Source organism: Microvirga sp. GN3 (assembly GCF_055792825.1).
This window is the reverse complement of record NZ_JBVVAK010000008.1, coordinates 56,014-112,434: the sequence shown is the minus strand read 5'-3', so window position 1 is coordinate 112,434 and position 56,421 is coordinate 56,014. Positions and strand designations below refer to the sequence as shown.

The window sequence follows — 56,421 nt, the reverse complement described above, 5'->3', positions numbered from 1 at the left end:
GCATATTTCCCAGCGCCGCAATTCCCTCGCAATCGGTGGGGCGCGCCGCTCGGATGATGATGTCGTCGGCGGGACTGGGTGGATGCGTGGCTTCTTGGGTGTTCATGTCGCTCTCCTTTGGATGGGCGGAGGCGAACCGAACCTTTGGAAAAGCCCTGCTCGTCTCCGCAGGGCTTTCGGGAAAATGCTTAGGCTTGTCGGACGCGCAAAGCCTCTCCCGTACGCCCTGCAAGGCGCATCGTGAGATGGGTTACGGTCGTCATGAGCGTGAACATGACAGGTATGGTACAGTGGCTAGGACGATAAGCCAAGCTCGCTATGTCCGGAGGTGCCGATCCCATGCGCATGACCCGGATCGACTGGATCCTGCTTCCCCTTCTGGTCGGCGTGCTGGCGGGCGTGGTCTTGGGCGCGTTCCTGCTTGCCGGTTTTATCGGCCTGGGCGTTCTCGGCCTCATCGTCGGCGTCATGGCCCAGCGCATCGAACTTGAGAAGGATGGTGCCACCAGCAACGACATGACGACCTCGCTCTATGCCCAGCAGATCAAGGCCCAGGAGAACATGACCCGCGCCGAGCGGGCGGAGCGGAGGGCGGAGAATGAGGCGCTTCTGAAGGTGCTGTTCGTCGCCAAGGTCGTCAGCGCCGGGCTGATCATCCTCGGCTTCGGCTTCTTCGTCCTATTCCAGCTCGACTGATTCCGGCCCCTTCAGCCGGCGCCAAGCGAAGGCGGCGAAGACGCCGATCAGGGTGAGCGCGATGCCGAACCAGGTGATCGCATATTGCAGATGGTTGTTCGGCACGGTGAGCGGGGTCTGCCCGCCGCGCGGCCAGCCGCCCGGATTGGGGCTCGCATCCGCGTCGATCAGGAAGGGTGCGACACGCTCGAGCTTGTGGGCCGCGGCGATCCCTTGAGGATCGCGGGCGAACCACTGATTCTTGGCGGGGTCGTCGTTCGGCGTGAAGGGGTTGCGGGGCTCGGGCGCACGCACGAGGCCGGTGATCGTCACCTCGCCCTGGGGCTGGCTTTCAGGCCGGCGGGCCGGGTCGCGCAGATCCGTGGGCACGAATCCCCGGTTGATCATCACGATGGCGCCGGTTGCGAGCTTCAGGGGCGTGATCAGGTAATAGCCCTGGATCGGCGCGCCTTGGCGCTCGCCGGGGGCGAGGCCGTAAACGGGGGCTTCGAACTCATGCAGGAACGTGCCGATCACGCGCGCCTTGCGGAACTCGTCCTGGTCCGCGCGCCAGGTGGCCCAGTCCGACTCTGGGACGATGGCGCCGGGATCGCCATAGGCGCGGGTCTCGATCTGCGCGATCAGGTCTTCCTTCCAGGCCTTGCGCTGGAGCTGCCAGGTGCCGAGACCGATCAGGATGGCGAGTGCGACGAGCGCCGCCAGACCGGGAAGGATCAGCGAGCGGCCATTGTGGGTCGAGGCCGTCACTTCCGGAAGCGCCCTTCCTCGGCCTTGTGGTGGTACTGCAGGTTCACGAGAACGCCCTTGAGCGGCCGGACGAGGACAAGGCTCAGGATGATGCTCAAGGCCGTCCACATGACGAGGTGGAGCCAGATCGGCGGGGAATAGGCGAACTCGGCCCAGAGGGCGAGGGCCACCACCACGATGCCGACGAAGGACATGACGAAGAAGGCCGGGCCGTCGCCCGTATCGGCAAAGGCAAGGTCGAGGCCGCAGACCTCGCATTTCGGCTGAACCTTCAGATAGCCCTGGAACAGATGTCCCTTGCCGCAGCGGGGGCATAGGCCCTTGAGGCCGGTGGTGATCGGCGAGGGGGCGGAAGGATCGCGGGCCACGGCTTTTCTCCAGAAGCTTACCGGTCAACGAACTCCATGGTCGATGGTGCCGTGGAGTCCAAATGCAAAGGGCGGCTTTTGAAGCCGCCCCTGCTCGATCGTATTGCGGTGAGCGGGGTCAGTGACCGCCGCCGGCCACGGGGCCGCCATAGCCCCACACATAGATGGCGGCGAAGAGGAACAGCCACACAACATCGACGAAGTGCCAGTACCAGGCGGCGAATTCGAAGCCGAGATGCTGCTTGGGCGTGAAGTCGCCGCGATAGGTGCGCAGCAGGCAGACGGCCAGGAAGATCGTGCCGATGATCACATGCGCGCCGTGGAAGCCCGTCGCCATGAAGAAGGTGGCGCCGTAGATGTTGCCTTTGAAGCCGAAGGCCGCATGGCTGTACTCGTAGGCCTGAACGAAGCTGAACAAGAGGCCCAGGATCACCGTGAGCCACAGGCCCGCCTTGAGGCCCTGGCGGTCGTTCTCCAGAAGCGCATGGTGCGCCCAGGTGACCGTGGTGCCGGAGGTGAGCAGGATCAGGGTGTTGAGGAGCGGCAGGTGCCAGGGATCGAAGGTCTCGATGCCCTTCGGGGGCCACACGCCGCCGAGCGCTTCGACGCGCGCGTAGAGCTGCGGATCGCCGGCATAGAGAGCGGCATCGAAATAGGCCCAGAACCAGGCGGCGAAGAACATCACCTCGGAGGCGATGAACATGATCATGCCGTAGCGGTGGTGAAGCTGAACCACGCGGGTATGGAAGCCGGTATTGGCTTCCTTCACGACGTCGGTCCACCAGCTCAGCATGGTGTAGAGCACGCCGATGATGCCCGCGCCGAAGATGAAGGGGCCGAGATGCATCCCGGCGATGGTCAGGGCTTTCCACCAGGTCACGAACCCTGCCGCCATCAGGAAGGCACTGACCGCGCCGATGAGCGGCCACGGACTCGGTTCAAGAATGTGGTAGTCGTGGTTCTTGGCGTGGGCCTCGGCCATTTCGTGTCGTCTCCGTGCCTCGAATGTGAACTCGCTTTAAGACGTTTCCGCCCAGCTTGTCACGTCCCTTATTGAGCAATGGGTTTGGTGGATGATGTCGCCTCCGCCACCGGCCGGCCCCCCTTGGAGGGGAAGTAGGTGTAGGAGAGGGTGAGGGAGGTCAGGTCCTTCACGTCGGCGTCCTGCACGAGGCGGGGGTCGACGTAGAACACGACCGCTGATTCCAGGGTCTCGCCCGGCTGCAGGGTCTGCTCTGTGAAGCAGAAGCATTCGAGCTTGGAGAAATAGGTGCCGGCCAGATCCGGCTGCACGTTGTAGGTGGCAATGCCGGTGCTGGGCTTATCACCCGCATTGGTGACCTTGTAATAGACCGTCGTGGTCTCGCCGAGCTTGACCTTGACCTCGGGCTTTTCCGGCGAAAAGCGCCAGTTCAGGCCGGGCGCGACATTGGAGTCGAAGCGAACGGCAATCGTCCGGTCCATGACCTCCGAGCCGTTCTCGTCGCGGACGATCGGGGTGCCGCCGAAGCCGGTGACCTTGCAGAAGAGATCGTAGAGCGGCACGGAAGCATAGGCGAGGCCGACCATTCCCACGACGACGCCGACGCAGGCGAAGGCCGTACGGTGCATCTTGCGCTGGAGATTGGATGTTTCAGCCATCGGTTCTATCTCAGGTTCAATCTCACATGGGGCGCTGCATGACGCCCGGTCCGAGCTTCGCGATCGTAACCACGTAGAAAATCAGGACGAGAGCACCGAGAACGAGCGCCAGAGCGAGCGAACGCTTGCGACGCCGCTTCTGTTCCTCGGTCGTCAGGCTGTGAGGGGCTTTGTTATCCGCCATTCGATCACCCAAAGACCGGCCGGAAGAAGCCGAAGCCATGCTCCGCGAGAAGCGTTGCGAAGAGCAGGAAGAGATAAAGGATCGAGAAGCCGAAAAGCTGCTGAGCCACCCGCATGGCAGGCTCGCCTTGGCGCAGGCGATAGACCTGCACGGCGAGCGCCAGCATGCCGAGGCCGCCGATCGTCGCGATAATGGCATAGGCCAGTCCGCCGAAGCCGAGAGCCACCGGAGCGAGACCGAGCGGGACGAGCAGAACGGTATAGGCGAGGATCTGGAAGCGCGTGGAATCGGGGCCGGCGACGTTCGGCATCATGGGAATGCCGGCGCGCTCGTAGTCGCCCGACTTCACCAGGGCGAGCGCCCAGAAGTGCGGTGGCGTCCACATGAAGATAATCGCGAACAGCACGATGCTGTCCCAAGCGACGTGGCCGGTGACGGCAGCCTGCGCGACGATCGGGGGGAGGGCGCCGGCCGCACCGCCGATGACGATGTTCTGCGGCGTCGAACGCTTCAGCCACATGGAATAGATGACCACGTAGAAGAAGATCGTGAAGGCGAGCAGCCCGGCCGCGAGCCAGTTGCTGACGAGACCGAGAATGATCACCGAGCCGACGGAGAGCGTCACGCCAAAGGCCAGAGCCTCGCCCGGCTGGATCTTGCCGGCCGGAATCGGACGCTTGCGCGTGCGGGTCATCACGGCGTCGATATCCGCATCCCACCACATGTTCAGGCAGCCGGAGGCTCCGCCGCCGACGGCGATCATCAGAAGCGATACGAAAGCCACGACCGGGTGAACATTCGGATGACTCACGACCATGCCGACCAGTGCCGTGAACACGACAAGAAACATCACGCGCGGCTTGAGAAGAGCGAAGAAGTCGGACACGTCACCCTGCGAGAGGCCTGCCGTGGCAAGGTGCTCTGCTTGGGTTTCGGTCAAACTGTTCGACATGGTGCTCATAACTGATTGATCTTCCGAAATGCCGGGACGAGGCCAAAAAGGCCTGTGGATTGTCGGCTCCTCGCCGGAAGGCTTGAAATCGCAAGCCCTCTGGGGAGGAGCGGGCGGCGCGGTGCCGCCCACTCGTTTCATTTAGTGCCCGGTATCGACGACGCGGGGCAGCGTCTCGAACTGGTGGTACGGAGGCGGAGAGGACAGGGTCCATTCCAGCGTCGTCGCACCCTCACCCCACGGATTGTCGGCAGCCTTCTCCTTGCGAATGAAGGAATAGACGACGCCAAACATGAAGATGAAGAGGCCGGCGAAGAAGATGTAGGAACCGATCGAAGAGACGAGATTCCAGCCGGCGAAGGCATCCGGATAATCCGCATAGCGACGGGGCATGCCGGAGAGGCCGAGGAAGTGCATCGGGAAGAACAACACGTTGGCGCCGATGAACGCGACCCAGAAGTGCAGCTTGCCGATCCAATCGGGCATCATGTAGCCGGTGATCTTCGGGAACCAGTAGTAGATGCCAGCAAAGATCACGAAGACAGCGCCGAGCGACAACACGTAGTGGAAGTGAGCCACCACATAGTAGGTGTCGTGCATGTAGCGGTCGATGGGAGCATTCGCCAGCACGACGCCGGTGACGCCACCGACCGTGAACAGGAACACGAAGCCCATGGCCCACTGCATCGCTGCCGTGAAGCGGATGGAGCCTCCCCACATGGTGGCGATCCACGAGAAGATCTTTACGCCCGTGGGAACCGCGATCACCATCGTGGCGAACACGAAGTAGGCCTGGGTCTGGAGCGAGAGGCCGACGGTGTACATGTGGTGCGCCCACACGACGAAGCCGACCACGCCGATCGCCACCATGGCATAGGCCATGCCGAGATAACCGAAGATCGGCTTCTTGGAGAAGGTGGAGATGATGTGGGACACGATGCCGAAGGCCGGCAGGATCATGATGTACACTTCGGGGTGACCGAAGAACCAGAACAGGTGCTGATAAAGCACCGGATCGCCACCGCCGGACGGCTCGAAGAAGGTCGTTCCGAAGTTGCGGTCGGTGAGCAGCATCGTGATCGCGCCCGCGAGAACCGGCAGCGACAGGAGCAGCAGGAACGCCGTCACCAGCATGGCCCAGGCGAACAGCGGCATCTTGTGCAGCGTCATGCCCGGAGCGCGCATGTTGAGGATCGTCGTGATGAAGTTGATCGCGCCGAGGATCGAGGCGGCACCGGCGAGGTGCAGGGCCAGGATGCCGAAGTCGAGCGCGGGTCCCGGATGGCCGGTGGTCGAGAGCGGCGGATAGACCGTCCAGCCGCCGCCGAAGCCGAGCGAGCCCGGAGCACCTTCGACGAAGAGCGAGCAGAGCATCAGGCCGAAGGCCGAAACGGTGAGCCAGAACGAGATGTTGTTCATCCGCGGGAAGGCCATGTCGGGCGCGCCGATCATGAGCGGGATGAACCAGTTGCCGAAGCCGCCGATCAGCGTGGGCATCACCATGAAGAACACCATGATGAGGCCGTGGCCGGTCACGAAGACGTTGAAGGCTTGCGGATTCGCGAAATACTGAAGGCCGGGATCCTGCAGCTCCAGTCGCATGGCGATGGAGAGAAGGCCGCCGACGATGCCTGCCGTGAAGCCGAAGATGAGGTAGAGCGTGCCGATATCCTTGTGGTTCGTGGAATAGAACCACCGGCGCCAGAAGGTCGGAAGGTGATCGTGGTGATCCGCGTGAGCGGCATCAGCTGCATGTGCCATGATGAGACCTCTGTGGTCCTTCTTACAATTACTGAGCGGTCGCGAACTTGAGCGGGGCAGGGCTCTCGGTCGAAGCATACTTCTGCTTCGCCTCGGTCAGCCATGCGGCATAATCCTGCTCGCTCACGACACGGATTTCGATCGGCATGTAGGGGTGGCCGTTGCCGCAGAGCTCCGAGCACTGGCCGTAATAGACGCCCACCTTATCGGCCTTGAACCAGGTCTCGTTCAGTCGGCCGGGAACCGCGTCGACCTTGATGTAGAAGGATGGCATGGCGAAGGCGTGGATCACGTCGGCGGAGGTCACCTGGAGCCGCACGACCTTGCCCACCGGCACGACCATGGCGTTGTCGGCGCCAAGCAGACGCGGCTGGTCGGACTTCAGATCCTTGGCTTCGGTGATCATGTTCGAATCGAACTTGAAGCCGCCGCCCTGGTCGGCCGGGTATTCATAGCCCCAGTACCAGGAAAAGCCGGTGGCCTTCACCACGAGATCGGCCTGCGGCGGCACGAGCTGCTGGCGCAGAAGACGGAAGGACGGGATGGCGATCGCCACGAGGATCAGCACAGGAACGATGGTCCAGGCCACCTCGAGCAGGGTGTGGTGGGTGGTCCTTGAAGGAACCGGATTCGTGTTTTCGTTGAAGCGGGCAACGACCGCAAGGAGCAGGGCCAGCACGAAAAGGCAGATCACGGTGATCAGCCAGAGAAGGTAGGTGTGGAAGTTGGACACGCTCTGTCCCAACTCGGTCACCATCTCCTGCATGCCCATTTCCCAGGGGGAGGGCCTGCCGGCGGCAGCGCACGCCTCACTTATGCCCAACACAAGTGCGACCGCTGCCGTGGAGAGGGCGGTCACCGATCGACGTCCAGTCTCGATCCGCATCGGCGTTCCAAAGCTCCTAAAGATGTGATGGCCAAGGGCCATGAAAGCATCGGGGAAGGCGCGGGCGTGCGGAAAGCGGTGCCCGGCTTGCGCCATCACCTTTGATCTGCGTCAAAGATCACAGGACGCGCTTAAGCGCAACGGTAGAAGCGTTCCAAACTGTGCGTCATAACCGCCAAAAATCATTTCGACCCTCCAAACGGTCCCTCTCGCTTGACATCGCGCCCTCTGCCATGGTCCCAACGGGCCAAAGATGGATTTAAAGCGGCGGCCAGCCGCGACCCTCGACCAGGGTTAATGAATGGAGAATCCGATGGGCGCATCGCGATGGGCTCGCCATTGTGCGACGGCAATCCTGGGGCTGACCGCCCTGTTCGGGGCCAGCGACGCCGGTGCCCAGGGCATGGTCAAGAATACCTATGGTGAGTGGCAGATGCGCTGCGAGACCCCGGCTGGTGCAACAGCCGAGCAATGCGCGCTCGTGCAGAACGTCGTCGCCGAGGACCGCCCCAACGTCACCCTCGTCATTATCGTGTTGAAAACCGCCGACGGCAAAAGCCGGCTCCTGCGCGTCGTCGCGCCTCTTGGTATCCTGTTGCCTTCAGGCCTGGGCCTCAAGATCGACCAGACGGATATCGGGCGCGCCGGATTCGTGCGCTGCCTCGCCACCGGTTGCGTGGCCGAGGTCGTGATGGAGGATAGCCTGATCAACCAGATGAAGACGGGTCAGACGGCCACCTTCATCGTCTTCCAGACACCCGAGGAAGGGATCGGGATTCCCGTGTCCCTGAACGGATTTGCGGCCGGGTTCGATGCCCTTCCGTAACAGATGAACGAGAGCGTGGGGGCAATCATGAGAGATGGATTGAGCCGAAAGGCCGGATGGATGCTCGCTGTGCTCGGCCTGTCGGCCCTGACGGGTTGCGGCGCGCCGGGCGAGGGTGGCTTCGGCGTCGGCGACATGCTGCTGACGGCGGGCACGACCCAGGCGTCGGCCCAAGCGGCCGAGACCCGGGACGTCTATTGCCCGACCATCGAAGTCGTCGACGGCGCCGCCGCCATACAGGCCCGCGGGGGCGGAGAGGGCGGTTCCGTGCGCAGCCAGATCGCCCTGGGAGAGCTGGCCCGCGAATGCATCGGCCAGCCTGACGGGACGACCCTGGTCAGGGTCGGGGTCGAGGCGCAGGCGCTGGTCGGCGTCGGTGGATCAGCCGGCCGCTACGACGTGCCGATCCAGATCGTCGTGAAGGACGGCTCGACCGTCTTCGCCAATCGGACCCGCCGCGTGGCGGCCGCGATCCCGGCCGGCCAGAGCCGGACGACCGTCTCCGTGATCGAAGAGGGCATCGTGGTTCCCGCCGCCAATGCCAACAGCTTCGAGATCGAAGTCGGCCTCGGCGGCCGCGCGGCAGGCCGGCGCGGCTAAGCTACCCAATCTACCTAATAGAGGGAGCGGCAGCGCCCGCTCTCTGGTTGAGGGGGGCGGCCAGAACTTTGTCGATCCGGCGTTCGTCCAGGTCGATGACCTCGAAGCGCCAGCCGAAGGCATCGACGTGCTCGCCCGTGCTGGGCAGATGCTGGAGCTCGCTGATCACCAGTCCGCCCACGGTATGATAGCTACGGGTCTCGGGCAGTGTGACGCCCAGGGCCTCGGCCATTTCATCGACGGGCATGGAGCCAGCGAGCAACCAGGAGCCGTCCTCGCGCCCGATGGCGTCGGGCTCGGGCGCCTCGCCGTCCGAGCGGAAGGCGCCGACGATGGCCTCGAGGGCATCGGCCGGAGTCACGACCCCTTCGAAATGCCCGTATTCGTCATGAACGATCGCCATCGGCACCTCCGCGTCGCGTAAGGTGGCGAGCGCGTCGAGGGCATAAAGCGTATCCGGAATGACGGGGGCCTGCTGAATGTGGCTGCGGATGTCCAGGGGCTGGCCCGACAGCAGGGCCGCGAGAAGCTCCCGCGACTGGACGACACCGATCACGTTGTCGGGCGAACCCTCGCTGACGGGCAGGCGGGAATGCGGGGTCTCGATCAGCAATTCGCGGATCGCTTCGTCGTCATCGTCGAGGTCGATCCAGTCCACATCCGTGCGAGGGGTCATGAGCCCGCGCACCGTGCGGTCACCGAGGCGGAGCACGCCGGAAATCATGCGGCGCTCCTCCTCCTCGATCACGCCGGCGCTCTCGGCCTCGCCGACGAGCATCTTGATCTCCTCTTCGGTGACCGTCGACGAGTCGTCGGACTTGGTCCCCAGGAGGCGGAAGATCAGGCTGGTGGAGGCGTTGAGCAGCCAGACGGCAGGGGCGGCGACCTTCGAGAGTACCAGCATCATGGGAGCCATGGTGCAGGCAATGGTTTCCGAGTTGCGGAGCGCCAGCTGCTTCGGCACCAGCTCGCCGATGACGATGGAGAGATAGGTGATCGCGCCGATCACGAGGCCGTAGCCGAGGGGCTCGGCCGCGCCCTCGGGCATGCCCTGGGCGAGGAAGAACTGGGTCAGCCGGTCGCCGAGTGCGGCACCGGAAAAGGCGCCGGCCAAAATGCCGACGAGCGTGATGCCGATCTGGACCGTGGACAGGAACCGGCCCGAATCCTCCATGAGAATCAAGGCTGTGCTGGCGCCCGAGCGGCCCTGCTCGGCCATGGCCTTAAGGCGGGGGCGGCGGGCGGACACGATCGCGAGTTCGGAAAGAGCGAAGACGCCGTTGAGGGCGACGAGAGCGAGAGCGATGATCAGTTCAAGCAACGATGCATGGAGCTGCTGACCGGATCAGGCCGCGCTTCTCCCCTTCTGTGAATGATGGCGCCTAAGATGGAGCGTCGAAGCCCCGCCGTCAATTAAAGGGTGAGCAGAAAGCCCTTGCTTTGTTGACAGGCGTCCAATTCCTCTTCAGAGCTAAACCCAGCCGATGATCCCCGCGGAAGAGACCGGGCCTTGAGCCCGGCGCCGAAGGCGCAACCGCCCCGGAAACGCTCAGGCCAAAGGACCGCGTGGGAGCTGGCACTCTGGAAAGCGGCGACGTTTCGATAAGCGTCGCCCACCGACGGGCGTAACCTGCCGCAAAAGCGCCAGGGAAATCTCTCAGGTCTCGGGACAGAGGGGGCGCACAGCAACGAGCCATTAGGCTCGATGGAACGCGCACCTTTTGAGGGAACCCGATGGCCGAGCATGCGCATAGCGACGAGCCGCTCCTGCAAACCCCGCTCCATGCCGAGCATGTGGCGCTTGGCGCCCGCATGGTGCCTTTCGCCGGCTACGACATGCCGGTGCAGTACCCCGCCGGCATCCTGACCGAGCACAACTGGACCCGCGAGCATGCAGGCCTGTTCGACGTCTCGCATATGGGCCAGGCTTTCCTCGTCGCCGAGGACAAGAGCCACGAGACCGTGGCTAGGGCGCTCGAGGCCCTGATTCCCGCCGATGTGCTGAACCTGAAGCCGAACCAGCAGCGCTATTCGCAGCTTCTGGCCGATGATGGCGGCATCCTCGACGACCTCATGGTCACCCGCGTCGGCGCCCCTGGCCACGAGGGCTGGCTCTATCTGGTGGTGAATGCCTCCATGAAGGAGGCCGATTACGCCCATATCCAGGCTCGCCTGCCCAAGGGTATCTCCTTGAATCCCAAGGACGGCCTGGCGCTGATGGCCCTGCAGGGGCCTTCGGCAGAGGCCGTTCTGGCGAAGCTTGCGCCCGAGACGGCGCCCCTTCCGTTCATGATGTCCGCGGATGTGCAGATCGATGGCGTCTGGTGCCACGTCTCCCGCTCCGGCTACACGGGCGAGGACGGTTTCGAGATTTCCTGCAAGGCTGAGGATGCGGCCAAGCTCTGGAACGCGCTGCTCGCCGATCCTGAGGTGAAGGCCATTGGCCTCGGTGCCCGTGATTCGCTGCGCCTTGAGGCTGGCCTGTGCCTCTACGGCCACGACATCGACACCACCACCTCACCCATCGAGGCCGGCCTGATCTGGTCGATCCAGAAGCGCCGCCGCGAGGAGGGGGGCTTCCCCGGAGCCGAGCGCGTTCAGCGCGAGATCAAGGACGGTGCTGCGCGTGTTCGCGTCGGCATCAAGCCGGAAGGCCGCGCTCCGGCCCGCGAGGGAACGATCATCACCACGCCCGACGGGCGCGAGGTCGGCATCGTGACCTCCGGCGGCTTCGGCCCCACGGTCAACGGCCCGGTCGCCATGGGCTATGTCGCGAAGGACGTGTCTGCCACCGGAACGGATCTTCATCTCATCGTTCGCGGCAAGCCGCTGCCGGCCAAGGTCGCGGCCATGCCGTTTGCTCCCCATCGCTACAAGCGGTGACAACTCACAAGAGGGAATTCATTATGACCACGCGCTACACCAAGGATCACGAATACATCCGCGTCGAGGGCGACGCCGGCATCGTCGGCATTTCCGACTATGCGCAGAGCCAGCTCGGCGACGTCGTCTTCGTGGAGCTGCCGAGCGTCGGCAAGACTCTGTCGAAGGGCGATGAAGCCGCGGTCGTCGAGAGCGTGAAGGCCGCGAGCGAAGTCTATGCGCCGGTCTCCGGCGAGGTGGTCGACGTCAACCGCGATCTCGAAGCGTCTCCCGGCACGGTCAACGAGGATCCGGCCGGCCGCGGCTGGTTCATGAAGATCCGCCTGACGAACCCGAGCGAGCTCGACGGTCTTCTGACCGAAGAGCAGTATCAGGAATTCGTGAAGTCGATCTCCTAAAAAGAGAAGACCGCAATGGCGCACGAATACAAGGCGATGATTCGCTGGACACGCGGAGCGGACGAGATCTTCTCCGACAACCGTTACAGCCGCGGCCATACCTGGAGTTTCGATGGCGGCATCGAAGTGCCGGGCTCCGCATCGCCCTCCGTCGTGCCGTTGCCCCTCTCGCGGGAGGACGCCATCGATCCGGAGGAGGCATACGTTGCAGCGATCTCCAGCTGTCACATGCTCACCTTCCTGTCGATTGCCGCTAAGAAGCGTTTCGTCGTCGATCTTTATGAGGACGAGGCGCTTGGCATCATGACCAAGAACGAAAACGGCAAGCTCTTCGTCTCCAGGGTTACCCTAGACCCCAAAATCGAATTCTCGGGCGACAAGGTTCCGACGCCGGAGCAGATCGCCGACATGCATCACCTCGCCCACAAGGAATGCTTCATCGCCAATTCCGTTCTCACGGAAATTGTCGTGGCCGGCATTCCCTCGCACTAACTCACCCAAGGTTTTTTGCCGATGCGCTATTTGCCTTTGTCCGATACCGACCGCGGCGAGATGCTCGCGCGGATCGGCGTCAAACATGTCGACGAACTCTTTGACGATGTGCCGACGAACCTGCTTCTGAAAGAGCCGGTGGATCTGCCGCGCCGCAAAGGCGAACTGGAGGTGGAGCGCATCCTCTCCCGCATGTCCGCGAAGAATATCTCGGCTTCCTCCGTGCCGTTCTTCGTCGGCGCCGGCGCCTACAAGCACCATGTGCCGGCGACCGTCGATCATCTGATCCAGCGCTCGGAGTTCCTGACGAGCTACACGCCGTATCAGCCGGAGATCGCGCAGGGCACGCTGCAATATCTCTTCGAGTTCCAGACTCAGGTTGCAGCGCTCACCGGCATGGATGTGGCGAATGCCTCCATGTATGACGGCTCCACCGGCACGGGCGAAGCAGTGCTCATGGCGCATCGCGTCACCAAGCGCCGCAAGGCCGTTCTCTCCGGCGGATTGCATCCGCATTACACCGATGTGGTGAAGACGCTCTCCGACATGGCGAGCGATGAAACCGTCATCATGGCGCCGGATGTGAGCGGCACCGAGGACATCCTCTCGCAGATCGACGATACGACATCGTGCGTCGTCGTGCAGTCGCCGGACGTGTTCGGCAATGTGCGTGACCTGAAGCCTATCGCCGACAAGGCGCACCAGCATGGCGCGTTGCTGATCGCCGTGTTCACGGAAGTGGTGTCGCTCGGCCTGTTGAAGTCGCCCGGAAGCCAGGGCGCTGACATCGTGGTGGGTGAGGGGCAGTCGATCGGCAATGCGCTGAACTTCGGCGGCCCCTATGTCGGCCTCTTCGCCACCCAGTCGAAATATATCCGCCAGATGCCGGGCCGCCTCTGCGGCGAGACTGTGGATGCGGACGGCAACCGCGGCTTCGTGCTGACGCTTTCGACCCGCGAGCAGCATATCCGCCGCGACAAGGCGACCTCGAATATCTGCACCAATTCGGGCCTCTGCTCTCTGGCCTTCACCATCCACATGACGCTGCTCGGCGAGAAGGGACTCTCACGCCTCGCCCGTATCAATCATGCCAATGCGGTGAAGCTGGCGGATCAGCTTAGCGCCGTGAAGGGCGTCGATGTGCTCAACAAGACGTTCTTCAACGAGTTCACCGTGAAGCTGGCGAAGCCTGCGGCAGACGTCGTCGAACGTCTCGCCGAGAAGGGCGTGCTCGCGGGCGTGCCCGTGTCGCGCCTCCTGCCGAAAGCGGGCCTCGACAACCTGTTGCTCGTCGCTTCGACCGAAGTGAATACCGATGATGATCGCGCGGCCTTTGTTGCCGCCTTGAAGGAGGTTCTGTGATGTTGAACCGCCAGGGACGCCCCTCTTCCGCCGGCGAAGCCGGCACCACAACGCATCCGACTTTCACCGGCAACAAGGCGCTGGCGCAGATCGAGCCGCTGCTCTTCGAGATCGGCCGCTATGACACGACCGGCGTCGATTTCGACGAGCCGGAGAATTTCCAGCCGCGCCTCGGCGGTTTGGAGCGCAAGGAGCCCATCGGTCTGCCAGGCCTCTCCGAGCCCGAAACCATGCGCCATTACGTGCGCCTCAGCCAGCAGAATTACGGCATCGATACGGGCCTCTTCCCGCTCGGCTCCTGCACCATGAAGCACAATGCGCGCCTGAACGAGCGCATGGCCCGTCTGCCGGGCTTCGCCGACGTGCATCCGCTGCAGCCGGTCTCGACCGTGCAGGGCGCGCTGGAGCTGATGAACGAGCTCGGGCGCTATCTGATCACGCTCACCAACATGACCGCCGTCGCGCTCTCGCCGAAGGCCGGCGCTCATGGCGAGCTCTGCGGCATGATGGCGATCAAGGCCGCCATCGAGGCGAAGGGCGAGGGCAAGACCCGCAACGTGGTGCTCGTGCCTGATTCGGCGCACGGCACGAACCCGGCTACCGCCGCTCTCATCGGCTTCGTCGTGAAGCCCGTGCCGGCGCGTGAGGACGGCTTCGTGCATGTGGAGGACGTGAAGAAGCTGCTCGGCCCCGATGTGGCGGCGATCATGCTCACGAATCCCAACACCTGCGGCCTCTTCGAGCCGCAGGTCGCGGAGATCGCGAAGGCGATCCACGATGCGGGCGCCTATTTCTACTGCGACGGCGCGAACTTCAACGCCATCGTCGGCAAGGCCAAGCCCGGCGATCTCGGCGTCGATGCCATGCACATCAATCTGCACAAGACCTTCTCGACGCCGCATGGCGGCGGCGGCCCGGGCTCCGGCCCGGTGGTGCTCTCCGCGCGCCTCGCGCCCTTCGCGCCGGTGCCGTTCGTGCGGGCCGGCAAGGAGGGCTTCGAGCTGGTGGAGCAGGAATCGGATGCGGCTGAAAAGCCTTTCGGCCGCATGACCGCCTTCCACGGACAGATGGGCATGTATGTGCGCGCTCTGTCCTACATGCTCTCGCATGGCGCGGACGGGATGAAGCAGGCCTCGGAAGATGCTGTGCTCAACGCCAACTACATCCGCGCGGGCCTGTCGGATCTCCTCTCGCTGCCCTTCGGCAACAAGCCGTGCATGCACGAGGTGCTGTTCGACGATGCGTGGCTGAAGGACACGGGCGTGACCACGCTCGACGTGGCCAAGGCCATGATCGATGAGGGCTATCACCCGATGACCATGTACTTCCCGCTGGTGGTGCATGGCGCGATGCTGATCGAGCCGACGGAATCCGAATCGAAGTCCTCCCTCGACCTCTTCATCGCAACCCTGCGCGACCTCGCCATGGCAGCGAAGAAGGGTGATACGGACCGCTTCACCGGCGCGCCCTACCACGCCCCGCGCCGCCGCCTGGACGAGACCCGCGCTGCCCGCAATCCGGTCCTCAAGTGGACGCCACCGGCACCCATGGCGGAAGCGGCGGAATAAATCCTGCCTTCCATACCGATCAAGAGAATGCCGCCCGTTTGGGCGGCATTTTCATTTGCGAACCGCCAAGCTTCTCGACCCGAGCAATCAGGTTCGAACCCTACATGTTCGGAGAGGAGGCAAATCGCCCTGTCTGGTCTATGCGTGTTGTAACGTAACGGCAATGTGCACGATTCCAGGGAGACGTATGCGGCAGGGGTTCTCACCGTAGTCAATACTCTGCGGGCGGGGTTTCTCAGTTGAGCGCCTGAATTCGTGAGGCACGCCGCGCCCCGACATCGTGACTGATGCAGACAGACGCGATGACGGATTCCAAGAAGGCTTCTTCCAACTATCGTCCCGAAATCCAGGGAATTCGAACGATCGGTGCCCTGCTCGTCGCCGCCTTCCACATCTGGGGTGGACGTGTTTCTGGAGGCGTCGATGTCTTCTTCGTCATCTCGGGCTTTCTCATCACGGGTTCGCTTTACCGGGAGATCAAGCGGACACAGACAATCAATGTCATTGCCTTCTGGGGGCGGATCGCCAAGCGTATCACTCCGATGGCCTATGTCATTCTTGCGCTGACGCTGGTTGCGGCTCTGTTGTGGATGCCGCAGTCTCGTCAGCAGGGATTTTTGTCCGAGGTCATCTACAGCGCCGTTCATCTCGAGAACATCAAGCTCATGATGAGCTCGGTCGACTATCTCGCCCGCGATGAGGCTCCAAGCCCTGTCCAACAATTCTGGGCCTTGTCGGTGCAGGTTCAGTTCTATGCTGTCTGGCCATTTCTGCTGCTCGGGATTGCCCTCGTTGCAAAGAGATTTCGCTTTTTCACCTCGGGTTACATCCTCGGCTTGGCCGCGCTGCTCATTGCTTCCTTGGGCTATTCCATCATCCAGACCAATCTCAATCCCTCGCCATCCTACTTCAGTCCCCTCGCTCGGGTATGGGAGTTTGCCTTCGGGGGAGTGCTGGCAATTGCACTTCCTTACCTGAATCTCCCAGCGGCTCTGCGCTTGGTTGCCGGGTGGGTTGGCTTGGCCATGGTGGTGAGTTGCGGCTTTCTTGTGCCTGCCTCTGCGCACTACCCCGGCTATGTCGCGTTGTGGCCGACGCTCGGCGCTGTGCTGATCATTCTCTCCGGTGGCGGCGATGTTGGCTTCGGAGCAGATCGTCTTCTTGCCTCGAAGCCGCTCGTGGCTTTGGGAGAGATCTCATTCTCCTTCTACCTCTGGCACTGGCCGGTTCTGGTATTCTTCCTGATCGTTGGTGGGCAGACACAATTGGGCCTCGTGGCCGGGCTCTCCGTGATCGCGATTGCCCTATGCGGAGCTTATGCAACGCACCGCTGGTTCGAACAACCTGTTCAGCAATCGTCTATCGGCAGAAGCAACTCATGGCATGTTCATGCCATGGCCGTGGGACTGGCCCTGCCAATCGTTGGCGCATCCGCGGTGTGGTACAAGTGGAACGATGTACAAGAGCGTCGGCAGAGTGCTGCGCTAGAGCAGATGATGAGGAGATATCCCGGAGGTAGCCAGCCGATCTCGCTGGCGAAAGCGATCAAGCCTGGTGTTCCCCTTCACCCAACGGTCTCTGAAGCAAGAAACGCTCCCGCCGACTTCTGCTCGCAGGAAAAGGGGGAACAGGGAATCGTTACTTGTATTCATGGTGTGACTGAAGGTTATCAGAAGACGATTGCGCTTGTCGGCGGCTCCCAGGTCGAACAGTGGTTGCCTGCTCTGGAAGCGCTTGCATCCGCTCAAAAGTGGAAAATCGTCGTGCTTGCCGAAAGTGATTGCTCGTCCTGTGATGTATGGAGCGAGGCGATGCATGACGCCGTGCTGAAGCTTCATCCGGACGTCGTGTTCACGGTAGCGACCTCTCAGAGGATGCAGCAGAGTGAGGCGAGGGAAGCCATTCCAGGGAGCTATCTCACGCAATGGAAGAAGTTGGCTGATAACAGCATCACCGCGATAGCTCTGCGTCATACTCCCAGCATGGGAGAAGATGTTCTCGACTGTGTAGAAGGCAATCTGCACGATATTGCGAAATGCGCCATTCCTCGCTGGCAACTGTTCGACGAGATCGATCCAGTATCCAAGCTCAGCCCGAAGCCGAGGAACGTCAGATTTATCGACCTCACCGACAGGTTCTGTGACGAACAGCTTTGTCTGCCCGTGGGGGGCAATGTGCTGGTGTATCGCGACGCCCGTCACATGACCCCCGAATATGCCCGCACTCTCGCTCGCCGTCTCGGACAGCGGATGCAGAAGGTTCGTCCAGATTTGTTCCTGTCGAATGCGTTGGAGGAGCTGGGAAGCGATTATCCTGGTGGCTCCATGCCTATGGCCGTTGAGCGCGCTGTGAAACCGAACGTTCCGGTCTATCCGAGAGCTGCGGCCGTCAAGTACAAGCATCCCAACTTCTGTCAGCAGAATGAGACAGAGGCGGAGGTTCTCACCTGCGTATATGGAGAGGTGAAGAATCCCTTCAAGACGATCGCGCTTGTGGGTGGTTCTCATGCCGAGCACTGGTTGCCGGCGCTGGAACGGCTCGCTCACGAGTACAAGTGGAAGATTGTCGCCGTCACCAAGAGCGCCTGCCAATACAGCACCGAGGTCGAAAGCGTTCCATCCTGTACTCAATGGAACCGGGACGTTCACGACGTGGTGCGGAGGATTAATCCTGATGTGGTGTTCACGACGTCAACCCGACGTCGATCGCGCGTCGGAGGCTTGATCGAGTACATTCCGAACGGATACCTCGCGCATTGGAAGCGTTTGGAAGGCGACAACATTTCTGTGATTGCGGTGCGGGACAGTGCACGCACGAGGCCCGATGCTCCGGATTGCATAGAGGCCAATCTACGCGATATTTCGAAATGCGCGGTTCCCCGGAGTGAGCTATTCGACGAGGTCGACCCGACCTCCATGCTCAGCCCGAAGCCTGCGAATGTGAATTTCATCGATCTCACCGACAGGTTTTGTGACGAGAAACTCTGCCTGCCCGTAGGCGGCAATGTGCTGGTGTTCCGAGATACCCATCATATCACGATCGAGTATTCCCGTACGCTTGCAATGCCCTTAGGAGAACGGATGAAGCAGGTTCGCCCGGACCTGTTTCCCACGAAAGCGCAACCGAGTTCAGGTCAGCAGAAAGATCCGAGCGCAGGTCAGTAGCTGCAAATAGGTCCTCAGGAGAGAGCGACGAGCTCAGGCGCCGTTCCCCATTGATCGACTATGCAATTGCTCGAATTGCCTCCGAAAGTTCAGTCATCCGCTCGATGATGCGCAGTGCCCCTGCCTGCCGCAGCTTTTCATGATGCTCCGGCCCGCAATGACTGCCGCCGGTGAAGCCGATGACGTGCATGTCTGCCGCACGGGCTGCCTGGACGCCTGCGCTGGAATCCTCGATGACGATACATCCCGTTGGGCGCGCCTTCATCTGGGCGGCGGCGTGAAGAAAAAGGTCGGGGGCCGGTTTGCCGCGCGCGACCTGGGTCGAACTGAAGATGTTGTCGAACAGGTCTGCCAGACCCGTGACCCGCAGGGACAAAGCGATTCGCTCCGGTATGGAGGATGAGGCGACGCAGCGGGGGAAGGGGAGGGATAAGATGGCGTCCCGCACCCCCTCGATCGGTTTCAGATCCGCTTCGAAGCGCGCAAACAGGGTGCGGTTGAGGCTCTCGCTGAAATCGCCAGGGAGCTTGCAGTTCCGCTCGGTCTCGATTCGCGAAATCATGGTTTTCAGGCTCACCCCGAGAAATTGCCGCGCAATCTCCTCTGCCGTGTAGGGGATGCCGATCTGCGTGAGAAACTCCGCGTCGATCCGGCAGCTCAACACTTCCGAATCGACCAGCACGCCGTCGCAATCGAAGATCAGCAGCATCATGTCCTCACTAGCGCATCGTGCGGACCCAGAGGGTCGCGCAGAACGATGCGCTCTTCAAAGAGTGGAGTATCGGATGAATCCCAAAAGTGCATTCCACTTTTGGGTCCGATCTCCAAGCAAAAAGGCCGCCTCAAGGGCGGCCTTTGAAATCATTTATCCGGAACGAAGCCTTTACTGCAGCTTCGTGCGCACGTCGTTGAGGCTCTGCGTCACGAACGAGGCGGCGGTGGCGCCGGTGATCTCGTCGCGCAGGACGCGTTCGGAAGCCTTGATGGCGGCGTCGACGGCAGCGGCGCGGACCTCGGCGGAAGCCTGGGCCTCGGCCTGGGCGATCTTCGCCTCGGCAGTGGCCGTACGGCGCTTCACGAAATCGGTGATCTTCTCCTGCGCCTCGGCGGCAAGGCGCTCGGCCTCGGTGCGGGCGTTGGAGACGATGTCGGCGGCCTCCTGCTCGGCGGCCGTGCGCTTGGCCTCGTATTCCTTCAAGAGCCGCTCGGCGTCCTGGCGCAGGCGCTTGGCCTCGGCCAGTTCACCGGCAATGCGCTTGCCGCGGGAGTCGAGCTGACCCAGCACCTTCCCGGGAACGCCGTAATAGAACAGGATGCCCCAGAAGATGACGAAGGCGACCGCAACCCAGAATTCAGCGCTAGCAAACATGCGGACCTCCCGATCAGGCCTTGATCTGGTTGAGAGCGGCTTCGACCTTCTGCGCGGCCGGAGCCTTGCCGGTCAGGCGCTCGATGATGGCGGAAGCCGTGTCGCGGGCGATGGCATCCACGTGGCTCATGGCCTCCGCCTTCTTGGATGTGATCGTCGCTTCCGCATCGGCGAGGCGCTGGTTCAGGTCGGCCTCGAGCGCCTTGCGCTTCGCGTCGCTCTCAGCCGCGAGCTTGGCGCGGGTTTCTTGCGCGAGAGCCTGTGCACGGCCCTTGGCCTCAGCGAGAGCCTTCTCGTAGGCGGCGCCGGCTTCTTCCGCGCGGAATTTCATGGCAGCCGCGTCGTCGAGATCGTTGGCGATCATCGCGCGGCGGTTCTCGATGATTCCGCCCAGACGGGGAAGGACCAGCCGAGAGAGCAGGGTGTAGAGCACCACGAAGGTGATCGCCAGCCAGAGGAGCTGACCGGCATAGGTTTCCGTCTCGAAGGGCGGAAAGCCGACATCCGCATGAGCGCCGCCAGGGGCCTCTGTTGTGGCATGGGTCGTCTGAGCCTGAGCCATGGAGCAGATCCTATAAAGGACGAGTAATCCTAGCATCGGACCCAAAAGTGGCTTCCACTTTTGGGATTGATCCGATGCTCAATCCCTAAACTGGCGTATCGTTCAGTACGGAAAACCGGTTCCCACTTTTCCGCACGATACGCCTGAAACATGAATGACGGCGGTTCAATCCGCCGTCACCCCTGTTGAGGCGAAGCGCCTTAGCGCGCCTCAGCCTCCCGATCACCGTCTTGAGATTAGGTGAAGAGCAGAACGAGAGCGACGACGAGACAGAAGATGCCGAGACCTTCTGCGAGCGCCGCACCGATGAAGGCGCGGGCGAACTGGCCGTCGGCAGCCGACGGATTGCGCAGAGCGCCGGAGAGGAAGTTACCGAAGATGTTGCCGACGCCCATAGCGGCGAGACCCATGCCAATGCAGGCGAGGCCCGCGCCGAGGTACTTGAAAGCAATCGGATCCATTGTGATCTCCTTGGGAATACTGTGATCGGGAGGGAGGGAAGTAACTCGGCGCAGACCTAGTGGCCCGGGTGCAACGCGTCGTTGAGGTAGATGCAGGTCAACACCGTGAAGACGTAGGCCTGCAAAGCGGCGACGAGGAACTCGAGCGCCATGAGAGCAACCGCCATGAGAAGCGGCAGCGGAGCGAGGATCGTCAGCGCTCCGCCGGCGCCCAGCAGCGCCACGACGAAGCCAGCGAAAACTTTCAACGCGATGTGTCCCGCGAGCATGTTCGCGAAAAGACGCAGGCTGAGCGAAATCGGGCGGGAGAGGAACGAGACGAGTTCAATCACCACGATGAAGGGCAAAAGCCATGCCGGCACGCCCGACGGCACGAAGAGGCCGAGGAAGTGGGTACCGTGCTTCATGAAGCCGTAGACCACCACCGTGCCGATGACGAGCATGGCGAGGGCAAAGGTGACGATGACGTGGCTGGTGACGGTGAAGAAGCCCGGGATCATGCCGAGCAGGTTTGCCGTCAGCACGAACATGAAGAGGGAGAAGACGAGAGGGAAGAACTTCATCCCCTCCTTGCCTGTCGCATCGACCAGCGTGTTCGCGACGAAATCGTGCAGGACCTCGGCCACCGACTGGGCACGGCCCGGGACCACGGCGCGCTTACGCGTGGCATACAGCAGGCCGCCCACGATCACGGCGGCGGCGCCGACCATGAACAGGGACGAATTGGTGAAATTGATGACCGGAATGATGGGCTTGATCTGGAATTGTTCGATCGGGCTCGCCATGATCCGCTCTCAAAGTTCGATGTTATCAAATGCCGTTCGGCGTTCGAAAGCCTAAGTCCGTCACCGCTTATCGTGATACCGGGCGGGTTTCACCATCCCAGCTGCTCGCATCAAGTTGAGCATCCCGGCGCAGAAGCCGAGTATCAGACAAACGATCAGACCCCAAGGGGAAGTCCCGAACAGGCGATCGACAAGCCAACCCAGAATTCCACCGGCCGCAACTCCTGCAACGAATTCGGCCGAGAGCCTGAAGGCTTGGCCGATGGCGTTGGAATCTGACGTCGGGCGGGCGCGAGGCTCTGACTCGGCTCGATGTGCGGATGCTTGGGAGATCCGTTCGTCGAGAGATTTCAGTCTCGCTGACAGGTCGGCATCGTCGGCGCTGCCCGGTTTCCGCTCACTTTCACCGTTCCGCTCTTGAGGGCCCGCCATTGCGATCTCCTTTGAAGCGTTGCGGGAAAATGCTTGGAAGCCCAGCCCCGAAAGCCGGGCGCACCATATGAGCGGGGGTCCCCCCTGTCAAGGACCGTCTGTAAAGATCTAAGTCTTTGAAATGTTTCAAATAAGAGCGTTTTCGAGTGGCCCGGGGCTCAAAGCGCACATGTTTTTGAGGCCGAAGCAAGGCGGGCCTGAAAGCCTTAGGCTACCTCGAGAATGCGCTCGGCGCTCTGCAGGTCGACTGAGACGAGCTGCGAGACACCCCTTTCGGCCATGGTGACGCCGAAGAGGCGGTCCATCCGCGCCATGGTGATCGGGTTGTGGGTGATGACCACGAACCGGGTGTCGGTCTGGCGGGCCATGTCTTCCAGAAGGGCGCAGTAGCGCTCCACGTTGGCGTCGTCGAGCGGCGCGTCCACCTCGTCGAGCACGCAGATAGGCGAGGGATTCGTGAGGAAGACCGCGAAGATCAGCGCAGTGGCCGTTAGGGCCTGCTCGCCGCCGGAGAGCAGGGTCATGCTCTGGGGCTTCTTGCCAGGCGGGCGGGCGAGGATCTCGAGGCCGGCCTCCAGCGGATCGTCCGAATCGACCAGGGTCAGCTCGGCCGTGCCGCCGCCGAAGAGGGTGGTGAAAAGACGCTGGAAGTGGGCATTCACCACATCGAAGGCAGCAAGCAGCCGCTCGCGGCCCTCGCGGTTGAGGCTGCCGATGGCCTGGCGCAGACGCTTGATGGCCTCGACGAGGTCGTCCCGCTCGCCGGTGATGCCGTTGTACTTGGTCTCGAGTTCGGTCAGCTCCTCGTCGGCACGCAGGTTGACGGCGCCGAGGCGCTCCCGGTCGGACTTCAGTGAATGAAGCTTGGATTCGATCTCCCCGTGTGAGGGCAGCTCGACGCCCTCTTTCAGGCCTGCAAGCTCGATGAGGCCGGCCGGAGTGGTCTCAAGGTTTTCCGCGATGTTGCGGGTGATTTCGGCGAGGCGCGCGATGGCCGCTTCGTGGCGGGCTTGGGAGCCGGCGCGGGATTCGCGGGCGGCGGAGAGCGCCTCCAGGGCGGCGCGGGCGGCGCGGTCCGTCTCGGCGAGGCCTGTCTCGGCATCGGCGAGGTGATCGGCGGCATCCTTGCGCTTCGCTTCGGCCTCTTCGACTTCACTGATGAGGGCGCGGCGGCGCTGCAGATAAGTGTCGGGCGCTTCCAGCAGCCGCTGGTGCTCGTCCTGCGCGCGCTCCAGGCGCTCGCCCAGATCCTCGAAGGCCTTGGCAGCGCGGGCAGTGCGCTCGGTCCAGAGGCGGATATCGGCGGCAATCGAATCCTGCCGGCGGCGGCGCAGTTCCGCCTCGTGCATGAGGGATTGCAGGGCGGCGCGGGCCTCGGAGGCGGCGGCCCGACGCTCGGCTACGCGAGTACGCTCTTCGAGCAGGCGGCTTTCGAGATCGGGTGCCGGGGCGAGATCCTGCAAGTTGCTCTCGGCATCCTGCACGCGTTCCAGTGCTTCTGCCTCGCTCTCGGAGAGGCGGGCAAGGCCTTCCTGCAGGGCCGAGCGGCGCTGGCCGAGCTCGGCCTCCTTGCGCTCGGCGGCCGCCAAGCGGGTGCGGGAGGCATCAAGCGCCTGCCGGGTCTGGCGGGCGGCCTCGATGGCCTGCATTTCGTGAGAGGCAGCCTTGCGGACGGCTTCGAGCGCCCCTTCGGCCTCGTGGCGCAGGTGCTCGGCCTGCTCGCGGGCTTCAGCGGCCTCGCGTTCCAGGTCGCCGAGGCGATTCTTTTCCGCCAGACGGCGCGCGGCCGGGGAGGGCGCCTCGGCGGCGGTGGTGAAGCCGTCCCAGCGCCACAAATCGCCTTCCTGCGAGACAAGCCGCTGGCCGGGTTTCAGGAGGCCGCGCAGACGAAGCCCGTCGGCCTTGCTCACCACGCCGATCTGGCGCAGGCGACGCTGCAGCTCTGCCGGGGCGCGGGCCAGCTCGGCCAATGAGCGGACGCCATCCGGCAGGGATGGATCGTTCTCGCCGATTCCGGTCATTTCCCAATGGTGAGGAGCTGACGGATTGGTCGAGGCTTCGAGATCGTCGCCGAGAGCGGCGCCCAGCGCCGTCTCGTAACCCTTGTCGACCGTGATCTGGTCGAGGGCCGGAGGCCAGAGGTCGCCGATGGCGGAGGTCACGAGCTTCGCGAGCGTTAACGCCTCGGTTTCAAGGCGCTGCGCCTTGCGCTCGGCCTCGTTGAGGGGCTGGCGCAGGCGGTTCTCGGCCTCGCGGGCGGCGGACAGGGTCTCGCGCGCCTCGATCACCGCCTCTTCAGCGCTCTGAGCCGTTTCCTCAGCAATCGCCGCTTCCTCGCGCAAGTCGTCGAGGGAGGGGCCGTCCTCGGGCGAAGCGGAGAGCGCCGAGATCTCGCGCTCGAGCCGCTCCTTCTCGGATCGGAAACGGGAGGCGCGCTCCATCTCCTCGCGCACGGCGCGCTCCAGGGCGGCGCGGCGGGCATTGAGGTCGGAGGTTTGGGCCTGAAGGGCGCTCAGGGCCGCTTCGGCCTCGGCCAACTCGACCTCGGCATTCTGCAGGCGCTCCTCGGCCTCGGCGCGAACGTCGTCCGCCCCGTCGGTGGTGAGCGAGATCTCGGCGGCTTCGGACTGGAGGCGCTCGATGGTGGCCTCGGCATCCGCGCGCTGCGCCGCCTCGCGGGCGATGTCACGGTTGAGATCGCCGATATGGCGCTCCAGTTCGACCACGCGCTCCTTGGAGCGGCGCTCTTCCGATTCGAGCTCGTTGCGGGCATGGGTCAGGCGCTGCAGGGCAGCGGCGGCGGCGGCCTCGGCCTGCCGCAGGGCCGGGATGCCATGGGCGGAGACGGCCTGAGCCGTGGCGGCCCGGGTCTGTTCCTCAGTGGCGTCGGCGACCGCCTTGAGGTCTTCGGCGACCTGACGCTCGGCGGTGGCGGCCTGTTCCCGCGCCTCCGAGAAGCTGATGGCGTACATCAGGGCTTCGAGCCGGCGGATTTCGGCCGAAAGGTTCTTGTAGCGGGAGGCCTGGCGGCCCTGGCGCTTCAGGCTCTCGATCTGGCTTTCCAGTTCGCGGATTACGTCCTCAACGCGAACGAGGTTGTCCTCGGCGGCCTTGAGGCGCAGCTCCGCCTCGTGCCGGCGGGCATGGAGGCCCGCGATGCCGGCGGCATCTTCGAGGATGCGGCGGCGGGCCTGGGGCTTGGCGGAGATGATCTCGCTGATCTGGCCCTGGCGGACGAGGGCAGGCGAGCGGGCGCCGGTGGCCGCATCCGCGAACAGGATCTGCACGTCGCGGGCGCGGACTTCCTTGCCGTTGACCCGGTAGGTCGAGCCTTCCTCGCGCTCGATCTTGCGCGAGATTTCCAGGAGATCGCTGTCGTTGAAGGCGGCAGGCGCCGTGCGCTCGGCATTGTCGATGGTGAGCATCACCTCGGCCCAGTTGCGGGCCGGGCGGCCTCCTGAGCCGGACGAGCCGGAGAAGATGACGTCGTCCATCCCCGTGGCGCGCATGTTCTTGTGGGAGTTCTCTCCCATGACCCAGCGCAGAGCCTCGACGAGGTTGGACTTGCCGCAGCCGTTCGGCCCGACGACGCCGGTCAGACCCGGCTCGATCAGGAAGTCGGTCGGCTCGACGAAGGTCTTGAAGCCTGCAATGCGAAGGCGCGTCAGCTTCATGGACGCGCCTTCCCGATCCGCCCGGTGAGGACGGGGTGAAGGGGCTTATTCGCCCAGGAGAGGCTTGATGACCTTTTCAATCTCATCGATCGACAGGCTTCCAGGATGACGCTGACCATTGATGAAGAAAGTCGGCGTGGAGTCCACACGGAACTGCTCCATACCCCGGTTCTTCACCGCGTTGACTGCGTCATATAGTTTCTGGTCCTTGAGGCAAGCGTCAAATTTTTCCTGTGAAAAACCTGCCTGACGCATCAGCCCGCGCAGCGCGTCCAGCGGCTTGTCGGTGAAAGCCCAGTTCCGCTGCTGCTCGAAGAGAAGGTCCGTGATCGGGTAATACTTGTCGTTGCCGTCGCAGCGGGCGAGCATGAAGCCGGCGGTGGCGAGCGGGTCGAGGGGGAATTCGCGCAGGACGAAGCGCACTTTGCCCGTGTCGATGTAGCGCTTCTTCAGTTCCGGCCAGGTTGTCTTGTGGAAATTGGCGCAGTGCGAGCAGGTCAGCGAGGCGTACTCGATGATCGTCACCTTGGCGTTTTCCGGGCCGAGGGCCACGTCGCCGAGGGGGCCCTGGACCGCGAGGTCCGATACGGCCACGTTCTGGGCGAAGGCCGGCAGGCTCGTGGCGAGATAGGCCGTCGCGGCTGCGGTCCCGAGAAGCTGAAGCGTCTGACGCCGGGTGATCATTTTAGGGAGGCTCCTGAAGCGATTTCGTCCTGCGGTAGAATGCCTGGGCTTTCCTGGCAAGCGCCAGCTATCTCACGCTTTCGTGCGTGAACCGGAGCTGACAATCGCCTGTCCCAGCCGGTCGAGCGCGGCTTTCAAGGATTCCTCCTCGATGGGCTCAACGGCCCTGTCCACCTTTTCTCTCTCCACTGGGGTGAGGGGGCGGGGAGCCGGGCGCTTCTTCTCAACCCGCCGCACCGGTCCTTGTTTCAAAACGAGCTTCCCGATGCAGCGCCAGCCGTAATAGGTGTTCACCCGGTCGATGACATTGGGGGCGAGGTGTTGGAGTTCGAGGGCGAAGGCGCTCTCGACCCGGATCACGAGCGTTGCGGGGTCTGGACGCGCCTCCGGATCGGCATGAGGGCTCTTGCGCTTCCACTCGATCTTGAGCGGCTGGGTGAAGGCGGCAAGCCGCTCGCCGACGATATCGGGCCAGGTCATGATGATGTCAGAGGTCGCAAAGCCTTGCGCCGCCAGGCTGGGAGACAGGCAGACGTCGAGAAACTCGGCAAGGGGGCGGGCCAGAGGCCTTGGGCGTCTCAATGTCGCCTCGGTCGTCTCATGTTGAATGTCCAAAAGCCGCGTTGGAATATGCGGTGTAGAACGCTATTCCGAATCCCATGTTAACGCCCGCCCCGAGCGCGACCAAGCCCGATCCTCAAGACCTTCTCGCCTGGTACGATCGTCACCGGCGCGAATTGCCGTGGCGCGCCCTGCCGGGCGTGACCGCGGACCCTTACCGCGTCTGGCTGTCCGAGATCATGCTGCAGCAGACGACGGTGGCGGCGGTCAAACCCTATTATCTGAATTTTCTGGATCGCTTTCCGACCGTCGAGGCGCTTGCCGAAGCGCCCTCGGAGTCGGTCATGCAGGCCTGGGCCGGTCTCGGCTATTATTCCCGCGCGCGCAACCTCCATGCCTGTGCCAAGGCGGTTGTGGACAAGCATGGAGGCAGCTTTCCGGGGACGGAGGCGGAGCTCCTGAAGCTTCCCGGCATCGGTGCCTATACGGCGGCGGCGGTGGCGGCCATCGCCTTCAACGAGAAGGCGGCGGCGGTCGACGGCAATGTCGAGCGGGTCATGTCCCGCCTCTTCATGGTCGAGGAGCCGCTGCCGAAGGCCAAGTCCCTGATCCGCGCCTTGACTGAGGAACTGGTGCCCGACGACCGGCCCGGCGACTTCGCGCAAGCGGTGATGGATCTCGGCGCCACCATCTGCACGCCCAAGCGGCCGGCCTGCGCGCTCTGCCCCTGGATGGTGCCCTGCAAGGCTCGGGCCGAAGGACTGCAGGAGACCTTTCCGAAAAAGCAGAGGAAGGAGAGCGGGCAATTAAGGAAAGGCGCAGCCTTTGTAGTCTTGCGCGCCGATGACACGATCCTGCTCCGCACCCGTCCGCCGCAGGGACTTCTCGGCGGCATGGCCGAGCCACCAACGAGCGAATGGGTGCCCGATTACGAGCCTTCCCGCGCCGTGCTCGATGCCCCCATCGAGGCCCGCTGGCAGCGGCTTCCCGGCACGGTGAAACACGTCTTCACCCATTTTCCGCTGGAGCTAACGGTGCTGTTCGCCAAGGTCGCGAAAGGTACGCCCGCGCCCGATGAGATGCGCTGGACGCCGCGGCTAGCCCTGCACGAGGAGGCGCTGCCCGGCGCCATGAAGAAGGTGCTGGTGCATGCGCTGGGAGAGATTCCGAGTGGGAAGGCCAAGGCCTCCGCGAAAGCCTGATCAGGCGCCCACCAGTGCCTTCTGGTTCTTCTTGAACAAAGCCGCGAGCGCATTCGCCACCCTCGTCACGTTGGGGCGGCTTCGGCTGCGCCGGTGCATGACGAGGAAGACGTCCTCGATCAGATCGCCCTCCGGCTTCGTCACCTGGACGAGATCCGGGTCCGAATCGCCGAGCCAGCAGGGGAGGAAGGCGGCCCCTAAGCCTGCTTTGGCTGCCTGGTAGCGGATCGGCATGTCACCGATGCGGGCGGCGATGGTGCGGCCTTGCGCGAACTCGGCCACATAGGCCGCCTGACGGGAGAGGGTCGGATCCTCCGGCGGTGCGATGACGGCTGTGGGGTTTTCCGTGCGGGCATAGATGGCAAAGGCGATCTGCCCGATCTTGCGCGCCACGAGATCGTCCGTGCCCTCCGGCAGGTTGCGCATCCGCAGGCCGATATCGGCCTCGCCGGAGGCGAGATCGAGCCTGCGGCGGGTGGGGATATAGGCGATCTCCACGGGCGCAGCAGCTTCGTGCAATTCCGCCGCGTAGAGAGACAGGAAGAGTGTCACCGAAGCTGTCGCTGTGACCCGCACGGGTGCGTCGGGATCGGGCCGATAGGCTGCCGCTGTTCGCGACACGATTCCGGCCGCTTCGCCCATGGGACTTGCTGCTTCGAGGATGGCCTGGCCTGCTTCCGTCAGCTCAAGGTTGTTGGGTCCGCGCTGAAACAGCGAAAGCCCGAGCGTCTCCTCCAGCACCTTGATGCGCCGCGCGATGGTCGGCTGGCTCTGTCCCAGCGCCTTGGCGGCGCTGTTCATCGATCCATGAGCCACCACGGCGAGAAAGATCCGCAGGTCGTCCCAGGACGGTTCGGTGAAGGCGAGACGGAAGGGATCGAGAGACGAAGAAGCCATGACAGGATGCTAAAGCGTTGAACCGGGTTCGGCATAGGGGGTGTTCCGGCTTGGGGACAACCGGACCATCGCGCAAAGGCCGTTCGCCCGCAGCCCGCCAGGAGCATGGGAGACCTGTTCAGTTTTGATGAGGCTTCAGGCGCCGAGCGCCGGCTTTGGCTCAAGCTGGTTGATCGTTCGAGCGCGAGCCGGTGCATGAAACGGCTTTGCGCTCATGCGCAGCTCATTGTCCGTCTCGCATTGCCAGGGCAGGGCACCTGCCGGCAGGTATCTGCCCAGGGCATCGAGGATGAGCATGGCGATGGTCACGACGCCGATGATGACGATGGCGACGGCGGAGGCCTGGCTTGCGAGTCCGGCCTCTTCGAGATTGTAGAGCACCACGCCGATGGTCTCTGTTCCGGTCGACCAGAGCAGGGCCGAGACGGTGAGCTCGCTGAAGGCGAGCAGGAAGGCCATCAAGCCGCCCGCGACGGCGGCGGGGAGCAGGGAGGGAAGCACGATGCCGAAGAGGCGTTGCGTCAGGCGGGCACCGTCGATGGCAGCGGCTTCCTCCTGCGCGACATCGATCTGCACCATTCCTGCGAGTACAGGCTTCAGCGCTACGGAGAGGAAACGGGCGAGATAGGCGAAAACGATGATCAAGGGTGTTGCATAGAGTGAGAAGCCAAGGAGCGGCAAAGGCTTCAGGAACAGGAGAATGCAAGCGATGGCGAGCACGATGCCTGGCAACACGTAAGAAATTTCGAGGAGAGATATCGCAAGAATTCTCCATCGTCCCATCAAGCGGATCAATCCGTAGGCAATGGGCACGACGATCAGCGCCAGCAGAAACGCCGCGCCGCCGGCATAGAGCAGCGAGTTCGTGAAAGCGCGGATCGTGACATCCTGGCGCGCCAGCACTTCGACGAAGTTGTCGAGGGTGAGTGTCGCAAGCGAGAGAGTCATGCCGTAGGACGGAACGAGGGCAGAGGTCAGCAGCGACAAGATCGGCAGGACGAGGGTCACAGCCAGGACGAGACCGACGAGGATCTCGACGGCGAGGCGTGTGTGGCCGAGAAGCCAGAATGGCTTCACGGGCGTGTCATCTTCCAGATGCACGCTATCCTTGCGCGTCAAGAACTGGCTTGCCGCAACGCAGATAATCGCGATGGCCGCGACGAGAAGGCCGAGTGCCGACACATCGCCGAGCATGCCGGGGCCGAAACTCGACAGGCGCCGATAAATCAGAACGGGAAGCGTGAAATAATTCACCGGCGCGCCGAGCAGCGCGGGAATACCGAAATTGCCGATGCCGGCCACGAAGGCGAGCAGTGCCGCGCTGACGAGATGCGGGCGCAGCAGCGGCAGAAGATGATCGGTGAGAATCCGCCAGGGTTGCGCGCCGTCGATGCGCGCGGCCTCGGTGACGGCGAGCGGAATGCGCTTCAGGCCCGCGCTCATCACCACATAGACGAGTGGCGCATGATGCAGGCCGAGCACCAGAATGATACCGCCGCGTCCGAGCATCGGATTGGCGCTGCCTGCTTCCGGCGCGAGACCGAGCGTGTTCAAGATCGGCGAAGCCGGACCGACGAGATGGAGAAAAGCAAGCGCGATCACCTGGGGCGATATCATCACCGACAGGACGAAGAGAAACGACGCGATGCGGCGTCCGCGGATATCCGTGATGCCGAGAACAAGCGCCATGGCGGTGCCGAGTGGCAATGCCAGAAGCGTCGACCACAGGGCCGTTTCCAGCGACGTCTGCGCCGCCCGCAGAGCCGAGCGGCTGGTGAGCGCCGCGAACATGGCATCTGGATTGAAAACGCCACCGAGAAAGAGCGCCGCCAGCAGCAAGCGTGCAGCCGGCAGGACCTCGAAGGCGAAGACGATCAAAGCGACAAGAGCGAGAAGGCCGAAACCCCCCCGCTCCAGAAATGGCTTGTCGTGCGTCCGATATCTCACTGTCCAAAAATGTCGGCGAAGGCCGCCTTGTTCTTGGTCTCGTCGGCAAGCGCTTTTGCCGCATTAAAACTCATGACCTTGATCTGCTCACGCGCCGGATAGCCGGCCGGCAGCGCGACAGCGGGATGAGCCGCGATGTAGCCCTGCTTCAGCGCGAGTTCCTGGCCGTCCTTCGAGAGCACGAAATCGACGAAGGCGCGAGCTGCGTCCGGGTTCTTCGTGCTTTTCAGAATGGCGACGGGCTCGGATACAGCCGAGACGCCTTCCTTCGGGAACACGAACTCCACCGGCGCGCCCTTGGCCTTCTCGCGGATCGGCATGTAGTCGACGATCACGCCGTAGAGCTTCTGGCCACCGGCCACCTGCTTGAGCACGTCGCCGTTGCCGCCGCCGGCAACGGCATCGTTGTCCTTGAGCGCCTCATAGTATTCCCAGCCGCCTTCCATGGTGCCGGTCAGCGTCGCGGCGTGGATGAGGGCGGCGCCCGAGGTGAGCGGGCTCGGCATGACGAGCTGGCCCTTGACCTCGGGCTTGGTGAGATCCTGCCAGGAGGTCGGCTTGAACGACGCCTTGGTGTTGTAGGCGATGCCGGTGGTGATCAGCTTGGTGGCGAACCAGAATTTTTGGGCATCGTGAATACCTGCGGGATAAGCCGAGATGTCGGCCGTCCCGTGCGCCAGCAGGCGGCCCTCCTTCTTCAGGCCCTCCATGGTCACGCTGTCGGCGATCAGCAGTACGTCGGCCTGGGGTTGACCGGCCTCGAACTCAGCGCTCAGCTTGGCGAGGATCTTCGGGGTGCCGTCGCGGACGAAGGTGACGTTGACGCCGGGATGCTTCGCTTTGAAGGCATCGATGGTCTGCTGGGCGTCGGTATTGGGTTGGCTCGTATAGAGAACGAGGTTGCCGGAGAGCCCTTGTGCTTGCGCGAAAGCGGGCACGAGAACGGCGAGCAAGGGCAGGAGGCGCTTGAAGGACACGGGACAATCCTCTCTTTGGGTAAGGCTTTCCCCGCGCTAGCGGTGTTGGATGACGCCTCTGTGACGAAAAGCTTAGTGCGGCAAACGAAAAGGGCCAGCGCACGGCCAGCCCTTTAGCAGATTTACGATGTCGCAGTGAAGTCTCAGGCCGCCAGCTCGGCCCGCACCTTCGCACGGAACTCATCGATGGAGACGAGCTTGCCCTGCCGCTCCACGTTCCAGAAGGTCCAGCCGTTGCAGGACGGAAATCCTTGCGTGAGGGCGCCGATCTTGTGGATCGAGCCGACGATGGCGCCGAGCGCGAGCGTGCCGTCGGCACGCACCACCGCCTTGTGGCGTCGGCGCTCATCCACCAGAACCTCGCCGGCCTTCACATGGCCGCTCTCGATGAGCGACAGGAAGGGCACGCGCACTTCCGTGCGCTTCTCGGGTGCTGCGGCGATCGACACGTCCGAGAGCGGCTCGACCGCATCGATGCGCTTGCGCGCCGCCTTGGCATAGGTCGAGTCGCGCTCAAGGCCGATGAAGTTGCGCCCGAGCATCTTCGCCACCGCACCCGTCGTGCCGGAGCCGAAGAAGGGGTCGAGCACCACGTCGCCGGGATTGGATGAGGAGAGCAGGATGCGTGCGAGCAGAGCCTCCGGCTTCTGCGTCGGGTGCACCTTGCGGCCTTCGGCGTCCTTCAAGCGTTCGTCACCGGTGCAGATGGGGATGAACCAATCCGAGCGCATCTGCACGTCTTCATTGCCGGCTTTGAGCGCATCGTAGTGGAAGGTGTAGCCCTTCGAATCCGCGCCTTTCGAAGCCCAGATCATGGTCTCGTGCGCATTGGTGAAGCGGCGGCCCTTGAAGTTCGGCATCGGGTTGGCCTTGCGCCACACGATGTCGTTCAGGATCCAGAAATTGAGATCCTGCAGGGCTGAGCCGACGCGGAAGATGTTGTGGTAGGAGCCGATGACCCAGAGCGTCGCGTTCTTCTTCATCACGCGGCGCACGGCCAGGAGCCAGGCGCGGGTGAACGCGTCGTAATCGGCAAAGCTCGCGAACTTGTCCCAGTCGTCATCGACCGCATCGACGAGGCTCTGGTCCGGACGCGTCAGCGCCTGTTCGAGCTGGAGATTGTAAGGCGGATCCGCGAAGACCACGTCCACGCTCTCGGGCGGAAGCTTCTCGAGATTGGCGATGCAGTCGCCGAGAAGAATCTCATTGAGAGGAAGAGACGACGGCAGGACGGAGAGGGGCGGTTTACGCCCCGTCCGAGGAGCCGGCGCAGACCGCCCGGTACGCGAGACATGGATCCGGGAGGCGGCGCCGGCAGCCCCGGTACGCAAGGTACCCATGGGTGATCACCGGTTACGCAACTGACACTCCGGATCATGATGGGATAGGGTAAAGAGGAGGTTTCCAAACGCGCAAAATTCCAAATATTTTGGATCGGCAAATCTTGCCTACGCATTGAAAAGATTGAGTTTTTTCGTTAATTAGCGTTAAGGGAGGTTACAGGTCCAGTAACCCTTGGCGTAAGGGTGAAAAACTCAAGCGATGGAACGGGCAGGGACCCTCGCTCGCGATCACCGTGAGATGTGCCTTCGTGCTGTAACCTGCGTTGCTGGCAAAACCGTAAGCGGGATAAGCGTTCCCAAGCCGCGTCATCATGCGGTCGCGGACCACCTTCGCCACGATGGATGCGGCAGCGATCGAAGCAATGTGCGAATCACCCTTGATGACCGCTTCCGTCGCGCAGGGCAGGGCGGGCGGATCGTTGCCATCGACAAAGGCCATATCCGGCTTGCAGGGAAGGGCGGCAAGCGCCCGGCACATGGCGAGCAGCGAGGCCTGCCGGATGTTGATGGTGTCGATCTCCTGATGCGACACCGAGGCGATGCCGACATGAGAGGTCGCGAGGATTTCCGCAAACAGCGCCTCGCGCCTGGCGGCCGTCAGCGCCTTCGAATCGGCCAAGCCCTGAGGCACGTTGTCGAGATCGAGCACGACGGCCGCCGACACCACCGGCCCCGCCAGCGGCCCACGCCCGACCTCGTCGAGCCCGGCGATGCAGGTATAGCCCTGCTTACGGGCGGAAAGCTCGCTGTCGAGGCCGAGGCCGGATTTCCGCTTCAGGCGAATCGCTTCTGTCATGCGCGGGATGAAAGCGGGAACGCGGAGCGGTGTCATCCCCAATGAGCGGACATGAGAGTCGCAGCCTCAACATCATCCCCGGACTTGTTCCGGGGATCCACGTCTTTGCTGTGCTGAGGTTCTTAAGACGTGGATGGCCGGGACTGATCCCCGGATCAAGTCCGGGGACGGCCATGACGCTGGAGTAGGTTTGTAACAAGGCGGCAAGCTAGAAAAGACTCAACTGCCCTGCCTCCTTCGGCGGCACCTTGAACAGGTCCTTGCGCAGGCGCAGGTTGCGCTTGTTCAGGCCGAGACGCTCGGCGGCGGTTTCGAATCTCCGGCCGAGCATCCAGGCATAAGGGCCGATGCCGGATTGGCGGGTGCTCCACTCGGCATCGTAATCCTTGCCGCCGCGCGCCTCCTGCAGCAGCGTGAAGACGTGCTTGAGCTTGTCCGGGTAATGCTCGGCCAGCCAGTCGCGCATCAGATCCTTGAGATCGTGGGGTAGGCGCAGGAGCACGTAGCCCGCTTCCTCAGCGCCTGCGGCAGCGCAGGCCTTCAGGATCGCCTCGATCTCGTGGTCGTTGATTGCCGGGATGATGGGCGCGACCAGGACCGAGACAGGAATCCCGGCCTCCGTCAGCCTCCTGATCGTCTCAAGGCGTTTCGCTGGCGTGGCGGCGCGGGGCTCCATCCTGCGGGCGAGCTTCGGGTCGAGCGTCGTCACCGAAATAGCGACCTTGGCGAGCTGCCTCGCAGCCATCTGGCTCAGGATGTCGATGTCGCGGGTGACGAGGGCCGATTTCGTCACGATGCCGACGGGATGATTCATCCGGTTCAGCACTTCGAGGATGGATCGCGTGATGCGGAAGCGCCGCTCGACCGGCTGATACGGGTCGGTGTTGGAGCCGAGCGCGATCGTCGTCGGCTGATAGTTCGCAGCCCGCAGCTCCTTTTCCAGAAGCTCCGCTGCATTGGGCTTGGCAAAGATCTTGGTCTCGAAATCGAGCCCCGAGGAGAGGCCTTGATAGGCGTGGGTGGGCCTCGCGAAGCAATAGGAGCAGCCATGCTCGCAGCCGCGATAGGGATTGATCGATTTGTCGAAGAGAATGTCCGGCGAATCGTTCTTGGTGATGATCGTGCGCGGCTTTTCGATGATCACTTCGGTCGGCAGGGTGGGAAGCTCCTCCTCGATGTCCCAGCCGTCGTCGAAGCTTTCGCGCTGCGCCGGCTCGTAGCGCCCGGACGGGTTCGCGGAAGCACCCCGGCCGCGCCGACGGTCCACCTCGACGCGATAGGCCGGATCGTCCATGCGCCGCCGCGCTGCCTCCGCCGCCTCCAGAGGCGTGCGCTTTACAGGCCGGGTAAGGAAGGGATCGCGGGCAGGATCTTTAGCGCGAACACTCATGGCGGCCTCAAGCGAATCTGTCGGTTAAGGCTCCAAGCTTAAGAACAAACAGGGAACAAAATCAAGAGATCATCGGCAAGGATGTCCTAGCGACGACATGGCGCCGAGGGGCTATAGTGTTCACATGATTACGGTTCTTGTTCACGTCACGCATGGGCCCGAGGCCCTGGCTGCCACCTTGAGCGCCCTTGTTCCGGCTGTCGCCGCCGGGCTGATCGGCGATGCTGTCATCCTGACGGACAAGCAGGATGAAACCCTGGCGAAAGTGGCGGATGCCGCCGGCGCAACTTTGGTCATCGCGAAGCCCGGCTCATGGATCGAAGGAGCCAATGCTGCACGGCGCGACTGGCTGTTGTGCCTTGACGATGGCGACATCCCGCAGGAGGGCTGGATCCGGGTGCTCGACCGGTTCGTGGCGCTCTCCAAGCCCGAGCAGGGGCTGGCGCGGATGCGGCGTCGGCGGGCGGGTGTCATCAATGCTCTGGTCAACCTGTTCGCCCGCACATCGGTGCGGGGAGGCGATCTGGTCCATCGCCGCGTACTGATGAACGAGATCAGGGCCCGCATGCCCGTACGGCTTTCCGCCACCATCGAGCGCGATCCGGTATTCGGCTGAGTCGAATCAGCTCTTCAGCTTTCCGCGCTTCAGGTGCTCGTCGAGCCTCGGCATGATCTCGACGAAATTGCACGGCCGGTGCCGGTAATCGAGCTGATGGATGAGAATGCCGTCCCAACCATCCTTGCAGGCGCCGGGTGAGCCCGGCAGCACGAAGATGAAGGTCGTGCCGGCGACACCTGCAGTTGCCCGCGACTGGATCGTCGAGGTGCCGACCTTGTCGTACGAGATGCGGTGGAAGACGGCGGAAAAGCCCTCCATCCGCTTGTCGAACAGAGGCTCGATGGCCTCGGGCGTCACATCGCGACCGGTGAAGCCCGTGCCGCCGGTGGTGATGATCACGTCGACGGTGGGATCGGCGATCCAGGCCTGTATCCTGTCGCGAATCGCTTCCACGTCATCCGGCACGATGGCCCTGCCGGCGAGCCGGTGGCCTGCCTTGGTGAGCCGCTCGGCCAGGGTCGCGCCCGATGTGTCATCCTCCAGCGAGCGCGTGTCGGAGATCGTCAGCACCGCGATGCCGAGGGAGATGAAGGGGAGGGATTCGTCGATGCCGGGCATGGAAAGCTCTCGTGTGATCGGCATCGTTCTAGCGCAGAGACGCTCAGGCTTCCACAAATGCCATCCCCGGACGAAGCGCAGCGAAGATCCCGGATCGCCTCTGGCGTCCGGGATGACGCTCAGCCTTTTCTTAAAGCCTGCTCGCCCTGAACGTATCGCAGGCCTGGATCTGCCCTGTCTTCAGACCTGTCGTGAGCCAGCGCATGCGCTGCTCGGAGGAGCCGTGGGTGAAGCTGTCGGGCACCACGCGGCCTTGGCTTTGACGCTGCAGCCGGTCATCGCCGATGGCTTCTGCTGCGCGGATCGCCTCCTCGATGTCGCCCGGTTCGAGCGATTGCCAGCGCTGATTGGAATGGTGCGCCCAGACGCCGGCGAGGCAATCCGCCATCAGCTCGACGCGCACGGAGAGCTGGTTGCCTTCCGCCTGCCCGACCTGACGCTGACGCTCCTGCACGCGCGGCAGGATGCCAAGCTCGTTCTCCACGTGGTGACCGACCTCGTGCGCGAGCACATAGGCATAGGCGAAGTCGCCGCCGGCGCGGAAGCGGCGTTGCATCTCCTCGAAGAAGGAGAGGTCGATGTAAACGGTCTGGTCGAGCGGGCAGTAGAACGGACCCATGGCCGATTGCGCGCCACCGCAGGCAGAGCGGGTGGCGTCTGAGAACAGCACAAGCTTCGGCGGATCGTATTTGATATTGACCTGCTGCTGTAGGACTGTGTTCCATACGTCCTCCGTGTTGCCGAGAACGGCCGAGGCGAAGCGGCCCATCTCGTCCTGCGGCGTGCCCTGGCGGCCCTGCTGTTGCTGCTGATAGCCGGAGCCACCGCTCATCATCTCGGCGCCGCCGATGAGGATGCGCGGGTCGATGCCGAGCGCCCATCCGATAAGGCCCAGGATCACGATCGTTCCGATGCCGAGCCCGCCCGCGCCACCGGGCAGACCCATGCCACGACGATCTTCCACATTCGACGAGGTTCGAAAGTCTTCCCAGCGCATGATCCACCTTCCAGCCGCGGTATAAAGCTCCGCAGGGGCTTAAGGCTTAAGCATATGAACCGGTTCCGAAACTGGCTCGGACGAGAGCCTTACTCCCTGCCGTCGAGCGCGCGCCTCAGAGCCTGGAAGTCCCGCCAGCCGAGCCGCTTCTGCAGGGGCTGGCGCAGGAGATAGGCCGGGTGAAGGGTCGGCAGGGCCCTGATCTCGCGTCCATCCTCCGTCTTGTAACTATACCAGCGGCCGCGGGTGCGGAGAATGCCATCCTTGATACCCAAAAGATTTTGGGCGGCAGGACCGCCGAGGCAGAGCACGAATTCCGGGCTCGCCAGCTCGATCTGCCGGGCGATGAACGGCTTGCAGATCGCCACCTCCTGCGGGGTCGGCGTGCGGTTGCCCGGCGGGCGCCAGGGTACGATGTTGGCGACGTAGACCTGAGTGCGGTCGAGCCCGATGGTCGCGAGCATGCGGTCGAGCAATTGGCCGGAGCGGCCCATGAAGGGCTTCCCGATCCGGTCCTCGTCCGCGCCGGGGGCTTCACCCACCAGCATGACACGGCCTTCCGGATTGCCGTCCGCGAAGGCGAGGTTCTTGGCCGAGAACTTCAGGGCGCAGCCGTCGAAGCCCGCGAGAATAGCCTCGAGCTCTTCCAGCGACTGGACATGGCGCGCCTGCTCGCGAGCCATGCTCGCCACTTCTTCCGGCGCGCTCGCCGCCGCTTTCGGCAGGGCGCGGGGAGGGGGAGCAGAGGGGGAAGCTTTGGGTGAGGCCTGAGCCGCAGCCTTGGCAGGCGGGCGCTCGGCCTTCGGCTCGGCAAAGCGATTGTGCGGAGTCTCGTCGAGCGCGAGATCGACTCCCGCCTCGACATGGAAGTCGAGCAGCGCCTGGAGAGCGTCGCGGTCGGAAGAGAGATCCTGCATAGGGCCTATGTAAGCATTCCAAGGGCTGTGGACAACTCAGGACCCACAAAGGATCCAGACAGATCTTGCTCTCACGAGATCAAGTCGAAGAGCGTCGGGCTCTCGTCGCGTCGGGCGCCTTCGATGGCGAGGAGGCGACGCTTGGTCGTGGCACCGCCATTGGCCGAGAAGCCTCCGAGTTTGCCATCCGCCGCGACGACCCGGTGGCAGGGGACGATAACGGCAAACGGATTGCGCCCGAGCGACTGCCCGATCGCCCGGGCGTTGTCGATGCCGAGCCGGGATGCGACCTCGCCGTAGGTCAGCACGCGGCCCGGCGGAATGCTGCGGGCGACCTCGTAAACGCGACGGTCGAAGTCGGACACGCCGTCCATGTCCAATTGCACGTCGGACAGATCGCGTGCTTCACCCTGCAGCAGAGCCGTTACATCGGCGATGATGCCCTGAATGGTCGGTGAAGCCACGGCTTCGCAGATCCCGGGGAAGCGCTTGGCGATGCGGCCACGTGTTCTCGATACATCGTCCTCAGGAAGCTGAAAGCCGATGACGCCGCGCTCGTTCCAAGCAAGCCCGCAGAAGCCGATGGGCGTCTCGAAAAGCGTATAGAACGCCGCGTGGTTGGACAGATGATCCTGCATGCTTTTTTTGTAAACCTCCCGTCGGTGTCGAACAACTCAGGATGACCTTTTCCACTGCATCATCGAGCCCGTCCATTTCACTCAGAACAGACGGCATAATCGGGTTTCGGCATAACCTTATGCAGAAAGGGAACTTTCAGACGGGCCGCAATGAAGCTAGGACAGTTCCAAAGAAGGCTGCACTTGAGAAGTCGGCGAGATTGTTCATATGTAAACGATCTGGTCCTTGATGCTTCGAAGTCGCGTACAGGAGAACACTCATGTCCGATCTGCCCGCCCGTGAATCGATGGAGTTCGACGTCGTCATCGTCGGCGCCGGCCCTGCCGGTCTCGCGACGGCGATCCGGCTCAAACAGCAGGCGGCGCAAGCCGGGGCGGACCTCTCCGTGGTGGTGGTGGAGAAGGGCTCCGAGGTCGGCGCCCACATCCTCTCCGGCGCAGTGATCGATCCCATCGGCCTCGACGGCCTGCTGCCGGAGTGGCGCGAAGATCCCGACCGACCTCTGAAGACGCAGGTCACCGCCGACGAGTTCATGTATCTGGGACATGCCGGCGGCGTGAAGTTCCCCAACGTGTTCATGCCCAAGCTCATGAACAACCACGGCAATTTCGTCGGCTCGCTCGGCAACGTCGCCCGCTATCTCGGCCGCAAGGCGGAAGAACTCGGTGTCGAGATCTATCCCGGCTTCCCGGCATCGGAAGTGCTGGTCGAGGACGGCAAGGTAGTGGGTGTGGCTACCGGCGACATGGGCATCAGCCGCAACGGCGAGCCCAACGCCAACTTCACCCGCGGCATGGAGCTGCGCGCCAAGTACACGATCTTCGGCGAAGGCGCCCGCGGCTCGCTCACCAAGCAGATGGTCGAGCGCTTCGGCCTCAATGCCGGCCGGGATCATCAGAAATATGGCATCGGCATCAAGGAGCTGTGGCAGGTGAAGCCCGAGCACTTCCAGCCCGGCCTGGTGCGCCACTCCATGGGCTGGCCGCTGCCCAACAATGCCGGCGGCGGCTCTTGGCTCTACCATTTCGACGACAATCTGGTGTCGGTCGGTTTCGTGGTGCATCTCAACTACAAGAACCCGACCCTGTCGCCCTTCGACGAGTTCCAGCGCTTCAAGACGCACCCGATGGTGCGCGACGTGTTCGAGGGCGGCAAGCGCATCGGCTACGGGGCGCGGGCGATCATGGAGGGCGGCTGGCAGTCGGTGCCGCGCCTGAGCTTCCCGGGCGGCTGCCTGGTCGGCGACTCGGCCGGCTTCGTCAATGTGCCGCGCATCAAGGGCAGCCACAACGCGATCCTGTCGGGCATGCTCTGCGCCGATCATGTCTTTGCGGCCCTGCAGGCGGGCCGGGCCCATGACGAGGTCGCGGCTTACGAGGAATCCTGGCGCGCCTCGCCGATCGGCTACGATTTGAAGCGGGTGCGCAACGTGAAGCCGCTCTGGTCGCGCTACGGCACCGCTATCGGCGTGGCCTTGGGCGGACTCGACATGTGGCTGACCGAGATCTTCAACTGGTCGCCCTTCGGCACCATGAAGCACGGCAAGCCGGACCATGAATGCCTGCTGCCCCTCGATCAGGTGACGCCGATCAAGTACGACAAGCCGGATGGGGTGCTGACCTTCGACAAGCTGTCCTCGGTGTTTTTGTCGAACACCAACCACGAGGAGGACCAGCCGGTCCATCTCAAGGTCAAGGATCCAAGCCTGCAAAAGGCCTCCGAGCATGATGTCTATGGCGGCCCCTCGCAGCACTACTGCCCGGCGGGCGTGTATGAGTGGGTCGAGGGCGAGGGCGGCGTGCGCTACCAGATCAACGCCCAGAACTGCGTCCACTGCAAAACCTGTGACATCAAGGACCCGAACCAGAACATCAACTGGGTCACGCCCGAGGGCGGCGGCGGACCGAACTACGTCAATATGTGACAGTATTCGCCGTTTGGCGGTCATCCCGGACGCCGCAGGCGATCCGGGATCGGCAAAAGAACATAGCGTCATTCTCGCCTAACGATCCCGGGTTCTGCTTCGCAGCCCCGGGATGACGCTTTGCTGTTTCTCGCCTTACCCACTCCCTCACGCGGCTTTTACGTCCCCAGCGGCAATTGTCCCCTTGCGGCCACTGGAGGGAGACGCCATTCTCCGGCCTGATTTGACGCACATCTCCACCATCAAGAGATGTTGCGATGATTGGAGCCGCGCTTCGTGCCCACTTTGAAACTGCCTTTGGCCCGTAAGGGCCTGCCTGCACTGATGCTTATGGCTGCCGGCCTGCTGGCCGCGCCGGTCGTAGCCGCGAATACGGAAGACGAGATCGTGAGGCCCGCCCAGAGCCTGGAGGGCAACTATCTTTCGGCCTATGTGGCAGGCTCCGCGCGGGATACCGAGGCTGCGACCATCTTCTTCCGCGAGGCGATCCAGGAGGACCCTCGCAACCAGGAGCTTTTGGAGCGTGCCTTCGTGGCTTTCCTGGCCAACGGCTCCATGACCGAGGCTGTCCGCGCGGCCGAGCGCCTGTCCGCCCAGGACCCGTCGAACAACCTGGCGCAGTTCGCTCTCGCAGTCCGCTCCCTCAAGGGCCAGAAATATGCCGATGCCCGGTCGCGCCTCACGAAGGGCGCCCGCGGCCGTCAGGCGGATCTGACGGCGACGCTTCTGACCGCCTGGACCTATGCCGGCTCCAAGGACGGCAAGCAGGCGCTGGCCACCGTCGACAAGCTTAAGAACGAGCGCGCCTTCGACCAGTTCAGGGAATACCACGCCGCCCTGATCGCGGACGTGGTCGGCAATCCGACCGAGGCCGAGAAGCGCTTCAAGGCGGCCTACGAGGGCGAGCGCAACACCCTCCAGGTGGTCGATGCCTATGGCCGCTTCCTGGCCAAGCGCGGCCGCAAGGATGAGGCTCTGAAGATCTACCAGGCCTTCGACGAGGTGGCGCCTCGCCATCCAATTGTCCGCGCGGCCATGAAGGCGCTGGAGGAGGGCAAGCCCCTCACACCGCTTGTCACCAATGCGCAGGATGGCGCGGCGGAACTGCTCTACGGCCTCGGCGTCGTCGGCAATACGCAGGGCGACGAGCTCACCGCCATCATCTATCTGCGGCTCGGTCTCGATCTGAAGGGCGATCATCCGCTCGCCCTCGTGACGCTCGGCGACGTCTACGAGCGCCTGAAGCAATACGACAAGGCCAACGCGATCTTCGAGAAAATCCCGAAGGATTCGCCCGTGCGGCCGAGCGCCGACATCTCCATCGGCCACAATTTCGAGCTGATGGGTCGGGGCGAGGACGCGATTTCTCATCTCGAGAAGCTCATGAAGGAGCGTCCGGACGATGTGGAAGTCGTCATGGCGCTCGGCAACGTGCAGCGCTCGCGCAAGAAATTCGCCGAGGCCGCCGAAACCTATTCCAAGGCGATCAACCTCATTGGCCAGCCCGAGCGCGGCCACTGGATCCTCTACTTCTATCGCGGCACGTCCTACGAGCGCGCGAAGCAGTGGGACAAGGCGGAGATCGATCTGAAAAAGGCCCTGGAACTCGTTCCCGAGGGGCTTCCGGCCGGCCGGGCGCAGGTGATGAACTACCTGGCCTATTCCTGGGTCGACCAGAACATGAATATCGACGAGGCCTTCAAGATGCTCACGAAGGCCGTGGAGCTCGCGCCCCGCGACGGAATGATCATCGACTCGCTCGGCTGGGCCTATTACCGCATGGGCCGCTACGACGACGCCGCGCGCGAACTGGAAAAGGCCGTGGAGTTGAAGCCGGGCGATCCGACCATCAACGATCATCTGGGCGACGCCTATTGGAAGGTCGGGCGCAAGGTCGAGGCGAAATTCCAGTGGGACCACGCCAAGTCTTCCGATCCCGAGCAGGAGGAATTGGTGAAGATCCTCAAGAAGATCGATAACGGTCTCGAAGAGGAGCCGAAGCCGGCCGCCGCCGAGAACGTGCCTGCGCCCCAGCCGGAAGCGCCGAAGAAGAACGGCGGGTAATCTCCACGTTTATTATGTAATCTCCACGTTTATTATATTGATCTCATGGCCGGGCTCGTCCCGGCCATTTTCTTTTCTGAGACGTTTTACACCGTCATTCCGGGTTCACCTACGGCGCCCGCGGAATGACAGTGGAGCGTTAGAGGCAATCCTTCCCAACGGCCTCGCTCTCGGGCATTGAGACGCCATGCTTCAGCCGCTTGCAACCCGCGCGCCCGCCAAAATCAACCTGACGCTCCACGTGCTTGGGCGCCGGGCAGATGGCTATCATGAGCTGGAGAGCCTCGTGGCCTTCGCCGGCACGGGCGACGATCTGCGGATCGAGCCCGGAGCAGGGCTGGCGCTTGAAGTCAGCGGCCCGACAGCCTCGCTCGCTGGAAGCGATGCCGACAATCTCGTCCTGAAGGCTGCGCATCTTCTGGCGGATCGTGTGAGAGGCCTGCGGCTCGGCACCTTCCACCTGACGAAGCGCCTGCCGGTCGCGGCCGGGATTGGCGGCGGATCATCCGATGCGGCGGCCGCCCTGCGGCTGCTGGCTCGCCTCAATGGCCTGCCGCTGTCTCACCCTGCCGTGCGCGAAGCAGCGCGCCTGACGGGTGCGGATGTGCCCGTTTGCCTGGAGCCGAGGGCGCGCATGATGCGCGGTTCAGGTGAGGAACTCGGCGCACCTCTGAACCTGCCGCGCCTGTTCGCCGTGCTGGTTAATCCACGCGCGCCGGTCGAGACGCCCGCGGTGTTCAAAGCGCTTGGGTTGCAGCCCGGTCAGAATCTGGCGGGAGCGAGTCATCCGAGCGTTGAGCGAAGTGCGCTGATCGATGCTTTGAAAAGCGCGCGCAACGATCTCGAACCGCCTGCACTGCAAATTCAGCCGCTGATTGGCGAAGCGCTCGCTCTGTTGCAGGAAACGGCAGGCTGTCGCTTGGCGCGCATGTCGGGTTCGGGTGCGACCGTGTTCGGGATCTATGACAATTGCGATATCGCTGCTGAAGCCGGAAAGCAGATCCAGCGCGCACGGCCTGCTTGGTGGGTGAAGGCGACAAGCCTTCGGTAAATGCCATTCTCGCCGTCATCCCCGGGCTTGTCCCGGGGATGACGTCTTTGCATCGCTGAGGTTCTTAAGATGTGAAGGGCCGGGACTGATCCCCGGATCAAGTCCGGGGACAGCCATGACGTAGAGATATCAGAGTTGCATTGAAGCGTTTCTTACCACGCCGGGATGATGGCGCCCTTGAACCGCTCCTCCAGGAATTTCGCGACTTCCGGCGACTGATAGGATTCCACGAAGGTCTTGATCTCCGGGCGGGTGTCGCCCTCGCGGGCGGCGATGAAATTGGCGTAAGGATTGCCCTCGCGCTTCTCCACCGCGATCGTGTCCTTGCGGATGTCGAGGCCGGCATTGAGCGCGTGGTCGGTGTTGATCACGGCCGCATCGAGATCGGGCAGGGCGCGCGGCAGTTGCGCCGCATCGAGCTCGGAGAATTTCACGTTCTTCGGGTTCTCGGCGATGTCGAGCAGGCTCGGCGACAGACCCTTGCCGTCCTTGATCTTGATCACGCCTTGAGCGGCAAGCAGGTTGAGCGCGCGGCCGCCATTGCTCGGATCGTTCGGGATGCCGATCTTGGCGCCGCTCTGTAGATCGGCGATGCCCTTCACCTTGGACGAATACAATCCGATGGGCTGCACGAAGGTGAAGCCGACGGGTACGATCTTGTAGCCGCGGGCCGCGATCTGCGCGTCGAGATAGGGCTTGTGCTGGAAGGCGTTGGCATCGAGGTCCTTGCGCTCCAGCGCCTCGTTGACGAGAGCGTAATCGGAGAAGGGCACGAGTTCGACATTCAGGCCTTTCGTGGCCGCGACCTTCTTGACGACCTGCGCCACTTCTTCCTCGGCGCCGGACATGACGCCGACCTTGATGCTCTTCTGCTGGGCGGTGGCCGGCAGTGCGGCGGCAACGACGGCACTGATGGCGAACGAAGCGGACAACAGGGTGCGACGGGAGAAAACGGACATGGGAGGTCTCTTTCAGACAAAGTTCGTCGCGGCTTCAACACGAAACCGGACAGGTTGTTCGAGCTTTGGATTTAAGATTTCAGGCCGTGATGCGACGACAGCGTTCAGCCAGGAGATGCTGAGGGACAGGCATGGATGCCGTCATGAGGGAAAGACGCGTCATAATCATCGATCCTCGTGAACCACGAGGCGGGATTCGCCCGTGGCGCTTTAGCCTTTGATCACGCGGGGCAAGCTGCTCGTCTCAAATCGCCGCGGCCTCAAGGCGATGGGCATCGCCTCAAGACAGGATTGGTTTTATCGCCGTTGATTTTTATGTCAACCATTCCGTTCTGTAAAAAGAACAAGTCAGCTATGCTCAGTAGGCGCGGGCGATGCAGAACTCGACCGCATCGAGCAGGGCCTGCTTCATCGGGCTCGACGGGAAGAGGGCGAGCGCGTCGCGAGCCATGGCGCCGTAATGGCGGGCACGTTCGACGGTGTCCTCCAGCGCGCGATGACGGCGCATGATGGCAATGGCCTGTTCGAGATCCGCATCCTCGATGTCGCCCTGTTCGAGCACGCGCTTCCAGAAGGCGCGTTCCTCGTCCGTGCCGCGACGGAAGGAGAGGACCACGGGGAGGGTGATCTTGCCCTCGCGGAAATCGTCGCCCACGTTCTTGCCCAGTGTCGCGGCCTTGCCGCCGTAATCGAGTGCGTCGTCCACGAGCTGGAAGGCGATGCCGAGATTCATGCCGTAGGAACGGCAGGCAGCCTGTTCGGCCTTAGGGCGACTGGCGATGACGGGCCCGACCTCGCAGGCGGCGGCGAAGAGTTCCGCTGTCTTGCCGCGAATGACTGCGAGATATTCGTCTTCGGTCGTTTCGGTGTTCTTGGCGGCGGCGAGCTGCATCACCTCGCCCTCGGCGATCACGGTCGCGGCGGCGGAGAGGATGTCGAGGGCGCGCAAGGAACCCACTTCCACCATCATGCGGAAGGCCTGGCCGAGCAGGAAATCGCCGACGAGCACGCTCGCCTCGTTGCCCCATTTGATTCGGGCCGCAATCTTGCCGCGGCGCATGTCGCTCTCGTCCACCACGTCGTCGTGGAGGAGGGTGGCCGTGTGCATGAACTCGACGGAGGCCGCGAGCTTCACATGCCCGTCACCCTGGTAGCCGGAGAGGCCGGCGGTCGCGAGCGTCAGCATGGGCCGCAGGCGCTTACCGCCGGAGGAGATCAGGTGGTTTGCCACTTCCGGGATCATCGTGACCTCGGAGCCCGTGCGCGACAGGATCATCGCATTGACCCGTTCCATGTCGGAGGCCACAAGGGACACGAGCTTCTCGATGCTCGCATTCTTCTCGGGATGCTTGTCTTCGAACGGAACGACGACGCCCACGTCTCACTACCCGGGTTGCCGGCCAGTTTGGCCGGTAGGAATATCAGTCACCGGCATGGCACTTTCCATGCTGCAATGCAAACGCTTACCGCATGGGAAGGATCTCAAGCCGATGGTCGAAATCGTCCGCACCAACGATCTCGTTCTGATCGGCTTCCTACAATCCCTCTTGGAAAACGCCAATATCCCGGTTCTCGTCGCCGACATGCATATGAGCGCCCTGGAGGGCATGATCGGCGCCTTCCCCCGCCGCATCCTCGTGCCCGAGGATCATCTGGCGCAGGCGCGCCGCCTGATCAGCGATGCCGGGTTAGAGGCTGAGCTGCGGCATGGTTGAGATCACGGAAGATTTATTGCTGGGCGAGCGCGTTCACCTCGTCCAGCCGGCCAAGGGACACCGCGCCGGCACCGATGCGGTGTTGCTCGCGGCCTCCGCCCCGGCAATGCCGGGCGATGTGGTCGTAGATGTAGGCGCGGCGACCGGCGCCGTCGGTCTCATGGTTGCAGCCCGGGAGAAGGGCGCGCGCTTCGTCTTCGTGGAGCGCGATCCGGCTCTCGCAGGACTCTGCCGCCGGAACTGTCGCGACAATGGTGTGGACGGGACTGTTGCCGTCGCGGACGTGCTGGATAAGGCTTCGCGCCTGACTGCGGGCCTCAATCCGGAAGGAGCCGATCTCGTCCTCACCAACCCGCCCTTCCTGGAGGAGGGACAGGCCCGGATCTCGCCCGACCGGGGCCGGGCGGCAGCTCATGCCCTCCCTGCGGGTGGTCTTGAGGCCTGGCTCAAGGCTTGCACGGGGCTTCTCAAGCCCAAGGGCCGGTTCGTGATGATCCACAGGGCGGATCGGGTGGCTGAATGCCTTCATATTCTGGAAAAATGGCTCGGGGGCTTGGAACTCCGCTTCGTCCATCCGAGCGCCGAGAAGCCTGCGATTCGCTTCCTGATCTCCGGCATCAAAGGCAGCCGGGCTCCCTTGAGCATCCTGCCGCCGCTGATCCTGAATGGTCCCGACGGGCAGTTCACCCTGCAGGCAGATGCCCTGCATAGGGGCGAGGCCAATCTCCTATGAAGAAGGGCGCCTTTCGGCGCCCTCAGTCGATTTACCAGCGATAGCCGGGTCTGCCGACCGTACGGCAGACCTCGACCGGACGACGCACCCAGCGATAGCCATTCCAGGCCCGCCGCGACTCGACCCAGCAGCGGCGCGCGGTGCGGACGGGACGGTAAGCTCCATACGGACGCCCATAATAGGGACGTCCATAATAGCGACGTCCGTAATAGGGTCGCCCGTACTGAACAGTCACAACCGGCGCAGGTCCCCCATAGCCGTAACCCCGATAGTAGGGCTGCGCCTCAGCCGGCTGTACTGACAGTGCACCGAATCCCAGGGCCGCAAAACTAAGAAGGCCGAACATCAGCTTACGCATTCATTCTCTCCTCAACTCCGCCCAGACACCGACTGAAACGATGTCACGACCGGGCTGTTGTCCATGATGAAGATTTAAACGGTCTTAACTGAACGCAGACCGACAATTTCCCTAACGGTATGTTCATCTTGGGAAGCCGGGCCGTGCACCCTACATAGACGCTATGGCACAAACAGCGTTCTCCTCCATGCTTCCGGCACGTCTGCAATTCCTTCTTCCGAGCAAGTACCGCACCTATCCCAATCCCATCGTGTCCGTCGTGCGCCTGTCGGGTCCTATCGGCGCCATCATGCCCCTGCGGACGGGCCTCGCCATGTCGAGCGTGGCGCCACTTCTGGAGCGTGCCTTCTCGGTGCCGGGCGCGAAGGCGGTGGCGCTCGTCATCAACTCGCCGGGCGGATCGGCGGCGCAATCGCACCTGATCTTCAAGCGCATTCGGGCCTTTGCGGAGGAGAAGAAACTTCCCGTCATCGCCTTCGTGGAGGATGCGGCGGCCTCCGGCGGCTACATGATCGCCTGCGCGGCGGATGAGATCTATGCCGATCCGGCCTCCATCGTCGGCTCCATCGGGGTCGTCTCCGCGAGCTTCGGCTTCCACGAGCTGATCGAGCGCATCGGCGTCGAGCGGCGGGTGCACACGGCCGGCAAGAGCAAGGCGATGCTCGATCCGTTCCGGCCCGAGAACCCAGATGACGTGGTGCGCCTGAAAGGGCTCCAGCGCCAGATCCATCAAGTCTTTGAGAACCTCGTCCGTGACCGCCGGGGTGAAAAGCTCGACGATTCCTATGACGATCTGTTTTCCGGCGCCTTCTGGGTCGGGGCGGAGGCGGTCGATCTCGGTCTCATCGACGGTCTCGGCGATATCCGCACCATCCTGCGCCAGCGCTTCGGCGAGAAGGTCCAGTTCCGTATGATCGAACCCGCCCGCCCGCCGCTGCTCGGCCGCTTGCTGGGGCGCCGTTCGCTCAACCAGGGCAGTCTCATAGACCCGGGCGAAATCGTGGGAGCCCTCGAAGAGAGGGCCGCCTGGGCGCGGCTGGGGCTTTAAACACACTCCGCACTGTCATTCCGGGGCGGCCAAAGGCCGAGCCCGGAATCCATAAACACCACGTCTCAAGACAGGGCGAGTAGCGTCACGCCCTTTTTGCACTGTTAGCGGTTATGGATTCCGGGCTCCGCTCCGCGGTCCCGGAATGACAGTGCGGAGGTTGCGAGGCTCCCAAATGGCCCCAGCGCTTGACTTGGGCGGCCCATCATCCCAAGGGTTCGCCTGACATTTTTGAGACAAACCGGACGCCGACATGACGAGCGAACCCGCGCATATGAACCCTGCGCGCTCTTTCCAGGGCCTCATCCTCACGCTCCAGCGCTACTGGGCCGAACAGGGCTGCGTCATCCTCCAGCCCTACGACATGGAGGTCGGTGCGGGTACGTTCCACCCGGCCACCACCTTGCGGGCGCTTGGTCCCAAACCCTGGCGCGTGGCCTATGTGCAGCCCTCCCGCCGCCCGAAGGACGGGCGCTACGGCGAGAACCCGAACCGACTCCAGCACTATTACCAGTTCCAGGTGATCCTGAAGCCGAACCCGCCGAACCTGCAGGAGCTCTATCTCGGTTCGCTGAAAGCCATCGGCATCGATACGAGCGTCCATGACATCCGCTTCGTCGAGGACGATTGGGAGAGCCCGACGCTCGGCGCCTGGGGGCTTGGCTGGGAATGCTGGTGCGATGGCATGGAAGTGTCGCAGTTCACCTACTTCCAGCAGGTGGCCGGTTTCGAGTGCTCGCCGGTCGCAGGCGAACTGACCTACGGCCTTGAGCGCCTCGCCATGTATCTGCAGGGTGTGGAATCGATCTACGACCTCAACTTCAATGGGCTCGAAGGCGACCGGAAGGTCACCTACGGCGATGTCTTCTTGCAGGCCGAGCAGGAATATTCGCGCCACAACTTCGAATATGCCGACACGGAGATGCTGTTCCGGCATTTCCGCGACGCGGAAGCCGCCTGCCGCAAGTATCTCGCGGATGGCGAGCCGAAGCCCGGTTCCAACGATAACCGCCATCTGATGGCACTGCCGGCCTACGACCAGTGCATCAAGGCCAGCCACGTGTTCAACCTGCTCGACGCCCGCGGTGTGATCTCCGTCACCGAGCGCCAGAGCTACATCCTGCGCGTCCGCGAACTGGCGAAAGCCTGCGGCGCCGCATGGCTGAAGACCGAGGGCGGAGGCGTGGCGGCTTGATTGCTGCCTCCATCCGTTTCCTTCCTCAGACATAAAGTTCTCCGATGCCCGATCTTCTCCTCGAACTCTTTTCTGAAGAAATCCCCGCCCGCATGCAGCGCCGTGCAGCAGAGGATTTGAAGAAGCTTGTTACCGATGCGCTCGTGGAGCGTGGTTTTCTCTATGAGGGCGCCAGGGCCTTCTCCACGCCGCGTCGTCTGGCGCTGCACATCGCAGGCTTGCCCGTGAAGGGGCAGGACGTGCGTGAGGAGCGCAAAGGTCCACGCGTCGGCTCGCCGGATGCGGCGATCCAGGGCTTCCTGAAGGGTGCGGGGCTTTCTTCCATCGAGCAGGCGAAGATCGAGAGCGATCCGAAGAAGGGCGAGTTCTACGTCGCAATCATCGAAAAGCCCGGCCGCTCGACGCCGGACGTGCTGGCTGAGATCCTGCCCACCATCGTCAAGAACTTCCCCTGGCCGAAATCCATGCGGTGGGGCGCGGCGTCCGCTGAGCCCGGCTCGCTCCGCTGGGTGCGCCCGCTTCATTCCGTCATCTGCACCTTCGGGCCCGAGACGGAGGATCCGGAGGTGGTGCGGTTCGACATCGATGGCATCGCTACGGGCGATGTCACGAAGGGCCACCGCTTCCTCGCACCAGGCGAGATCCGTGTGAAGCGCTTCGACGATTACGCGCCGGCGCTGGAGCGCGCGAAGGTCGTGATCGACACGGATCGCCGCAAGGATATGATCCTGCACGACGCGAAAGATCTCGCCTTCGCGCAAGGGCTCGAACTCGTCGAGGATGAAGGCCTGCTCGAGGAGGTTGCCGGCCTCGTGGAATGGCCTGTGGTGCTCATGGGCTCGTTCGACGAGGCTTTTCTCGACATCCCTCCGGAGGTGATCCGCACCACGATCCGCGCGAACCAGAAATGCTTCGTGCTGCGCGATCCCAACACCGGCAAGCTCGCCAACAAGTTCCTGCTCACCTCGAATCTCGTCGCCAGCGACGGCGGCAAGACCATCGTCGGCGGCAACGAGCGCGTGGTGCGCGCGCGCCTCTCCGATGCGAAATTCTTCTGGGAGACGGACCAGAAGGTGAAGCTGGAAGACCGGCTGGAGAAGCTGAAATCCATCATCTTCCACGAGAAGCTCGGCACGCAATACGAGCGCGTGGAGCGCATCGCGGCGTTGGCCAAGGAACTGGCGCCTGTCGTCGGTGCCGATCCTGAACTCGCAGAGCGCGCCGCGCGTCTCGCCAAGGCTGATCTTGTCACCGAGATGGTGGGCGAGTTTCCCGAACTGCAGGGCCTGATGGGCCGCTATTACGCGACGCTGCAGGGCGAGCACCCGTCCATCGCAGCCGCCGTCGAGGAGCATTACAAGCCGCTCGGTCCGTCCGACCGCGTGCCGACCGATCCAGTCTCGGTGGCTGTGGCGCTTGCCGACAAGATCGACACGCTCGTCGGCTTCTGGGCCATCGACGAGAAGCCGACGGGATCGAAGGATCCGTATGCGCTCCGCCGCGCGGCTCTCGGCGTGATCCGGCTGGTGCTGGAGAACAATCTCAAGCTGCCGCTGATCTCCCTGCTGGCGAAACCCTTCGCTCGCGACGCGAAGGACGTTCTCTTCGAGGAATTCATGCAGGCCAAGAAGCTTGTGGAAGCCATCGAGGGCAGCGCTCTCGCCGGGCTCGTCAATCATCCGACACTGCCGGATCTCGAATCCATCTTCCGGCAGCGGCAATTGGGGAATTCCGAGAGCCTGGCGCGCATCATGTATGTGCGCGCGCTCGACCTTCTCTCGTTCTTCGCCGACCGCCTCAAAGTCTATCTCCGCGACCAGGGTGCGCGCCACGATCTCATCGATGCCGTGTTCTCGCTGGAAGGACAGGATGACCTGCTCATGATCGTCCGCCGCGTGGAGGCGCTGGGCCGCTTCCTCGACACGGAGGACGGCAAGAACCTACTCGCGGGCTATCGCCGTGCGGCCAATATCCTGCGCATCGAGGAGAAGAAGGACGGCCGCTCCTACAGCGAGGCACCCGATCTTCAGATCGTGAACGATCAGGGGCAGATCGAGGAGAAGGCGCTCGCTGTAGTCCTTCACGGGGCCAAGGAAGAGGCGAAGACGGCTGTCGAAGCAGAGGATTTCGAGGGCGCGATGCGCGCCCTGTCCCGCCTGCGCCAGCCCGTGGACGCCTTCTTCGACAAGGTGACCGTCAATGCGGAGGATCCGGCGCTTCGGGCCAATCGCCTGCGGCTCCTCAACGACATCCGCGAGGCGACCCGCACGGTGGCGGACTTCTCCCGCATCGAGGGATAGAAATCTCTGCCGACGCCGCTCGGTCCGTCGGCAGGGACATCCACTCAATCCGAAAGAGGAAAGTTCCCTCCTCCTTGGAGACCATCCTCGGGAGTTAATTCATGTTAAGGTGTGGCGCGAGGGGCACAGCCAACCGGCCACCTAGGCTCTAGGTAGGCGGCAACTGATTCATTCAGAAGACCGATGATGATTCGACGCCTCCTGATTGCCGCTCTTCTGAGCGCTCCTCTCGCTGCTTGCCAAACCGCCCAGCAACAGCCGGTCGCCACGGCGGGCGACTCCGCCTGGTATATCGGCTCCATTCCGGACAAGCCGCACAACATTCCGCTGGTCGACCGCCGCAAGATGGAGGCGAAGTACGCCCGCCAGACGGTCGAGTACAAGGGCCCCGAGAAGGCGGGCTCCATCGTGGTCGATATCGACGAGCGCATGCTCTATCTCGTCCAGCCCGAGGGCAAGGCGATCCGCTACGGCGTCGGCGTCGGCAAGCAGGGCTTCTCTTGGAGGGGCATTGCGTCAGTCGGTCGCAAGGGCGTGTGGCCGAACTGGTCGCCCACCAAGACCATGGTCGGCATCAAGCCGGACCTGCCGCGCTACATGGAAGCCGGAATCGACAATCCGCTCGGCGCCCGCGCCCTCTATCTGCACCAGAACGGCGCCGACACGCTGTTCCGCATCCACGGCACCAACGAGCCCTGGAGTATTGGCGAACAGGTCTCCTCCGGCTGCGTGCGCATGCTGAACGAGGATGTCGCCGACCTCTACGAGCGCGTCCCCGTCGGCACGACGGTCTATGTGAAGCGCAACGGGCGGTATCGGGTTTGAAAAAAGGCGGCCTTTGGGCCGCCTTTTTTGTTCGTGGCATGACCTATTTCGTCTACATGCTCGCCAGCGGCCGCCACGGGACCTTGTATGTCGGCGTCACAAACGACCTGTCGCGCCGGATCTTCGAGCATAAAGAGCATACAAGGGGCTTTGCGTCGAAATACGGCGTGACCCGCTTCGTCTGGTACGAGAGCTATGAGCAGATCACGGAAGCCATCGCTCGCGAGAAAAAGCTCAAGAAGTGGCGACGTGACTGGAAAATCCGCCTGATTGAAGAGATGAACCCCGAGTGGGAGGATCTCTACCTCACCCTCAACCAGTGAAATACTGTCATTCCGGGGCCGCGCAGCGGAGCCCGGAATCCATAACCACGACATTTCCAGAGAGGGCGACCGGCGTCACATCCCCTCCTGAACCGTCAGCGTTTATGGATTCCGGGCTCGCCTACGGCGCCCCGGAATGACAGTGGAGGTTGGTTTAAGGACTCCTGTCCTGCCCCAGGGCCTCCCTCGCCGGAAAATTCCGGAACCTCGGCTGTTCAGCTTGCGTTTGGGCTCCACATGTTTCAAGCCAACACCTGCGCTGCAGCAGGGCGTATTCAGAGCCAAGGGATCGAGCGATGACGCAGTGGGTCTATACCTTCGGGGACGGTAAGGCCGAGGGCCAGGCGGGAATGAAGAACCTGCTCGGCGGCAAGGGGGCCAATCTGGCCGAGATGTCCAACCTGGGCCTGCCGGTGCCGCCGGGCTTCACCATCACGACGGAAGTCTGCACCTATTACTACGACCATGGCCGCGCCTATCCGGAGGAGCTGAAGGCCCAGGTCGAGCAGGCGCTCACCGATGTCGGCAAGCTCACCGGCCGCACCTTCGGCGATGCCGCCAATCCGCTCCTCGTCTCCGTCCGCTCCGGCGCCCGGGCCTCCATGCCCGGCATGATGGACACGGTGCTCAATCTCGGCCTCAACGACGTCACCGTCGAGGCACTGGCCAAGGGCGCCGGCGACGAGCGCTTCGCCTATGACTCCTACCGTCGCTTCATCACGATGTATTCCAACGTGGTGCTCGACATCGAGCATCACCACTTCGAAGAGATCCTCGACGAGTACAAGGACCGCAAGGGCTACTCGCTCGATACCGACATGACCGCAGCGGACTGGAAAGCCATTCTCCCGCGCTACAAGGCACTGGTCGAGAAGGAGCTCGGCAAGCCGTTTCCGCAGGAGCCGCAGGAGCAGCTCTGGGGCGCGATCGGCGCCGTGTTCGGCTCCTGGATGAACAACCGCGCCATCAAGTACCGCGAGCTGCATGGCATCCCGGCGAGCTGGGGCACGGCGGTGAACGTGCAGGCGATGGTGTTCGGCAACATGGGGGAGACCTCCGCCACCGGCGTGGCGTTCACCCGCAATCCCTCGACCGGCGAGAAGGAGCTCTACGGCGAGTTCCTGATCAATGCTCAGGGTGAGGACGTGGTGGCGGGCATCCGCACGCCGCAGGACATCACCGAGAAGGCCCGCATTGCATCCGGTTCCGACAAGCCTTCGATGGAAGGCGCGATGCCCGAGGCTTACAACGAGCTGGTACGCATCTACGGCATCCTCGAGAAACATTACCGTGACATGCAGGACATGGAATTCACGGTCGAAACGGGCAAGCTCTGGATGCTCCAGACCCGCAACGGCAAGCGCACGGCGAAAGCCGCCTTGCGCATCGCCGTGGAGCTCGCAAGCGAAGGCCTGATCACGCAGAAAGAGGCGATCACCCGCGTCGAGCCGGCGGCCCTCGACCAATTGCTGCATCCCACCATCGATCCCAAGGCCGAGCGCAAGATCCTCGCCAGCGGCCTGCCGGCCTCGCCGGGTGCTGCTTCCGGCGAGATCGTGTTCAACTCGGACGATGCGGAAGCGGCCAGGAAGGCCGGTCACAAGGTCATTCTGGTGCGCGTCGAGACTTCGCCTGAGGACATCCACGGCATGCACGCGGCGGAAGGCATTCTGACCACCCGCGGTGGCATGACCTCGCACGCCGCCGTGGTGGCCCGCGGCATGGGCAAACCCTGCGTCTCGGGCGCCGGATCGATCCGCGTCGATTATGCCAAGCAGACGCTGACGGTGGCGGGGCAGACGCTGAAGAAGGGTAATGTGCTGACCATTGACGGTTCCAACGGCCAGGTGCTGCTGGGCCAAGTGGAGATGCTGCAGCCGGAGCTGTCGGGCGAGTTCGCCACCCTCATGGGCTGGGCCGACAAGGTGCGCCACATGAAGGTGCGCGCCAACGCGGAAACGCCGCTCGATGCCAAGACCGCGCGCAATTTCGGCGCGGAGGGCATCGGGCTCTGCCGCACGGAGCACATGTTCTTCGAGGGCGACCGCATCGTTGCTGTGCGCGAGATGATCCTCTCCGACGACGAGGCTGGCCGCCGGGCGGCGCTTGCCAAGCTGCTGCCGATGCAACGCCAGGACTTCGCCGAGCTGTTTTCGATCATGAGCGGTCTGCCCGTCACGATCCGCCTGCTCGATCCGCCGCTGCACGAGTTCCTGCCGCATTCGGAAGAGGAGATGGAGGAGGTGGCAAGGGCCATGAACGCCTCCGTCGACAAGCTCAAGCACCGCGCCCGCGAGCTGCACGAGTTCAACCCGATGCTCGGCTTCCGCGGCTGCCGTCTGGCCGTCGCTTACCCTGAGATCGCCGAGATGCAGGCGCGCGCGATCTTCGAGGCGGCGGTCGAGGCCGGCAAGCAGACCGGCCAGCCCGTCGTGCCGGAGGTCATGGTGCCGCTGGTGATGACGAAGGCGGAACTCGACCTCGTGAAGGAGCGCATCGTTGCCATGGCGGAAGCGGTCGCCAAGGAAAGCGGTGTCGCCGTCGAGTATCAGGTCGGCACCATGATCGAGCTGCCGCGGGCGGCTCTG

The 56,421-nt window shown here is 63.3% G+C and carries 53 protein-coding genes, 1 pseudogene and 1 riboswitch (2 of these 55 cut by a window edge); of the genes and pseudogenes, 22 read left to right on the top strand and 32 right to left on the bottom strand.

The genetic code is table 11. From position 1 onward, the window contains the following. A protein-coding gene (locus ACS5Q1_RS06605) for a GNAT family N-acetyltransferase (RefSeq protein WP_473097418.1) crosses the window boundary here: on the bottom strand, positions 1-106 show its 5' end (the start). Its footprint begins 422 nt before the window's first position; only the first 106 of its 528 coding nucleotides appear in the window; it begins with the start codon at positions 104-106; the stop codon falls past the left edge of the window. 233 nt (positions 107-339) lie between these two features. Between ACS5Q1_RS06605 and ACS5Q1_RS06600 the strand changes: the two genes are divergently transcribed. Then, positions 340-696: a hypothetical protein gene (locus tag ACS5Q1_RS06600; RefSeq protein WP_473097417.1), complete on the top strand. Its 357-nt coding sequence runs from the start codon at positions 340-342 to the stop codon at positions 694-696. Here ACS5Q1_RS06600 and ACS5Q1_RS06595 read toward each other — a convergent pair. The 8 genes from ACS5Q1_RS06595 to coxB form a co-directional block, all read right to left on the bottom strand. Further along, on the bottom strand, positions 679-1,443 hold the full coding sequence (locus tag ACS5Q1_RS06595; RefSeq protein WP_473097416.1) for an SURF1 family protein: 765 nt from the start codon (positions 1,441-1,443) through the stop codon (positions 679-681). The two genes, ACS5Q1_RS06600 and ACS5Q1_RS06595, sit on opposite strands and share 18 nt — an antisense overlap. After that, positions 1,440-1,811 carry a DUF983 domain-containing protein gene (locus ACS5Q1_RS06590; RefSeq protein ID WP_473097415.1) on the bottom strand — a complete coding sequence of 124 codons (372 nt, stop codon included), beginning with the start codon at positions 1,809-1,811 and terminating at the stop codon, positions 1,440-1,442. The genes ACS5Q1_RS06595 and ACS5Q1_RS06590 overlap by 4 nt, the downstream gene beginning before the upstream one ends. A 118-nt stretch (positions 1,812-1,929) precedes the next feature. Beyond that, positions 1,930-2,793: a cytochrome c oxidase subunit 3 gene (locus ACS5Q1_RS06585; RefSeq protein ID WP_203440731.1), complete on the bottom strand. Its 864-nt coding sequence runs from the start codon at positions 2,791-2,793 to the stop codon at positions 1,930-1,932. Between the two features lie 68 nt (positions 2,794-2,861). Continuing rightward, on the bottom strand, positions 2,862-3,452 hold the full coding sequence (locus tag ACS5Q1_RS06580) for a cytochrome c oxidase assembly protein (RefSeq protein ID WP_473097414.1): 591 nt from the start codon (positions 3,450-3,452) through the stop codon (positions 2,862-2,864). 22 nt (positions 3,453-3,474) lie between these two features. Next, complete coding sequence (locus ACS5Q1_RS06575) at positions 3,475-3,636, bottom strand: hypothetical protein (RefSeq protein WP_203440729.1); 162 nt, start codon at positions 3,634-3,636, stop codon at positions 3,475-3,477. A gap of 4 nt (positions 3,637-3,640) precedes the next feature. Next, complete coding sequence (locus tag ACS5Q1_RS06570) at positions 3,641-4,597, bottom strand: heme o synthase (RefSeq protein WP_203440728.1); 957 nt, start codon at positions 4,595-4,597, stop codon at positions 3,641-3,643. Between the two features lie 132 nt (positions 4,598-4,729). Continuing rightward, positions 4,730-6,349, bottom strand: a complete 1,620-nt coding sequence (gene ctaD / locus ACS5Q1_RS06565; RefSeq protein WP_473097413.1) for a cytochrome c oxidase subunit I — start codon at positions 6,347-6,349, stop codon at positions 4,730-4,732. Positions 6,350-6,377: 28 nt separating this feature from the next. Further along, a complete protein-coding gene (gene coxB, locus ACS5Q1_RS06560; protein WP_473097438.1) occupies positions 6,378-7,235 on the bottom strand; it encodes a cytochrome c oxidase subunit II in 858 nt (285 codons plus the stop codon). A 313-nt stretch (positions 7,236-7,548) separates the two neighbouring features. Here coxB and ACS5Q1_RS06555 point away from each other — a divergent pair, with 313 nt between their 5' ends. Both ACS5Q1_RS06555 and ACS5Q1_RS06550 read left to right on the top strand, forming a co-directional pair. Beyond that, positions 7,549-8,061: an invasion associated locus B family protein gene (locus ACS5Q1_RS06555; RefSeq protein ID WP_473097412.1), complete on the top strand. Its 513-nt coding sequence runs from the start codon at positions 7,549-7,551 to the stop codon at positions 8,059-8,061. Between the two features lie 27 nt (positions 8,062-8,088). Continuing rightward, positions 8,089-8,661, top strand: a complete 573-nt coding sequence (locus tag ACS5Q1_RS06550; RefSeq protein WP_473097411.1) for a hypothetical protein — start codon at positions 8,089-8,091, stop codon at positions 8,659-8,661. A 10-nt stretch (positions 8,662-8,671) separates the two neighbouring features. On the opposite strand, the gene ACS5Q1_RS06545 is transcribed toward ACS5Q1_RS06550, so the two are convergent. Beyond that, a complete protein-coding gene (locus ACS5Q1_RS06545) occupies positions 8,672-9,982 on the bottom strand; it encodes a hemolysin family protein (protein WP_473097410.1) in 1,311 nt (436 codons plus the stop codon). A gap of 163 nt (positions 9,983-10,145) precedes the next feature. Then, a riboswitch (glycine riboswitch) is annotated at positions 10,146-10,236 on the top strand. Positions 10,237-10,395: 159 nt separating this feature from the next. On the opposite strand from ACS5Q1_RS06545, the gene gcvT reads away from it, so the two are divergent. The 6 genes from gcvT to ACS5Q1_RS06515 all read left to right on the top strand — a co-directional run bounded on the left by gcvT (position 10,396) and on the right by ACS5Q1_RS06515 (position 18,528). After that, positions 10,396-11,544 (top strand): glycine cleavage system aminomethyltransferase GcvT, encoded by a 1,149-nt coding sequence (gene gcvT, locus ACS5Q1_RS06540; RefSeq protein WP_473097409.1) that lies wholly within the window; start codon positions 10,396-10,398, stop codon positions 11,542-11,544. Between the two features lie 23 nt (positions 11,545-11,567). Continuing rightward, complete coding sequence (gene gcvH / locus ACS5Q1_RS06535) at positions 11,568-11,942, top strand: glycine cleavage system protein GcvH (RefSeq protein WP_203445272.1); 375 nt, start codon at positions 11,568-11,570, stop codon at positions 11,940-11,942. Between the two features lie 15 nt (positions 11,943-11,957). Further along, positions 11,958-12,434 carry an OsmC family protein gene (locus tag ACS5Q1_RS06530; protein ID WP_473097408.1) on the top strand — a complete coding sequence of 159 codons (477 nt, stop codon included), beginning with the start codon at positions 11,958-11,960 and terminating at the stop codon, positions 12,432-12,434. A gap of 21 nt (positions 12,435-12,455) precedes the next feature. After that, a complete protein-coding gene (gene gcvPA / locus ACS5Q1_RS06525) occupies positions 12,456-13,796 on the top strand; it encodes an aminomethyl-transferring glycine dehydrogenase subunit GcvPA (protein WP_473097407.1) in 1,341 nt (446 codons plus the stop codon). Then, complete coding sequence (gene gcvPB, locus ACS5Q1_RS06520) at positions 13,796-15,364, top strand: aminomethyl-transferring glycine dehydrogenase subunit GcvPB (RefSeq protein WP_473097406.1); 1,569 nt, start codon at positions 13,796-13,798, stop codon at positions 15,362-15,364. The genes gcvPA and gcvPB overlap by 1 nt, the downstream gene beginning before the upstream one ends. A 302-nt stretch (positions 15,365-15,666) precedes the next feature. After that, positions 15,667-18,528 (top strand): acyltransferase family protein, encoded by a 2,862-nt coding sequence (locus ACS5Q1_RS06515; protein ID WP_473097405.1) that lies wholly within the window; start codon positions 15,667-15,669, stop codon positions 18,526-18,528. A 58-nt stretch (positions 18,529-18,586) separates the two neighbouring features. Here the strand turns inward: ACS5Q1_RS06515 and ACS5Q1_RS06510 are convergent, their stop codons facing one another. From ACS5Q1_RS06510 to ACS5Q1_RS06470, 9 genes are all read right to left on the bottom strand, one after another. Further along, the gene (locus ACS5Q1_RS06510; protein WP_473097404.1) at positions 18,587-19,240 is read right to left on the bottom strand and encodes an HAD family hydrolase; all 654 of its coding nucleotides are present in this window, start codon (positions 19,238-19,240) and stop codon (positions 18,587-18,589) included. A gap of 171 nt (positions 19,241-19,411) precedes the next feature. Then, on the bottom strand, positions 19,412-19,897 hold the full coding sequence (locus ACS5Q1_RS06505) for a F0F1 ATP synthase subunit B family protein (RefSeq protein ID WP_473097403.1): 486 nt from the start codon (positions 19,895-19,897) through the stop codon (positions 19,412-19,414). Between the two features lie 13 nt (positions 19,898-19,910). Then, on the bottom strand, positions 19,911-20,459 hold the full coding sequence (locus tag ACS5Q1_RS06500; protein WP_203440717.1) for a F0F1 ATP synthase subunit B family protein: 549 nt from the start codon (positions 20,457-20,459) through the stop codon (positions 19,911-19,913). Between the two features lie 236 nt (positions 20,460-20,695). Beyond that, positions 20,696-20,920: a F0F1 ATP synthase subunit C gene (locus ACS5Q1_RS06495; RefSeq protein ID WP_099508815.1), complete on the bottom strand. Its 225-nt coding sequence runs from the start codon at positions 20,918-20,920 to the stop codon at positions 20,696-20,698. A 56-nt stretch (positions 20,921-20,976) separates the two neighbouring features. Continuing rightward, complete coding sequence (locus ACS5Q1_RS06490; protein WP_203440716.1) at positions 20,977-21,705, bottom strand: F0F1 ATP synthase subunit A; 729 nt, start codon at positions 21,703-21,705, stop codon at positions 20,977-20,979. Positions 21,706-21,765: 60 nt separating this feature from the next. Continuing rightward, positions 21,766-22,137: an AtpZ/AtpI family protein gene (locus ACS5Q1_RS06485; protein ID WP_473097402.1), complete on the bottom strand. Its 372-nt coding sequence runs from the start codon at positions 22,135-22,137 to the stop codon at positions 21,766-21,768. 206 nt (positions 22,138-22,343) lie between these two features. Continuing rightward, positions 22,344-25,811: a chromosome segregation protein SMC gene (smc, locus tag ACS5Q1_RS06480; RefSeq protein ID WP_473097401.1), complete on the bottom strand. Its 3,468-nt coding sequence runs from the start codon at positions 25,809-25,811 to the stop codon at positions 22,344-22,346. Positions 25,812-25,856: 45 nt separating this feature from the next. Then, positions 25,857-26,495, bottom strand: coding sequence for a DsbA family protein (locus ACS5Q1_RS06475; protein ID WP_473097400.1), 639 nt, complete (start codon positions 26,493-26,495; stop codon positions 25,857-25,859). Between the two features lie 72 nt (positions 26,496-26,567). Beyond that, complete coding sequence (locus ACS5Q1_RS06470) at positions 26,568-27,077, bottom strand: DUF721 domain-containing protein (RefSeq protein WP_473097399.1); 510 nt, start codon at positions 27,075-27,077, stop codon at positions 26,568-26,570. A gap of 77 nt (positions 27,078-27,154) precedes the next feature. On the opposite strand from ACS5Q1_RS06470, the pseudogene mutY reads away from it, so the two are divergent. Next, positions 27,155-28,255 (top strand): annotated as a pseudogene (mutY, locus tag ACS5Q1_RS06465) (A/G-specific adenine glycosylase); the annotation flags it as partial. Positions 28,256-28,258: 3 nt separating this feature from the next. Here the strand turns inward: mutY and ACS5Q1_RS06460 are convergent. The 6 genes from ACS5Q1_RS06460 to ACS5Q1_RS06435 all read right to left on the bottom strand — a co-directional run bounded on the left by ACS5Q1_RS06460 (position 28,259) and on the right by ACS5Q1_RS06435 (position 35,512). Then, complete coding sequence (locus ACS5Q1_RS06460) at positions 28,259-29,155, bottom strand: LysR family transcriptional regulator (protein ID WP_473097398.1); 897 nt, start codon at positions 29,153-29,155, stop codon at positions 28,259-28,261. Between the two features lie 135 nt (positions 29,156-29,290). After that, a complete protein-coding gene (locus tag ACS5Q1_RS06455) occupies positions 29,291-31,102 on the bottom strand; it encodes an ABC transporter permease (RefSeq protein ID WP_473097397.1) in 1,812 nt (603 codons plus the stop codon). Then, positions 31,099-32,079 carry an ABC transporter substrate-binding protein gene (locus ACS5Q1_RS06450; protein ID WP_473097396.1) on the bottom strand — a complete coding sequence of 327 codons (981 nt, stop codon included), beginning with the start codon at positions 32,077-32,079 and terminating at the stop codon, positions 31,099-31,101. The genes ACS5Q1_RS06455 and ACS5Q1_RS06450 overlap by 4 nt, the downstream gene beginning before the upstream one ends. A 143-nt stretch (positions 32,080-32,222) precedes the next feature. Then, positions 32,223-33,419, bottom strand: a complete 1,197-nt coding sequence (locus ACS5Q1_RS06445) for a DNA methyltransferase (RefSeq protein ID WP_473097395.1) — start codon at positions 33,417-33,419, stop codon at positions 32,223-32,225. A 157-nt stretch (positions 33,420-33,576) separates the two neighbouring features. Further along, positions 33,577-34,254, bottom strand: coding sequence for a ribonuclease HII (locus ACS5Q1_RS06440; protein WP_473097394.1), 678 nt, complete (start codon positions 34,252-34,254; stop codon positions 33,577-33,579). Positions 34,255-34,426: 172 nt separating this feature from the next. Continuing rightward, the gene (locus ACS5Q1_RS06435; RefSeq protein WP_473097437.1) at positions 34,427-35,512 is read right to left on the bottom strand and encodes a PA0069 family radical SAM protein; all 1,086 of its coding nucleotides are present in this window, start codon (positions 35,510-35,512) and stop codon (positions 34,427-34,429) included. A 220-nt stretch (positions 35,513-35,732) separates the two neighbouring features. Here ACS5Q1_RS06435 and ACS5Q1_RS06430 point away from each other — a divergent pair, with 220 nt between their 5' ends. After that, positions 35,733-36,224, top strand: coding sequence for a hypothetical protein (locus ACS5Q1_RS06430; protein ID WP_473097393.1), 492 nt, complete (start codon positions 35,733-35,735; stop codon positions 36,222-36,224). A gap of 6 nt (positions 36,225-36,230) precedes the next feature. On the opposite strand, the gene moaB is transcribed toward ACS5Q1_RS06430, so the two are convergent. From moaB to ACS5Q1_RS06410, 4 genes are all read right to left on the bottom strand, one after another. Then, positions 36,231-36,785, bottom strand: coding sequence for a molybdenum cofactor biosynthesis protein B (gene moaB / locus ACS5Q1_RS06425; protein WP_473097392.1), 555 nt, complete (start codon positions 36,783-36,785; stop codon positions 36,231-36,233). Positions 36,786-36,915: 130 nt separating this feature from the next. Continuing rightward, positions 36,916-37,782 carry a KPN_02809 family neutral zinc metallopeptidase gene (ypfJ, locus tag ACS5Q1_RS06420; protein WP_473097391.1) on the bottom strand — a complete coding sequence of 289 codons (867 nt, stop codon included), beginning with the start codon at positions 37,780-37,782 and terminating at the stop codon, positions 36,916-36,918. Between the two features lie 89 nt (positions 37,783-37,871). Next, positions 37,872-38,699 carry a uracil-DNA glycosylase gene (locus ACS5Q1_RS06415; RefSeq protein WP_473097390.1) on the bottom strand — a complete coding sequence of 276 codons (828 nt, stop codon included), beginning with the start codon at positions 38,697-38,699 and terminating at the stop codon, positions 37,872-37,874. A 71-nt stretch (positions 38,700-38,770) separates the two neighbouring features. Beyond that, complete coding sequence (locus ACS5Q1_RS06410; protein WP_473097389.1) at positions 38,771-39,337, bottom strand: methylated-DNA--[protein]-cysteine S-methyltransferase; 567 nt, start codon at positions 39,335-39,337, stop codon at positions 38,771-38,773. A gap of 260 nt (positions 39,338-39,597) precedes the next feature. Here ACS5Q1_RS06410 and ACS5Q1_RS06405 point away from each other — a divergent pair, with 260 nt between their 5' ends. The 3 genes from ACS5Q1_RS06405 to ACS5Q1_RS06395 all read left to right on the top strand — a co-directional run bounded on the left by ACS5Q1_RS06405 (position 39,598) and on the right by ACS5Q1_RS06395 (position 44,377). After that, positions 39,598-41,262, top strand: coding sequence for an electron transfer flavoprotein-ubiquinone oxidoreductase (locus tag ACS5Q1_RS06405; RefSeq protein ID WP_473097388.1), 1,665 nt, complete (start codon positions 39,598-39,600; stop codon positions 41,260-41,262). 276 nt (positions 41,263-41,538) lie between these two features. Then, complete coding sequence (locus ACS5Q1_RS06400; protein ID WP_473097387.1) at positions 41,539-43,326, top strand: tetratricopeptide repeat protein; 1,788 nt, start codon at positions 41,539-41,541, stop codon at positions 43,324-43,326. Positions 43,327-43,513: 187 nt separating this feature from the next. Continuing rightward, entirely contained in the window at positions 43,514-44,377 is an 864-nt protein-coding gene (locus tag ACS5Q1_RS06395) for a 4-(cytidine 5'-diphospho)-2-C-methyl-D-erythritol kinase (RefSeq protein WP_473097386.1), read from the top strand. A gap of 152 nt (positions 44,378-44,529) precedes the next feature. Here the strand turns inward: ACS5Q1_RS06395 and ACS5Q1_RS06390 are convergent, their stop codons facing one another. Next, entirely contained in the window at positions 44,530-45,336 is an 807-nt protein-coding gene (locus ACS5Q1_RS06390) for a MetQ/NlpA family ABC transporter substrate-binding protein (protein WP_473097385.1), read from the bottom strand. 358 nt (positions 45,337-45,694) lie between these two features. Then, positions 45,695-46,714, bottom strand: a complete 1,020-nt coding sequence (locus tag ACS5Q1_RS06385) for a polyprenyl synthetase family protein (protein WP_203440696.1) — start codon at positions 46,712-46,714, stop codon at positions 45,695-45,697. Between the two features lie 112 nt (positions 46,715-46,826). Between ACS5Q1_RS06385 and ACS5Q1_RS06380 the strand changes: the two genes are divergently transcribed. Further along, positions 46,827-47,051 carry a putative signal transducing protein gene (locus tag ACS5Q1_RS06380; protein ID WP_203440695.1) on the top strand — a complete coding sequence of 75 codons (225 nt, stop codon included), beginning with the start codon at positions 46,827-46,829 and terminating at the stop codon, positions 47,049-47,051. Beyond that, the gene (locus ACS5Q1_RS06375; protein ID WP_473097384.1) at positions 47,044-47,784 is read left to right on the top strand and encodes a tRNA1(Val) (adenine(37)-N6)-methyltransferase; all 741 of its coding nucleotides are present in this window, start codon (positions 47,044-47,046) and stop codon (positions 47,782-47,784) included. The genes ACS5Q1_RS06380 and ACS5Q1_RS06375 overlap by 8 nt, the downstream gene beginning before the upstream one ends. Positions 47,785-47,815: 31 nt before the next feature. Here ACS5Q1_RS06375 and ACS5Q1_RS06370 read toward each other — a convergent pair whose 3' ends face one another. Continuing rightward, complete coding sequence (locus ACS5Q1_RS06370) at positions 47,816-48,142, bottom strand: hypothetical protein (protein ID WP_473097383.1); 327 nt, start codon at positions 48,140-48,142, stop codon at positions 47,816-47,818. Positions 48,143-48,305: 163 nt separating this feature from the next. Here ACS5Q1_RS06370 and ACS5Q1_RS06365 point away from each other — a divergent pair, with 163 nt between their 5' ends. From ACS5Q1_RS06365 to ppdK, 6 genes are all read left to right on the top strand, one after another. Further along, the gene (locus tag ACS5Q1_RS06365) at positions 48,306-49,190 is read left to right on the top strand and encodes a S49 family peptidase (RefSeq protein WP_473097382.1); all 885 of its coding nucleotides are present in this window, start codon (positions 48,306-48,308) and stop codon (positions 49,188-49,190) included. A 253-nt stretch (positions 49,191-49,443) separates the two neighbouring features. Continuing rightward, on the top strand, positions 49,444-50,385 hold the full coding sequence (locus ACS5Q1_RS06360) for a glycine--tRNA ligase subunit alpha (protein ID WP_473097381.1): 942 nt from the start codon (positions 49,444-49,446) through the stop codon (positions 50,383-50,385). Positions 50,386-50,429: 44 nt separating this feature from the next. Beyond that, positions 50,430-52,685 (top strand): glycine--tRNA ligase subunit beta, encoded by a 2,256-nt coding sequence (glyS, locus tag ACS5Q1_RS06355; protein WP_473097380.1) that lies wholly within the window; start codon positions 50,430-50,432, stop codon positions 52,683-52,685. 183 nt (positions 52,686-52,868) lie between these two features. Then, positions 52,869-53,510, top strand: a complete 642-nt coding sequence (locus tag ACS5Q1_RS06350; RefSeq protein ID WP_203440690.1) for a L,D-transpeptidase — start codon at positions 52,869-52,871, stop codon at positions 53,508-53,510. A gap of 38 nt (positions 53,511-53,548) precedes the next feature. Then, a complete protein-coding gene (locus ACS5Q1_RS06345) occupies positions 53,549-53,833 on the top strand; it encodes a GIY-YIG nuclease family protein (RefSeq protein ID WP_473097379.1) in 285 nt (94 codons plus the stop codon). Between the two features lie 296 nt (positions 53,834-54,129). Beyond that, positions 54,130-56,421 carry the 5' portion of a pyruvate, phosphate dikinase gene (gene ppdK, locus ACS5Q1_RS06340; protein WP_473097378.1) on the top strand. The gene runs 387 nt beyond the window's last position, so the window shows 2,292 of its 2,679 coding nt (coding positions 1-2,292); it begins with the start codon at positions 54,130-54,132; its stop codon lies beyond the right edge, outside the window.

Coding starts and splice junctions, on each gene's coding strand:
- ACS5Q1_RS06345 (WP_473097379.1), top strand. CDS start 53,549: ATGACCTATTTCGTCTACATGCTCGCCAGCGGCCGCCACGGGACCTTG.
- ACS5Q1_RS06555 (WP_473097412.1), top strand. CDS start 7,549: ATGGGCGCATCGCGATGGGCTCGCCATTGTGCGACGGCAATCCTGGGG.
- ACS5Q1_RS06585 (WP_203440731.1), bottom strand. CDS start 2,793: ATGGCCGAGGCCCACGCCAAGAACCACGACTACCACATTCTTGAACCG.
- gcvT (WP_473097409.1), top strand. CDS start 10,396: ATGGCCGAGCATGCGCATAGCGACGAGCCGCTCCTGCAAACCCCGCTC.
- coxB (WP_473097438.1), bottom strand. CDS start 7,235: ATGCGGATCGAGACTGGACGTCGATCGGTGACCGCCCTCTCCACGGCA.
- ACS5Q1_RS06440 (WP_473097394.1), bottom strand. CDS start 34,254: ATGACACCGCTCCGCGTTCCCGCTTTCATCCCGCGCATGACAGAAGCG.
- ACS5Q1_RS06395 (WP_473097386.1), top strand. CDS start 43,514: ATGCTTCAGCCGCTTGCAACCCGCGCGCCCGCCAAAATCAACCTGACG.
- ACS5Q1_RS06360 (WP_473097381.1), top strand. CDS start 49,444: ATGACGAGCGAACCCGCGCATATGAACCCTGCGCGCTCTTTCCAGGGC.
- ACS5Q1_RS06365 (WP_473097382.1), top strand. CDS start 48,306: ATGGCACAAACAGCGTTCTCCTCCATGCTTCCGGCACGTCTGCAATTC.
- ACS5Q1_RS06600 (WP_473097417.1), top strand. CDS start 340: ATGCGCATGACCCGGATCGACTGGATCCTGCTTCCCCTTCTGGTCGGC.
- gcvH (WP_203445272.1), top strand. CDS start 11,568: ATGACCACGCGCTACACCAAGGATCACGAATACATCCGCGTCGAGGGC.
- ACS5Q1_RS06570 (WP_203440728.1), bottom strand. CDS start 4,597: ATGAGCACCATGTCGAACAGTTTGACCGAAACCCAAGCAGAGCACCTT.
- glyS (WP_473097380.1), top strand. CDS start 50,430: ATGCCCGATCTTCTCCTCGAACTCTTTTCTGAAGAAATCCCCGCCCGC.
- ACS5Q1_RS06445 (WP_473097395.1), bottom strand. CDS start 33,419: ATGGGTACCTTGCGTACCGGGGCTGCCGGCGCCGCCTCCCGGATCCAT.
- ACS5Q1_RS06515 (WP_473097405.1), top strand. CDS start 15,667: ATGACGGATTCCAAGAAGGCTTCTTCCAACTATCGTCCCGAAATCCAG.
- gcvPB (WP_473097406.1), top strand. CDS start 13,796: ATGTTGAACCGCCAGGGACGCCCCTCTTCCGCCGGCGAAGCCGGCACC.
- moaB (WP_473097392.1), bottom strand. CDS start 36,785: ATGCCCGGCATCGACGAATCCCTCCCCTTCATCTCCCTCGGCATCGCG.
- ACS5Q1_RS06435 (WP_473097437.1), bottom strand. CDS start 35,512: ATGGACGATCCGGCCTATCGCGTCGAGGTGGACCGTCGGCGCGGCCGG.
- ACS5Q1_RS06550 (WP_473097411.1), top strand. CDS start 8,089: ATGAGAGATGGATTGAGCCGAAAGGCCGGATGGATGCTCGCTGTGCTC.
- ACS5Q1_RS06380 (WP_203440695.1), top strand. CDS start 46,827: ATGGTCGAAATCGTCCGCACCAACGATCTCGTTCTGATCGGCTTCCTA.
- ACS5Q1_RS06405 (WP_473097388.1), top strand. CDS start 39,598: ATGTCCGATCTGCCCGCCCGTGAATCGATGGAGTTCGACGTCGTCATC.
- ACS5Q1_RS06575 (WP_203440729.1), bottom strand. CDS start 3,636: ATGGCGGATAACAAAGCCCCTCACAGCCTGACGACCGAGGAACAGAAG.
- ACS5Q1_RS06460 (WP_473097398.1), bottom strand. CDS start 29,155: ATGGCTTCTTCGTCTCTCGATCCCTTCCGTCTCGCCTTCACCGAACCG.
- ACS5Q1_RS06505 (WP_473097403.1), bottom strand. CDS start 19,897: ATGTTTGCTAGCGCTGAATTCTGGGTTGCGGTCGCCTTCGTCATCTTC.
- ctaD (WP_473097413.1), bottom strand. CDS start 6,349: ATGGCACATGCAGCTGATGCCGCTCACGCGGATCACCACGATCACCTT.
- ACS5Q1_RS06580 (WP_473097414.1), bottom strand. CDS start 3,452: ATGGCTGAAACATCCAATCTCCAGCGCAAGATGCACCGTACGGCCTTC.
- ACS5Q1_RS06485 (WP_473097402.1), bottom strand. CDS start 22,137: ATGGCGGGCCCTCAAGAGCGGAACGGTGAAAGTGAGCGGAAACCGGGC.
- ACS5Q1_RS06510 (WP_473097404.1), bottom strand. CDS start 19,240: ATGATGCTGCTGATCTTCGATTGCGACGGCGTGCTGGTCGATTCGGAA.
- ACS5Q1_RS06430 (WP_473097393.1), top strand. CDS start 35,733: ATGATTACGGTTCTTGTTCACGTCACGCATGGGCCCGAGGCCCTGGCT.
- ACS5Q1_RS06490 (WP_203440716.1), bottom strand. CDS start 21,705: ATGGCGAGCCCGATCGAACAATTCCAGATCAAGCCCATCATTCCGGTC.
- ACS5Q1_RS06495 (WP_099508815.1), bottom strand. CDS start 20,920: ATGGATCCGATTGCTTTCAAGTACCTCGGCGCGGGCCTCGCCTGCATT.
- ACS5Q1_RS06475 (WP_473097400.1), bottom strand. CDS start 26,495: ATGATCACCCGGCGTCAGACGCTTCAGCTTCTCGGGACCGCAGCCGCG.
- ACS5Q1_RS06350 (WP_203440690.1), top strand. CDS start 52,869: ATGATGATTCGACGCCTCCTGATTGCCGCTCTTCTGAGCGCTCCTCTC.
- ypfJ (WP_473097391.1), bottom strand. CDS start 37,782: ATGCGCTGGGAAGACTTTCGAACCTCGTCGAATGTGGAAGATCGTCGT.
- ACS5Q1_RS06530 (WP_473097408.1), top strand. CDS start 11,958: ATGGCGCACGAATACAAGGCGATGATTCGCTGGACACGCGGAGCGGAC.
- ACS5Q1_RS06375 (WP_473097384.1), top strand. CDS start 47,044: ATGGTTGAGATCACGGAAGATTTATTGCTGGGCGAGCGCGTTCACCTC.
- gcvPA (WP_473097407.1), top strand. CDS start 12,456: ATGCGCTATTTGCCTTTGTCCGATACCGACCGCGGCGAGATGCTCGCG.
- ACS5Q1_RS06500 (WP_203440717.1), bottom strand. CDS start 20,459: ATGGCTCAGGCTCAGACGACCCATGCCACAACAGAGGCCCCTGGCGGC.
- ACS5Q1_RS06390 (WP_473097385.1), bottom strand. CDS start 45,336: ATGTCCGTTTTCTCCCGTCGCACCCTGTTGTCCGCTTCGTTCGCCATC.
- ACS5Q1_RS06415 (WP_473097390.1), bottom strand. CDS start 38,699: ATGCAGGATCTCTCTTCCGACCGCGACGCTCTCCAGGCGCTGCTCGAC.
- smc (WP_473097401.1), bottom strand. CDS start 25,811: ATGAAGCTGACGCGCCTTCGCATTGCAGGCTTCAAGACCTTCGTCGAG.
- ACS5Q1_RS06370 (WP_473097383.1), bottom strand. CDS start 48,142: ATGCGTAAGCTGATGTTCGGCCTTCTTAGTTTTGCGGCCCTGGGATTC.
- ACS5Q1_RS06410 (WP_473097389.1), bottom strand. CDS start 39,337: ATGCAGGATCATCTGTCCAACCACGCGGCGTTCTATACGCTTTTCGAG.